Raw genomic sequence first — 54,478 nt, forward strand, 5'->3', positions numbered from 1 at the left:
GAGCCGGAGGTCGTGGGTGGCCATGACCATGGTGGTGCCTTCGCGGGCAAGCCGGCTCAGGACTTCGACCACTTCTTCCGCCAGTTCAGGGTCGAGCGCCGAGGTCGGCTCGTCGCAGAGAAGCACGCGCGGCGAAGGGGCAAGGGCACGGGCGATCGCCACGCGCTGCTGCTGGCCGCCGGAAAGTGTTGCCGGCCAGGCGTCGGCCTTGTGCGCCATGCCGACCTTTTCGAGCAGTTCCATTGCCCGGGTCTTTGCCCTGTCCGCCGGCCATTTCAGCACGGTGACGAGGCCTTCCATGACATTGCCGAGTGCGGTCTGGTGCGGGAAGAGCTGGAAGTTCTGGAACACCATGCCGGTCTGCCGGCGCAGACGCTGGATCGCCGTCCAGCCGATCTTGCGGCCAGGGGCGAATTCAAGCTTCTCGTCGCCAAGCTTGATCGATCCGGAGGTCGGGATCTCCAGAAGGTTGATGCAGCGCAGCAGCGTGCTCTTGCCGCCGCCGGACGGGCCGACCAGCGCGGTCACAGTGCCCTCGGCGAGCGTCACGGAAATATCCTTCAGCACGAGATTGTCGCCGAAGCGCTTTTCGATGTGGGAGAGCTCGATCATGTGCGTGCCTCCAGGAAGCCGCCATAGCGGGCGAAGCGTCGCTCCAGCCTGACCTGCAGGGCGGAAAGAACGGAGCTCATGGCAAGATAGATCAGCGCCGCCTCGATGTAGAGGATCAGCGGCTCGTAGGTGGTGGCGACGATGCGCTGCGCTGTCTGGAACATCTCGGGCACAGTAATGGCGGCGGCAAGCGACGTATCCTTCACCAGCGAGATGAATGTGTTCGACAATGGCGGCACGGCGACGCGGGCTGCCTGCGGCAGGATCGTGCGGCGCATCGCCTGGCTCCAGCTCATGCCGATCGAATAGGCTGCCTCCCATTGTCCGCGCGGGACCGACGAAATCACCGCGCGAATGATCTCGGAGGTGTAGGCGCCGACATTCAGCGAGAAGCCGATGAGCGCTGCGGTGAAGGCGTCGAGCAGGATGCCGGCGCTCGGCAGGCCGTAAAAGATCACGAAGAGTTGGACCAGCAACGGCGTGCCGCGGATCACCCAGACGTAAAAGCGCGCGATCCAGGCGACCGGTGCCGGCCCGAAGAGCCGGGCGACGGCGGTGACGAGCCCCAGGATCAGGCCGAAGATGAAGGAAAGCAGCGTCAGGGGGATGGTAAAGGTCAGGCCGGCCCAGAGCAGGGACGGCAAGGATTCCAGCATCAGTGGGAGCCAGGTGGTCAAGGGCGAGCCTTTCAAAAAGCGCGATCCGCCCCGGGGTCCGGAACGGATCGCTTTTCATAGCCGAGAATGGCCGGCTGAGAAACCGGCCGAGGGCCCAGTGATCGGGTTACTTCGAGACGTCGGCGCCGAAGTACTTCTGCGAGATCTTGTCGTAAGTGCCGTCGGCCTTGATGTCGACGAGCGCCTTGTTGATCGCCTCGAGAAGCTCCGGCTCGCCCTTGCGGATGATGATGCCGGAGAAGTCGGCATCGGCCTGCTCAGCGGCGATCTTGACCGGGGCGTCAGGCTTCTTCTTCTTGAAGTCGAGGAAGGAGAGGCTGTCGTTGATCGTCGCGTCGGCACGGCCGGTCAAGACGAGCTGGATCGACTGGTCGAAGCCGTCGGTGCCGACGAGTTCGGCGCCGGACGCGGTTGCGAGCTTGCCGAAGTTGCTGGTCAGCGACTGGGCCGACTTCTTGCCCTTGAGATCGGCAAAGCCCTTGATCTCTTCGTTGTCCGACTTGACGATCAGCACGGCCTTGGAGGCGATATAGGGTTCGGAGAAGTCGTACTTCTTCTTGCGCTCCTCGGTGATGCCGACCTGGTTGATGACCGTGTCGTAGCGGTTGGCGTCGAGGCCGGCGATCAGGCCGTCCCACTTGCCTTCGAGGTATTCAGCCTTGACGCCGAGCTTCTCGGCGACGGCGTGGCCGATCTCCACGTCGAAGCCGACGAGCGCGCCGGAGGCGTCGTGATAGGTGAACGGGGCATAGGTGCCCTCGGTGCCGATCTTCAGGACACCGGCAGATTTGATCGCATCGAGGTTCTCGCCGGCTTCAGCGGAGCCAAGTGCGGCAACCTGCATCAGAGCGGCGGCAAACAGCGTGGGGAGGAGTTTCATCGTGATTTTCCATCTTCTTTCTTGCCCGGCCCGTCGTCCGGATTGAGCGGACAATCGCATAAAAAATCGGCGATCTGAGCGTATAAAACACCAATTCCTGAGCGTTTTGATGAAGAATTTTCCTCGAATTGACCCCGATTGCGCGCAAAAGCCACGGTTTGTCGAAATTCGCGCGCCGCTCCGATTTGGGCGCTGCGCCGGCTTGAAAACGGTTTCAAAAGTTGCTATGCACATTTATCGCGATTCATGCACGTTTATGCACGGTTAGTGAAAATGTCAGGCGAACTCCTTCTTCGTGAGCGAAAGACGCTGATCCAGGAGCGGTTGAAGGCCAATGGCCGGGTGCTGGCTGCTGATCTTGCGGCTGAGCTTAGCGTTTCCGAAGACACGATCCGCCGTGATCTCCGGGAAATGGCGGCGGCAGGACTGTGCGAGCGCGTCTATGGTGGCGCACTTCCGGTCGCGCCGGCGGCCCATAGCACATTGCGAGAACGGGTGGCGATGGCGCCGGAACGCAAGGCGGCTCTGGCGCGTACGGCGGTCGGCCTGATCAAGCCTGATATGACCGTGTTCCTCGATGCCGGCTCGACCAATCTTGCGATCGCGCAACTGATCGAGCCGGAACTGCCGGTCACCGTCGTCACCAACACACCGCTGATTGCCGTCGCGCTCATGGAGAAGCCGGGCGTCGATCTGATCCTGCTCGGCGGCCCGCTCAACCGTGCCGTCGGTGCGGCGATCAGTGCGCGGGCTCAGCGCGATGTGGAACTGCTCCGGCCCGATCTCTGCTTTCTCGGTACGTGCGGCGCCGATGCCGCTGCGGGCCTGACGGCGATCTATTTCGAGGATGCGGAATTCAAGCGGCTCATTGCGTTGCGCAGCCGGCGCCTGGTTGTCGCCGTCACCAGCGACAAGCTCGGTACGGCCGCCGCGCACGGGGTCGTCGATATCAATGACAAGGTGACGCTGCTGCTCGAGGCGGATGCGTCGGCCGAGCATCGGTCGGCCTTCGAGGCGACAAGGGCAGAGGTCCTGATGGCGGGAGAGACGGAATGACGACGATCACGCATGTGGCGCTCTGGACGCGGGACCTCGAGGCGATTGCCAGCTTCTGGTCGTCCTTCTTCGGCGCCGAAGTCGGCGAGATCTATGAAAGCCGACGGCGGCCGGGCTTTCGCTCGCGGTTCCTGACGCTTGGCGACGGGCCGGCATTCGAGATCATGGAAGGCCCCTGGGTTGGGCAGGCCGATCCGGCTGAAGAACGTACCGGCCTTGCCCATGTGGCGCTGTCGCTCGGCAGCGAGCAGGCGGTCGAGGCGATGGCCGCGCGCGCCGAGGCTAAGGGCATTCTGGTCGCAAAACCGCGATGGACCGGCGATGGCTTCTATGAGGCTGTTGTTCGCGACCCCGATGGAAATCTGATCGAAATCACAATTTGAGCCGGGCGACCCGGCACAGAGGCAAGACCATGGACCAACGTTCTCCTTCCGCGACCGTCCGCCAGGGCTACATGACCCGCAACCGGCTGGCGGTTTCGCTGCTCTTCCTATTGAACGGCTTCGTCATCGGCAGTTGGGCGCCGAAGATCCCGGAATTCAAGGACCGGCTCGGCATCAGCGAAAGCGTGCTCGGCCTGTTGATCCTGATGTTCGGTATTGGCTCGCTGGTGCTCATGCCGATTGCCGGCGGCTATATCGCCCGTGTGGGGTCGCAGAAGGTGGTCAAGGTCACCGCCATCATCCTGTCGCCGTTGCTTCTGCTTCTGACGCTTGTCCCCGATGTCTGGACGGCGGCTGTCGCCATGTTCCTGCTTGGCGGTTTTGCCGGCGCGATGGACGTCGCGATGAACGCCAATGCGGTCGAGGTCGAGAAATCCATGCGCCGGGCGATCATGTCGTCCTGCCATGCCTATTGGAGCCTCGGCGGCCTTATCGGTGCCGGTATCGGCGGCTTCCTCATGGCCCGCTTCGGTGTGCTGCCGCATGTCCTCGTCGTCACTGCGATCTGCCTGGTACTGATCGTCGCCGCTTGGCCGATGATCCTGGCCGACAAGCCGCATCCGGGCGCAGCCAAGGAAAAGCTGCGCCTGCCGATGACGCCGCTCCCCTGGCTGATCGGCATCATGGCGCTGTTCTCGATGGTGCCTGAGGGCACAGTGCTCGACTGGGGTGCGCTTTATCTGCGCAACGAGCTTGGCGCCTCCGTTGAGCTTTCCGGCTTCGGCTTTGCCGCCTTCTCCGCCACCATGGCGACCATGCGTTTTGCCGGCGATTTCGTGCGGGATCGCTTCGGCGCCAAACGGACGCTCCGCATCTGCACCGTCACGGCACTCGTCGGCATGATCGTCGCGGGCACGGCGCCCAATGCCTATATCGCCATCCTCGGCTTTGCGATCGCCGGCATCGGCATCTCCAACATGGTGCCGATCGCGTTTTCGGCCGCCGGCAACATGCCGGGCCTGCAGCCGGGCATCGGGCTCTCGGTCGCGACCTTCATGGGCTATTCCGGCATGCTGTTCGCGCCGTCGCTGATCGGCTTCGTTGCCGAGCATACGGGCTTTGCCATCATCTTCGCCTCGGTGCCGCTGCTCTTCATCGTCGTGCTTCTCTTGTCGCACCATGCGGTCCATGCGGATCACGCTAAGGGGCACTGAGACGGAACAGCGCCATCAAATCGCCGTCAGGGCATGATGTCGCCGTTGACAATCAGGCTTTCCTCATCCACCTGATGGGCAAATGGCCAGGGCGAGTTGAGGAAAGTCCATGTGGGTTCTGCCCGCATCCTCGCCCGGCTCAGTGACCCACGAAGAGGCCTTCATGTCTTCCGCCTTCGATTTCGATCCGCAGCCCCGCCGCGCCTCCGTCGCCGTCGATGTCGGCGGCGTCATCGTCGGGGGCGGCGCACCGGTCGTGGTCCAGTCGATGACCAACACCGATACGGCCGATATCGATGGGACCGTGGCCCAGGTGGCCGCGCTGCACAGGGCCGGTTCGGAACTGGTGCGCATCACCGTCGACCGCGACGAGAGTGCGGCGGCGGTGCCGAAGATCCGCGAGCGGCTCGAGCGCCTTGGTCTCGACGTGCCGCTCGTCGGCGACTTCCACTATATCGGCCACAAGCTGCTTGCCGATCATCCGGCCTGCGCCGAGGCGCTGGCGAAGTATCGCATCAATCCGGGCAATGTCGGGTTCAAGGACAAGAAGGACAAGCAGTTCGCCGAGATCGTCGAGATGGCGATCCGCTACGACAAGCCGGTGCGCATCGGTGTCAACTGGGGTTCGCTCGACCAGGAACTGCTGACGCGGCTGATGGACGAGAACAAGGCGAACGGCTTTCCGCTGACGGCGCAAGAGGTGACGCGCGAGACGATCGTGCAGTCGGCGCTGCTCTCGGCGGAACTCGCCGAAGAGATCGGTCTGCCGCGCAACCGCATCATCCTTTCGGCCAAGGTTTCCGGCGTTCAGGACCTGATCGCCGTCTATGCCATGTTGTCGGCCCGCTCGGACCACGCACTGCATCTCGGCCTCACCGAGGCAGGCATGGGCACGAAGGGCATCGTCGCCTCGTCCGCTTCGCTCGGCATCCTCATGCAGCAGGGCATCGGCGATACGATCCGCATTTCGCTGACGCCTGAGCCCGGCGGCGACCGCACCCGCGAGGTGCAGGTGGCGCAGGAATTGCTGCAGGTCATGGGTTTCCGTCAGTTCATCCCTGTTGTTGCCGCCTGTCCCGGCTGCGGACGCACCACGTCCACGGTGTTCCAGGAACTCGCCCAGAAGATCCAGGACGACATCCGCCGCAACATGCCGGTCTGGCGCGAGAAGTATCCCGGCGTCGAGGGCCTGAAGGTCGCGGTCATGGGCTGCATCGTCAACGGCCCGGGCGAAAGCAAACATGCCGATATCGGCATCTCTTTGCCCGGCACCGGCGAAATGCCGGCCGCCCCCGTCTTCATCGACGGCGAGAAGGCAATGACGTTGCGCGGCCCCAACATTGCCGGCGACTTCGAGACGCTGGTTTCCGACTATATCGAGAAGCGCTACGGCCGCGGCCAGGCGGCCGCTGAGTAAGCAGCCGCGCTTTGTCCACGCTGTGGCCTCAGAGCCGTGATGTCAGCAGCTTGAAGCCGGCAAAGGCGAAGAAGCCGGCCATCAGGCTCTCGATCAACCGCCTGGACTTGAGATAAGCGTGGTGTACCGGCGTGAGCGAGAAGACGATCGCAAAGCCGCAGAAGGTCATCAGACCCAAGACCATGCAGCCGCCGATAAAAGTGGCGGTAACGCCGACCGGCGCGCCCGCGGGCATGCCGAGTGACACCAGCATGATCCAGGAGAAGATCGCCTTGGGGTTCGTCAGGTGGATGCCGAGCCCCTTGAGATAGAGCCGCTTCAGCGAGGTCTGCACCTTTGCCGTCGGTACGATCGCGCTCTTCTCGCTACGCATGGCGGCGCGCAGTGCGTTATAGGCGAGCCAGAAGAGATAGCAGGCGCCGGCGATCTTCAAGACGATGATCGCGTGGCCATAGGCGCGGATCAGCGCCGAGAGACCGGAGGCCGTCAGCATTGCCCAGGTGTAACTTCCCGTCAGAACGCCAAGGGCAAGCGCCAGGCCCGCCTTTCGTCCCTGGCTGACCGAGGTGGTGATGATCGCCAGGATCGCCGGCCCCGGCGATGCGGTCGCGATCAGATAGGCGGTCCAGGCAATGAGAAGCTGCGGCAGATAGGGCGTCAGGTCGAACATGCGAGAAAAGCTCCGGCTCGGTCGCCGGAGGCTAGATCAGTCCATCGCTTGTTTGAAACGGCGAAAATGTCACCGAGACAACTTAGAGGATCTCGTCTAGCGCCTCGATCAGGCGCGCGCATTCGGCATCGGTGCCGATGGTGATGCGCAGGAAATCGGAGATGCGCGGCTTGGCGAAATGGCGCACCAGCACGGCGCGCTCGCGGAGCGCCTTCATCAGCGTTTCTCCGCTATGGCCGGGATGCCGTGCGAAAACGAAGTTTGCCGACGAAGGCAGCACCTCGAAGCCGCGCGCTGTCAGTTCGGCCGTGAGCCGGTCGCGCGACGCGATGATCTTGGCGCAAGTGTCCTCGAACCAGGTTTCATCCTCGATCGCTGCGATGGAGCCGGCCTGGGCCGGGCGGCCGAGCGGATAGGAGTTGAAGCTGTCCTTCACCCGCTCCAGCGCCTCGATCAGCGGGCGCTGGCCAATGGCGAAGCCGACGCGCAAGCCCGCAAGTGCGCGCGACTTGGAGAAGGTCTGGACGACCAAGAGGTTCTCGTATTTCGAAACCAGTTCTGCGGCCGACTGGCCGCCGAAATCGACATAGGCCTCGTCGATGACGACGGGCTGGTCCGGATGGCTTGCGACCAGCCGCTCGATGTCGGCGAGCGGCAAAGCGATGCCGGTCGGGGCATTCGGGTTCGGCAGGATGATGGCGCCGCAGGGCCGGTCGTAGTCGGCGAGATCGATCTCGAAGCGATCGCTGAGCGGGATCTCGATCGTGTCGATCTCGAAGAGCCGCGCATAGGTCGAATAGAAGCTGTAGGAGATATCCGGATAGAGCAGCGGCGCGTCGTGCTTCAGCAAGCCGGCGAAGATGTGCGCCAGCACCTCGTCCGAGCCGTTGCCGACGAAGACTTCTTCGGCGGTCACGCCATAGCGTACGGCGATGGCCTGGCGCAGCTTCAGCGCCAGCGGGTCCGGATAAAGGCGAAGATCGCTGCTCGCTGCCGCGGCGATCGCGTCGAGCACCTTCTCAGACGGACCGTAGGGGCATTCGTTGGTGTTGAGCTTCACCAGGTTGGCGATGCGCGGCTGTTCGCCAGGCACGTAGGGCTTCAGCTTGGAGACGATCGGCGACCAGTATTTGCTCATGGATCTAGCTCCTGCGATTGGCGATGAAACGGGCGGCTTCGACGAGAATGGCCGAGCGCGCTCCATAGGGCGCAAGCAGCGCTTCGGCTTCGACGACCAGTTGCTCCAGCCGGTCTTCCGCCCAGGTCTGGCCGTTGAGCGCGACCAGCGTGCCCTTGCCACGGGCGGCGTCCTTGCCGGTTGCCTTGCCCATGGTCTCCGCATCCGCGGTAAGGTCGAGCAGGTCGTCGGCAAGCTGGAAGGCAAGGCCGATCTTTTCGCCGAAGGCGCGAAGCCGCGCGCGGTCCTCCTTCGAAGCGCCGGCGACGATGGCGCCAGCCTCGCAGGCAAAGCGGATCAGGGCACCTGTCTTCATCGCCTGCAGCGTGACGATCCCGGCCTCGTCCGGTGGCGACTTTTCCGCGGCCAGGTCGAGCGCCTGTCCGCCGGCCATGCCGCCGTGGCCGGCGGCGCGTCCGAGCGCCAGGATCAGTTCCACCTTCTGCGCATCCGAAAGCGCTGTCTCGGGTGCTGCGATGATATCGAAGGCGAAGGTCAGCAGGCTGTCGCCGGCAAGAATCGCCGTCGCCTCATCGAAGGCCCTGTGCACGGTCGGCTGGCCGCGGCGCATGTCGTCGTCGTCCATCGCCGGCAGGTCGTCATGGACCAGCGAATAGCAATGCACGCATTCGAGTGCCGCGCCGACGCGCAAGGCCGCATCGCGATTGCCGCCGAGCAGATCGGCGCATTCGATCACCAGGAAGGGGCGCAGACGCTTGCCGCCGTTCAGCACGCCGTGGCGCATGGCCGCGAGCAGGTTTGCCGGCCGGGCGATTTCGTCGGCTTCCGTCGTCTGGCCGAGCAGACGTTCCAGCAGACCCTCGACGGTGCGGGCATTGGTGGCGAGGCGACGGGTAAAAGGCGATGTGTCCTGGCTCATGCGCGCTCTTTGACATGGGCGAAGAGGGCTTTCAACGGGGATTCGTGTCGCAGCCGCGCGCTTTCCCTGGGACAGCCTTCTCCGCGCCTTGCCTTTTGCCAGAAAGCCCGTTCAACTCTGCCTGCGCATGCACTAAGAGAAGCGGATGGACAGCGAGGTGAACAGTCAGGCCGCGAACGTCGTTCCGGAAGCGCGCGAGGAGGGCGAATTGCCTTCCAGTCGCTGGTCTTCGCTTCGCCGGACGTTGCGCACGCGTCGCCGCCAGATCGTCCTGGCTGTTCTGGGCTTTCTCGTCCTTCCCTACGCGCTGATCATTCTCTACCTGGTGGAGTTCATCCATCCCGTCTCGACGCTCATGCTGCGCGATCTCGTGCTGCTGCGCGGCTACGATCGGCAATGGGTCGAGTTCGATGATATCGCCCCGGTTCTGGTGCAGTCGGTGATGATGTCGGAGGACGGGCAGTTTTGCGCCCATGACGGCGTCGACTGGGGCCAGATGCGGGGCGTGGTCGAGGATGCGCTCGAAGGGGAATCCACCCGCGGCGCGAGCACCATTCCGATGCAGACGGTCAAGAACCTCTATCTCTGGAACGGTCGCTCCTTCCTGCGCAAGGGCATGGAACTGCCGCTGGCGGTCGCCGCCGACTTCGTGTGGAGCAAGCGGCGGATGATGGAGATCTATCTGAACATCGCCGAATGGGGCGACGGGATCTATGGTATCGAGGCGGCCGCCCGCCATCATTTCGGGGTTTCGGCGTCGAAGCTCTCGCGCCGGCAGGCGGCGCTGCTTGCGGTGTCGCTGCCCAATCCGAAGGAGCGCAACGCCGGAAAACCCGGCCGCGGTCTCAAGCGTCTGGCGAACCTGATCGAGCGCCGCGCCAGCCGCTCCGGCGGTTACATCACCTGCCTTTATAATTAGGATCAGACCTTTTCATTGGATGGGCTCGTCGGGCGATGTCATGCTCGCGTTGTAGAGTTCTGCCATCTGGGCCTCTCTCCCTTCGAAAGGCCCGATTGCTCCATGACCTTGATTTCCCCCTCGCTTCTCGCCCTTGGCCGTAGCGCCAACGATGCCCCGCCGAGACATCTCGGCACGCGCTACAACACCGAAGGCCAGTTCCTTTCGGAACCGGGCAACACGGTCGTGTCTCACGTTGCCGCCGGATCGCCGTCCGAGGCCGCCGTGCTTGCGGTGCGCGACCGGTTGATGGCGATGCCCGAGGCGCGGCAGTTCGCCTTTACCCAACCGTCCAGCCTGCACATGACGATCTTCCAGGGCATCATCGAACACCGCCGGAAGCTCCCTTACTGGCCGGCTGGCATGCCGCTCGATACGCCGATCGAGGTGATGACGGCGCACTACCGCGAACGGCTTGCGCATTTTGCGCCGCTGGAGCAGTTCCGCGCCCGCGTGACCGAGATCACGCCGACGGGCCTTGCGCTCGAAGGCGACGGTGCCGCCGACCGCGCCTGTCTCAAGGCCTGGCGCGACGCTTTCGCGGGAGCCTTCGGCTATCGCCATCCGGATCATGACGACTACCAATTCCACATCACCTATGCCTACCCCGTCGACTGGCTCGACGATGCGGCGCTGCCGCGCTGGCAGGCGATGCTGGACGAGCAGCTCGCTTTTCTGCGCGAGCAGGCGCCGGTGATCGCGCTCGATCCGCCGGCCTTCTGCTCGTTCGAGGACATGAACCATTTCGAGGAACTGATCGTTTTCTCGGAGAGACCAGCAATCAAGGAACAGAAATGACCGGACTTACACTCTATGTCGGCAACAAGAACTATTCGTCCTGGTCGATGCGGCCATGGATCGCGATGACGGCAGCCGGCATCGATTTCTCGGACGTGGTCGTTCCGTTCGATTTCGCGGCCGGCAATCCGGAGATCCGGGCAATCTCGCCGACCGGAAAGGTGCCGCTGCTGCGCCACGGGGACCTGCTTATCTGGGAATCACTGGCGATCATCGAATATGTCGCCGAACTCTTTCCCGACGCCGGGCTGTGGCCGGCCGACCCTCAGGCGCGCGCCCGGGCTCGCAGCTATTCGATGGAGATGCTGTCAGGTTTCCGCGCTCTGCGTGGTGCCTGCCCGATGAACATCCGTCGGCCAAAGCAGGCGCTGGACGTTGGCGCGGACGTCCGCGCGGACGTGGCACGTATCGAGCAGATCTGGATGGAGGCGCTTGCGCGTTCCGGTGGCCCGTTCCTCTTCGGGTCCTTCAGCGCGGCCGATGCGATGTACGCGCCTGTGGTTAACCGCTTCGACGTCTATGATCTCGTTGCGGATCGAGAAACGCTCGGCTACATGAACCGTGTGAAGGCACATCCGGCGTTCCTGAAATGGGAGGAGTCCGCCCGCGCAGAGCCGTGGGTCGTCGCCGAAGACGAGGTCTGAAAAGGTCGAGTCGAAAAATTGCCCGTGGGGACTGGTCAAACGGCAGTTGTCCATGTATAAGCGCGCCAAATTTCCGTGATTAACATCTGTTTTACACGGCCATTTCGGCTGCTGAACAGTGTTTGCCCGATAAGTGGAGAATGAAATGGCTGTACCTAAAAGAAAAACGAGCCCGTCCAAGCGTGGCATGCGCCGTTCGGCTGACGCTCTGAAGACCCCGACCTACGTCGAAGACAAGAACTCCGGCGAACTGCGTCGCCCGCACCACATCGACCTGAAGACCGGCATGTACCGTGGCCGTCAGGTTCTGACCCCGAAGGAAAGCGCATAAGCGTTTCCGTTCGCGGATTAGGTTCAAAGGGCTGGCTCTGCCGGCCCTTTTGTTTTGCATCTGACATGATCTTGCTTGGACGCCTTGGTATCGCTGGCGCCTTGCGTGACGACGCCGCATAAACATGGTCCACCATAAACGCGGTCAAGGAGTTCTGATGCTTGCTGCCATACCGCTGCTGATCCTGCCTTTTGCAATCTACAATCTCGCGATGATCGGAATGTTCGGCGGCCTCGCCGGCCTGAACGCCGACATGGTGTCGCTCTCCATGCTATCAGGCGCGACCTGGACGATGCGCTTCGGCGACCTTCTGATCGTCGGCGCCCTGCTGCTGCTCTTCGTCGAATTGCTGAAAGCGACGCGCACGAGCAGCCGCGCACTGATGGATCATCTGCTCTCGATGATCCTGTTCATCGTCTTTTTGATCGAATTTCTGCTGCTCGCACCGGCGGCAACGCAGCTCTTCTTCATCCTGATGACCATCAGCTTCATCGATGTTATCGCCGGCTTTGCCGTGTCGATGCGCTCGGCCGGCCGGGACGTGTCGATCGGCCTCTAGGTTCAGACGGTTCGGGGCGACGCCGCCCCGATTTCCGCGATCTCTGTTCAGGTGAGGTGAAGGCAGGAACCGTATTCCTGCCTGGTGGTCCTGCTTAGCCGAGATTGTCGAGCTTGGTCTGGAGCGCGCGAAGCTGCTCCTTCAGCTCGTCGATATCCTTGGCTTCGGCCTTCTTTGTTTCCTTCACGGGCGGCGCGGTGATGAAGGGCGAAAACATCTGCATGGCCTGATGGAACATCTCGGTGTTGCGACGCACCTGCTCTTCGACAAGTTGCAGCGGAACCTGCAGGTTTTTGCCGAGCGGCGTGTCGCCGAAGGCCTTGTTGATCTGCTCGCGCATCTGCGACTGCTGCTCGGTGAAAGCCTGCATCGAGTGTTCGAGATAGCTCGGCACCACCATCTGCATCTGGTCGCCGTAGAACGAGATCAGCTGGCGCAGGAAGGAGATCGGCAGCAGCGTGTTGCCGGTCTTGGACTCCTGCTCGAAGATGATCTGCGTCAGCACGGAATGGGTGATGTCCTCGCCGGATTTTGCATCCTGAACGATGAAGTCCTCACCCTTCTTCACCATCACAGCCAGGTCGTCGAGCGTGACATAGGTGCTGGTCCCGGTGTTGTAGAGCCGCCGGTTCGCATATTTTTTGATAACGATCTGGCCTTCGTGCTTCGCCATCAGGGTCTCCTCTCCCCCATCATCCCGTCTTTATTGCGTTTTTCAGAGTATCCGCAAAAGCGCGCCGCTGACAATGTCTTTGTGCGTTGCGGCGACGCAAGTGCAAAATCTTGCGGTTGCGTTTTAGGTGACGCTTTTGTGGCACTGCATCAAGGCGTTTGACTTGCGTCGCGCGCTTTGCCAGTCTGCCTGCATTAGGCAAGAAGATCTGAGGAAACGTCCCATGAGCAATCCCTCCATCGTGATCGCCAGCGCCGGCCGCACCGCGGTCGGTTCCTTCAACGGTGCCTTTGGCAATACGCCGGCGCACGAACTTGGCGCTGCCGTCATCAAGGGCGTGCTCGAGCGGGCAGGCGTCGAGGCTGCCGAGGTCGACGAGGTGATCCTCGGCCAGGTGCTGCAGGCCGGCGAAGGCCAGAACCCGGCGCGCCAGGCGGCGATGAAGGCGGGCGTTCCTCAGGAAAAGACCGCCTGGGGCATGAACCAGCTCTGCGGCTCGGGCCTGCGCGCCGTCGCGCTCGGCATGCAGCAGATTGCAACCGGTGATGCTGAGATCATCGTCGCCGGCGGCATGGAGTCCATGTCGATGGCGCCGCATTGCTCGCATCTTCGCGGCGGCGTGAAGATGGGCGACTTCAAGATGATCGACACGATGATCAAGGACGGCCTGACCGACGCCTTCTACGGTTATCACATGGGCATCACCGCCGAGAACGTCGCTCGCCAGTGGCAACTCAGCCGCGAGGAGCAGGATGCGTTCGCACTCGCCTCGCAAAACAAGGCCGAAGCGGCCCAGAAGGCCGGGCGCTTTGCCGACGAGATCATTCCCTTCATCGTCAAGGGTCGCAAGGGCGACGTCACCGTCGACCAGGACGAATATATCCGCCATGGCGCAACGCTCGACCAGATGACGAAGCTGCGCCCCGCCTTCGACAAGGAAGGTACGGTCACCGCCGGCAACGCTTCCGGCCTCAATGACGGCGCCGCAGCCACCCTGCTGATGACCGAGGCACAGGCCTCCAAGCGCGGCATCCAGCCGCTCGCCCGTATCGTTTCCTGGGCAACCGCCGGCGTCGATCCGCAGGTCATGGGCACCGGCCCGATCCCGGCGTCGCGCAAGGCGTTGGCAAGGGCCGGCTGGGCGATCGGCGATGTCGAACTGGTGGAAGCCAACGAAGCCTTCGCTGCCCAGGCCTGCGCGGTCAACAAAGACCTCGGCTGGGATCCGTCGATCGTCAACGTCAATGGCGGCGCGATCGCCATCGGTCACCCGATCGGCGCTTCCGGCGCCCGCGTGCTCAACACGCTGCTTTTCGAAATGAAGCGCCGCGGCGTTTCCAAGGGGCTTGCAACCCTCTGCATCGGCGGCGGCATGGGCGTCGCCATGTGCGTCGAGCGGTTCTGATCGGTCTGGCGGCATGAACAGCGCCAGGTGGGTTCCATTTTCCCTGCTTCTGGCCGGTTCGCCGATCGTTTCTGCACATGCCAATCCCGCGCCTCTCGACGAGGCGCGGCTGGTAGAGTGCATGCTGGAACATACGACTTCCGACGAGGAGAGCGTTTTCAAGGACGTGATGGTCGCGGCCTTGAACGATGACGGCGGCGCATTGAAGGTGTCGCTGGAGCAGCTCTCCGCGGTGATGATGGGTCTCGCGCTGGAGAAGTGCGAGGTGGCTCTGTCCGCGCTGGCTACGCCGCAGTTTCAAGCGGCCGCCGGGCTCTACGGGCAACAGGTCGGCGAAAAGCTGATGCAGAAGGCATTCGAAAAACTGAACTGATCAAGTGGGAGGCGCATATGAGCAGGGTAGCATTGGTCACGGGTGGGTCGCGCGGCATTGGTGCGGCAATTTCCATCGCACTCAAGAATGCCGGCTACAAGGTGGCTGCCAACTATGCCGGCAATGACGAGAAGGCTCAGGCCTTCAAGCAGGAAACCGGCATCCCGGTCTACAAATGGGACGTTTCCAACTATCAGGCCTGTGCCGAGGGCATCGCCAAGGTCGAGGCCGATCTCGGTCCGGTCGATGTGCTCGTCAACAATGCCGGCATCACCCGCGATGCCATGTTTCACAAGATGACGCCGGAGCAATGGGGTGAGGTGATCGGCACCAACCTCACCGGTCTCTTCAACATGACGCATCCGCTCTGGTCGGCCATGCGTGACCGTGGCTTCGGTCGCGTCATCAACATCTCGTCGATCAACGGCCAGAAGGGCCAGATGGGGCAGGCCAACTATTCGGCGGCCAAGGCCGGCGATCTCGGCTTCACCAAGGCGCTCGCCCAGGAAGGGGCTGCCAAGGGCATTACCGTGAACGCGATCTGCCCCGGCTATATCGGCACGGAGATGGTGCGGGCGGTGCCGGAGAAGGTGCTCAACGAGCGCATCATCCCGCAGATCCCGGTCGGCCGCCTCGGCGAACCGGAAGAAATCGCCCGCTGCGTGGTGTTCCTCGCCTCCGACGATGCCGGCTTCATCACCGGCTCGACGATTTCGGCGAACGGCGGACAGTTTTTCGTCTGAGCATCAGACAAGCCGAACATTACCGGACGGCGCCTTTCGAGGCGCCGTTTCCATGCGGCGGCAGCGCTGAGAATCCCGCTCGAAATCCTGAAGTTGCGCTGGCAGTTCCGTTGCCGGAGTGGGGCGTAGACACTATATCTTGTGGAGAACAAAGGTGGAATGACGCGCGGTCTGCGAGTCGCTGCCGAATGTTCCCGCACTGGTCGCGACTCTAAACTGCGATTCTCATTCTCTCCCTTGGGTGAATCCCTGACGAATTTCGTGAAAAATTTTCCAGGCTTTCCAGAGTCTTGGATTCGGAATCCTTGGACCTGTCAGGCAATGGCAGAGCCGGGATTGTTGCGCGCCAAAGGGCCTGATGCGCGGAATCAGCTCCAGATTCAGCATGTGGTGCAGCGTTCGGCGTTGAAATCTATATGTAGTCGTGAACATACAGTGAATCACAATGAGTCGTCGATTCGTCGCCGATTCGTTCCACGGCTGTTCCAATTGTCGATTGCGCCGACCACAACAGGTGGTGCAATGGGCTAAGAGATGCCAAGCGATGGTTTTAGTTGTCGGCGCCCCTTGCGTTTGGCTCGGTGCGTGGGCATGTGTTTGCCGCCAGCGTGAAAAGACGCTGCCGTAATTTCTGAATGCCCGGGATCGATGACGTGTCCGTTCACCCCATGATCCTGAGCGGCCGCGGTGTCACCGCGGTGCTCGGGCCTACCAATACCGGCAAGACGCACTACGCGATCGAGCGCATGATTGCGCACGACAGCGGCGTCATCGGCCTGCCGCTGCGGCTTCTCGCGCGCGAGGTCTATACGCGCCTGGTCGAAAGGGTCGGCCACCACAATGTCGCGCTGATCACCGGCGAGGAAAAGATCACCCCGCATCGCGCGCGCTATTCGGTCTGCACCGTCGAGGCCATGCCGCGCGAGACGACGGCGTCCTTCGTCGCGATCGATGAAGTGCAGCTTGCCGGAGATCTCGAGCGCGGCCATATCTTCACGGACCGGATCCTGCACCTGCGCGGTCGCGGCGAGACGCTGCTGCTTGGTGCCGGAACGATGCGGCCGATCCTCGAGCAGTTGCTGCCCGGCATCACCGTCGTCGAGCGACCGCGCATGTCGCAACTGCTCTATGCCGGTTCGAAGAAGATAACCCGTCTGCCGCACCGCACGGCGATCGTCGCCTTCTCTGCCGACGAGGTCTATGCGATCGCCGAGCTGATCCGCCGCCAGCGTGGCGGTGCCGCCGTCGTGCTCGGCGCGCTGTCGCCGCGCACGCGCAATGCGCAGGTAGCGCTCTACCAGGAAGGTGACGTCGAATACCTGGTCGCGACCGACGCGATCGGCATGGGCCTCAATCTCGACGTCGACCATGTCGCCTTCGCGCAGGACCGCAAGTTCGACGGCTATCAGTTCCGCAATCTCAACCCGGCCGAACTCGCGCAGATCGCCGGCCGCGCCGGCCGGCACTTGCGTGACGGTACGTTCGGTGTGACCGGCCGCGTCGATCCCTTCGACAACGAGCTGGTCCACCGTATCGAGGCGCATGAGTTCGATCCGGTGAAGGTGCTACAGTGGCGCTCGAAGGCGTTCGACTACGCTTCGATTGCCGCTCTGAAGAAGAGTCTTGAGGCCGCGCCGACGGTTCCCGGCCTTGCCCGGGCGCTACCTGCGGTAGACCAGCAGGCGTTCGAGCATTTGGCCCGCTACCCTGAGGTCGTCGACATCACGACCAATGCCGAGCGGGTGGAAAAACTGTGGGAAGCCTGCGCGCTGCCGGACTATCGGCGCATTACACCGGCTCAACATGCCGACTTGATCTCGACGATCTACGCGGATCTTGTCCGCCGCGGTACCGTAAACGAAGATTTCATAGCCGAGCAGGTCAGGCGGGCCGATCATACGGACGGTGAGATCGACACACTTTCGGCGCGAATCGCGCAGATCAGGACATGGACTTATGTGTCGAACCGGCCAGGATGGCTGGCCGATCCGACACACTGGCAAGAAAAGACGCGGGAAATTGAAGATCGATTATCCGACGCACTACATGAACGGTTGACGAAACGCTTTGTTGATCGCAGGACATCTGTGCTCATGAAGCGCCTGAGAGAGAATGCTATGCTGGAAGCTGAAATCAGTGTGAATGGTGATGTCTTCGTTGAAGGTCATCACGTAGGACAACTAACCGGTTTCCGGTTTACGCTGGCGACCGGCGGCGATGGCCCGGATGCCAAGGCTGTGCAGGGTGCTGCCCAGAAGGCGCTGGCGCTCGAGTTTGAGGCACGCGCCGCGCGGCTGCATGCTTCCGGTAACAACGACCTGGCGCTTTCGTCGGATGGTCTTGTGCGCTGGCTCGGCGATCCCGTCGCCCGTCTGACGGCAAGCGACCACGTCATGCGCCCGCGCGTCATCCTGCTGGCCGATGATCAGCTGCAGGCGAACGCCCGCGAGCACGTTCTGGCGCGCATCGAGCGTTTCGTGAACCATCACATCGGAACGGTCTTGAAGCCGCTCGACGATATTTCACGCGCTGAAGATCTCGAAGGTCTCGCCAAGGGCCTCGCCTTCCAGCTCGTCGAAAACCTCGGCGTGCTGTTCCGCCGCGATGTCGCAGACGACGTCAAGTCGCTCGACCAGGACGGTCGCGCTTCGATCCGCAAGTACGGCGTTCGCTTCGGCGCCTACCACATCTTCCTGCCGGCGCTCCTGAAGCCGGCTCCGGCCGAACTCATCACGCTCCTCTGGGCGCTGAAGAACGACGGCCTCGACAAGCCCGGCTATGGCGACCTCATCCCGATGCTCGCCGCCGGCCGTACGTCTGTCGTTACCGATCCGTCTTTCGAGCGGACCTTCTACAAGCTCGCCGGTTTCCGCTTCCTCGGAAAGCGTGCGGTGCGCATCGATATCCTCGAGCGCCTCGCTGACCTCATCCGACCGCTCCTTCAGTGGAAGCCGGGCACGCAGCCGCGTCCGGAAGGCGCCTATGACGGCCGCCGCTTTACAGCGACCACCTCCATGCTCTCGATCCTCGGTGCAACGCCCGACGACATGGAAGAGATCCTGAAGGGCCTCGGCTACCGCGCAGACAGCGTCAAGGCCGAGGAGGCCCAGGCCTTCCTCATGGGCCAGGATGGTGGTGCTGCGGCTGCTGCCGCCGCTTCCGAACCGGTCGCTGCGGTTGATGACGCCGATGCCGGCGACAGTGCGGCAGAAGCCGAGACTGCAGTCGTCGAGGCACCTGCTGCCGAGGCCGAAAAGGCCGAAGCTGACGTTGCCGTCGCTGCCGACGGGGCCCAGCCTGCTGAGGCTCAGGTGACCGAGACCCAAGTGACGGAGACCGGCGAGCCGGTCGAAGCCAAACCCGTTCTGCTCTGGCGTCCCGGCACCCGTCAGGACAACCAGCGCCAGGGCGGTGGCCGCCACGAGGGCGACCAGCGTCGCGGCGGTCAGCGCCACGGGCGTGGCCAGGGCCAGGGCCAGGGCCAGGGCCAGGGCGAAGGACGTGAAGGCGGGCGCAAGGGTGGTCAGCAGGCGCGTGGCAAGCGCCATGACGGTGGCAAGCCGGAAGGCGGCCCGCGTCAGGATCGCGGCGAGCGTCATGATCGTCACGACCGCGGCGGCAAGCCGGGTCAGGGCAAATTCGAGGCGCGTCCGCCGCGTCGCGAAAAGCCGTTGGATCCGGATTCGCCCTTCGCCAAGCTTGCTGCTCTCAAGGAGCAGATGAAGAAGTAAGGTAGACCATGGAAAAACAGCCTGCGTCCAACCCGGCATCGCGCCAGCGTCTCGACAAGTGGCTGTTTTTCACGCGGCTGATCAAATCCCGATCGCTTGCGCAAAAGGCGATCGAGGATGGCCGTGTCGCCGTCAACGACGAGCGCGTGACGCAGTCGTCGTTTCAATTGAAGACGGGCGATATGCTCGAACTTGCGCTCGACCGGCGCAGTCTGATCGTCCGGGTCCTGGGCCCGGGTGAGCGGCGCGGTCCCTATGAGGAAGCGCGTCTGCTTTACGACGATCTGACGCCAGAGCAGCCGAAGGAGAAATTGTCGGCCTACGAGCTTGCCACGCGCGAGCGCGGAGCGGGCCGGCCGACGAAGAAGGAGCGGCGGGAAACCGATCGGCTAAAGCCCGATTTCGATCCGCGCGAGGACTGATGGGCGCCGCGAACCCTGCCCGCCGCTGGCTGTAAAACACGACGCGCTTTTGCGCGACAGCCTTTAGAAAACTCTGCCTTTGCCGTGGCGTTTCGCGCATTGAATATTCTTGCAAAGGGTCCATAAAGCCTTTACCTGACAGACCCACGTTGGGTGCATCGGGTTTGCTTCGGCAGCTATGCGCGCCGGACATTCCTAGCATGCGCGGACGACGAGCATCACCATTGATTGCCGTCTGCCATCAAACGTGAGCATTGGCTGGAGTACCTCATGACGTATGTCGTGACCGACAATTGCATTCGCTGCAAGTATACGGACTGTGTCGAAGTCTGCCCCGTGGACTGCTTCTACGAGGGTGAGAATTTCCTCGTCATTCATCCCGACGAGTGCATCGATTGTGGCGTTTGCGAGCCGGAATGTCCTGCCGAGGCGATCAAGCCGGATACCGAGCCGGGTCTTGATATGTGGCTGAAACTGAACGCGGATTTCGCTTCGAAGTGGCCGAACATCACCGTCAAGCGCGATCCGATGCCGGAAGCGAAGGAGATGGACGGCGTCGAAGCCAAGTACGAGAAGTTCTTCTCGACCGAGCCGGGGCAGGGCGACTGAGACGAAGCGGTCGCCGCCGTTCGTCGAGGCTGACGAAGCAAAGCTGCCCCCGGGGCGCAAAGCTGGGGAAAACACGAGCCGCGCTCGCAGTTGCGAGAATGGTGGCTTGATGGCTGCCATGCAGCAAATTATTGATTTCGGCACTTTTTTGTGATAGGTTCCTTCTACTGATCCACAGAGGGTGTTTTTGCGCGCCCGAAAACCATCACGAAAGCAAACGATCTCCAAAACGCGGTTTCTCCCTAGTACGCAACATGGCGTTGCTCTGTTGTGACCGCATTTTATGAGGCTGTTTGCATTCCTTGGACGGACCAGGATGTACCCACCCGGCGGTATCCCCGTCTATCCCGGGCCTCACTGACCCGGCCCCGGCCAGAATGGCCGGCGCGAAACAGGGAGTTTTTGAAACGAATGACGACCCAGCAGAAAAAATCTTCGACACGCCAGGGCTTCAAGACCGGTGAATCGATCGTCTATCCGGCCCACGGCGTTGGCCAGATCGTGGCGATCGAAGAGCAGGAAGTCGCCGGCATGAAGCTTGAGCTTTTTGTCATCGATTTCGAGAAGGACAAGATGCGCCTGAAAGTGCCAGTGGCCAAGGCCGTCAGCATCGGCATGCGCAAGCTCTCCGAAACCGATTTCGTCGACCGCGCGTTGAAGGTTGTGCAGGGCAAGGCTCGCGTGAAGCGCACCATGTGGTCGCGCCGCGCCCAGGAATACGATGCCAAGATCAATTCCGGCGACCTGATTTCCATCGCGGAAGTCGTGCGCGATCTCTACCGCGCCGAAAACCAGCCGGAACAGTCCTATTCCGAACGCCAGCTCTACGAAGCTGCCCTCGACCGCATGGCGCGCGAAATCGCTGCCGTCAACAAGATGTCGGAAACCGAAGCTGTTCGCCTCGTCGAGGCCAACCTCAGCAAGGGTCCGAAGCGCGGCAAGGCGATCGACGAAGACGACGCTCAGGACGAAGCTGCATAAGCTGTCCGACTGTTCTGAGACTACCAAAAAGCCCGGCCATCGCGCCGGGCTTTTTCTTTGATCGCATGGAACTTTTGCCGTCCGGGCGCATTTATAAAGGCCGGCAGAAGCGCGCCGCTTTCGCGCCGGGCGATCTTGCTTCTGTGATCCCGTCACCGTTCAGGTTCGTGACTTCGAAGTTAGGGCGCCGCGTCGTTTCTTCAAGTTTCGACATCGCGGCGCGAGACGCCCCCTGCTGCCGGACACTGTATCCGTCCGGCCTTTTGGACTTCACACGCAATGGCGCCCGGCGCCAGTCACGGAGTGATCGATGAAGACTCTCACTGCAGACCGGCGGATGATCAAGATCGCAATGGAGGCGCCCTATCTCGAGCGCGACGAGGAGCACAAGCTGGCGCAAGCCTGGCGAAACGACAACGATCAGGAAGCCCGCAACAAGATCGCCATGTCGCATATGCGTCTGGTGATCTCGATGGCCGCGAAGTTTCGCAATTTCGGCCTGCCCATGGGCGATCTCGTCCAGGAGGGCCATATCGGTCTCCTGGAGGCGGCGGCCCGTTTCGAGCCGAGCCGCGAGGTCCGCTTCTCCACCTATGCCACCTGGTGGATCCGGGCGTCGATGCAGGACTATGTCCTGCGCAACTGGTCGATCGTCCGCGGCGGTACCAGTTCGGCGCAGAAGGCCCTGTTCTTCAACCTTCGGCGTCTTCGCGCCCGGCTTGCCCAGGGCGACAGACAGCTTACATCGCAGGCTATGCATGAGGAGATCGCCGCCGCCCTCGGCGTCAGCATCGCCGACGTGCAGACGATGGATGCACGTCTCTCTGGCAGCGACACCTCGCTGCAGGCGCCGGTCGGCGGCAGTGATTCCGATGGCGGTGAACGGCTGGATTTCCTCGCCAGCGACGCGCCGCTGCCGGACGAGCAGGTGAGCGAGATGATCGACGGCGAACGGGCTCGTGTGTGGCTGCGCGACGCGCTGTGCGCGCTGACGGAGCGCGAAATGCGCATCATCCGCGCCCGGCGGCTGACGGAAGAAGGAGCGACGCTCGAAGAGCTCGGCATCGATCTCGGCATATCCAAGGAACGTGTGCGGCAGATCGAAACTCGGGCGCTGGAGAAGCTCCGGGCGGCCCTAGCGACGCGAGCGCCGGCGCTGACCGCAGGCATTCATTGACCGCCTGACGCCGACCGTCTGCCGCCATGCCCGTGCTATTCGCCGGAACCCCGCATTGCGCCGGGAAGCGGCACTGTCCGCTGTCAACTTGGCGATGACGATTGGCGCAGGGTGCTTTCGTTCGTGACCGTTCAGGCGCCTCGCGACGTGCTTGCCTAGCAGATGGCAGGCAATTCACGCTCGCAACCGAACGCGCTTCAGCTGCGCCTGTCTCAATCCTATTCGGAAACGATCTTCACCCTGTCGCCCGGCTTCACCGTCGAGCTGACCTGCATCGCATTGATCACCCGGAAGAGGTCGAGCTTACGATCGGTTCCCATCATGCGGGCCGACAACGTGGTGATCGTGTCGCCGGGCCGGACCGTCACCACCCGGATCCGCAGCGGCTTCAGCGACTGCGTCTCAGCGGCCGTCATGCGGCGGAACGTGCTGCGCAACTGGTTTGCGGTCGGCTCGAGTGCGCTCGACCCCTTGGGCACGGCGGTCAGGAAGCGGTAGATCCGCGTGTCGATGCGGATGACCGTCACGTCGAAATCCCAGCGGTCGGCGGAGGCGCGCGCGGTTGCGGCTTCCAGGCCGTTGACGCTGATCTGCCGGATCGTGTCGGGCTTCAGGCCGGTGACCCAGCCGCTGGCGATATAGTCCGTCAGGCTTCGGCCGCCCGTGTCGGCGACGCCATCGAAGCGCACGGCGATGTCGCCGGCGCCGGTCGCCAGAACCGCTTCGGCCTTGTTGTCGATCTGGAACCCGGCGGGTACGTCGAAGCGGATGCCGAGCTGGCCGTGCAGGAAGGTCTGGCCGCGCACGTAGCCCTCCTGCGGGCTGTCGCCATAGAGCAGGCCGTCGATGCCGGCGAGATAATAGTCGCGACCGCGGTCGCCGCTGGTGCCTTCCGGGCCGAAGGCGCGGGCGTGCCGACGCGCGAGATCGACACGCTGCGGCGCGTTCGGGTGGCTCGACAGGAAGTCGAGGCTCTGGTCGGATTCCGGATCGACCGCCGTGAAGCGGCTATAGGCGGCCATCGAATCGAGGAAGCGCGCCGCTGCATAGGGGTCGTAGCCGGCTTCGCCGAGCATGCGCACGCCGATCACGTCGGCCTGAAGTTCCTGGTTGCGCGAGAAGGCCGCGAGCCGGAGCTTGCCGCGCGCGAGCGCCTGCTTGCCGGCGATATCGGAGGAGAGGACTTCGGAGACCACCCGACTGGCGATCACTTCGGCTTCCTCGCGCTGCTGACGCTCAATGCCGTGGTTGGCGGTGACGTGCGCCATCTCGTGCGACAGCACGGCCGCGACCTCGGAGGCATCGTTGGCAAGCGCCAGCAGGCCGCGGGTGACATAGAGATAACCACCGGGCAGCGCGAAGGCGTTGATCGCCGGCGAGTTCAGGATGGTGATGCGATAGGACTGCTGCGGATTCTCGGAGACCGCCGTCAGCGCGCCGGTGATGCGCGCGACCAGGCGCTCGGTCTTGGCGTCCTTGTACTCGCCGCCGTAGCTTGCGACGATGCGCGGATGTTCGCGCGCGCCCAGCTGCGCCCGCGGATCGTTCTTCTGAACTTCCTCGACGATCTGCGGATTGGAGGAGGGCGAAACGGTCGGCTGGTAGGTCTGCTCGATCACGGATTGGCATGCGGAAAGGAGCGTGGTCGCAAGCAATGCAACCACGGCGCGTCCACGCAGCCGTCCGCCCTTCGGCGGGAACCGGTCGTGTGTGACTGTATGCCTCTCCATGCCTCAGCCCGTTCCCATCCATCGCTCCGCCCGCATCCTGCGGGCAAGTGGTACGACAGCGTTGAAAGTCCTACTTTTTCAGCCCGGCAGCGTTGCTCTGCCGCGACCTCTCAGTCCTGGTCTTGCTGTATCTGATTTCAGCGCCACCTGCCTAGTTTGTCTCGGTAGAAATAGTTGCCCCGTGGTATCACGGCAACGGATGCGGGAATATTCGTGCCTTGCCGGATATTTCGCGCGTCGCATGGCGCCGCGGTCAAATTGTGGCAATCGGCCAAGGGCGTGGAGAATCCGATCCGTCCTTCAAGTATTGCCGAGAAAGCGGTCGATCGCCGCATTGTCCCGCCGCGCCAGGAAGCGGTCGAGGCTGTCGTTTGCGATGATACGCCCCTGGTCGAGAAAAAGCACGCCGTCGGCCAGGGCCTTCACGTCTTCGGGATGGTGTGTGATCACCAGGATCGTGTTGCCTTCCTCCTCGTGCAGTTCCCGCAGGAGCGTGCGCATGCCGGCGCGCATGCCGGGATCAAGCGCTGCGAAGGGCTCGTCGAGCAGCAGCAGGGGGCGCTTTCGCACAAGCGCCCGGGCGAGGGCGACGCGCTGGCGCTCGCCGCCTGAAAGCGTCGGCGGCAGCCTTTTCCCGAAGCCTTCGAGCCCGACGCGGCGGAGCGCGTCTTCAATCTTCTCGCGGTCGGTTGCGCTCAGCCGAAGCGCCGGGTCGATGCCGAGGCCGATGTTGGTCGCGACGTCGAGATGGGCGAAGAGGTTGTTGTCCTGGAAGATCATCGAGACCGGCCGTTCCGACGGCGCCCGATCGGCAACGTTCTCGCCGAGAATGCGCACCTCGCCGCGATCGGGATCCTCGAACCCGGCAATGAGGTGAAGCAGCGTCGATTTGCCGGAACCCGAGGCACCGGCGACGGTGACGATGCCCCCCTTGGCGATGGTGCAATCGAAGGTGAGCTTGGCCGTTTCGAAACGGACCTCGACATCGCGCAACTCTATCGCGGGAACGGGATCAATCATGCTTTGCGTCCTTCCGGCCGGCTGTCATTGGCCGTGCCGAGGATGGTGAAGATCAGGCAGAGAAGCCCGAGGAAAAGGGCGAGACCGGCGGCGTCGGCGGTGCGGTAGCTCCCCATACGGCTATAGAGCAGCCACGGCAGCGTCACCATGTCTTGGCTGCCGAAGAGAGCGACGGCGCCGAGGTCGCCGAGCGACAGCGCCATGGCGAAGGAAAGGGCCATCAATAGCGGCTTGCGCAGCGCCGGAAAGTCGATCCATCGCAGACGATCAAAACCACGAATGCCAAGGCTTGCCGTCAGCCGTTCGGACCGTGCCGCATGGGTCGCCATTGCCGGCGCGAGGATGCGGTGGACGAAGGGCAGCGCCATCAGCGCGTTGATCGCAACGACGATGGCAGGTGCAAAGCGCGCGACGTCACCGAAGGGACGCAAAAGCAGGAACCATCCGGCGCCGAGCACCACCGGCGGCACCAAGAGGATCAGCGAGGTGCTGGCACCGATGGCACCGGCAAAGCCGTGGGAGAGCGACGTCGCGTGACGCGGCGCGGTGGCGGTTGCCGCCGCCCGGATCATCACGGCTGCCATGGTGACGGAGGCGAGTGCCGAGGCGAGCGCGATTGCCGCACTCGTCAGCAGCGCCCGGTGCACCGCCGGATCGCGGGCGAGCTTCAGCAGATCGGCTTCGAGTCCGGAGATGAGAACCGCGACCAGCGGCGCGCCGAGAAACAGAAAGGCAAGCGTGATCCAGGTGCCATCACTCAGGCGCGCGATCCTTGACGCGCCATCGAAACGGCGCACAGTGCGGCCACCGGTCATGCCCTCTTCCGGCTCGGTCGCCAGATGACGAAGCAGGAGCAGCAGCAGGCCGGTCATGGCGATCTGCAGGGCTGACAGCGCGATCGCGCGCGGCGGATCGAAATCGAAACGCAGCGCCTGGTAGATCGCCACTTCGATTGTGCTGGCCGCAGGCCCGCCGCCGAGCGTCAGCACGAGGGTGAAGCTGGTGGCGCAGAGCATGAAGACGAGGCCGGCGGCACCCGGCAGGAGGCCGCGCAGCACGGGCCATTCGATGAAGCGAAAGAGTGCGCGTGACGGCATGCCGAGATTGGCGGCGCTGCGCCAGTATTCGGCGGGGATGCGCTCGAGCCCGGCCAGGAACAGGCGCGCTGCAAGCGGCATGTTGAAGAAGACGTGGGCAAGCAGGATGCCGAACAGGCCGTAAATGCTGACGGGCTGCGCGAGGCCGAGCCAGCGCAGGCCGGAATTGAGGAAACCCTGCCGCCCCCAGATCTCGATCAGCCCGAGTGCGCCAACCAGAACCGGCAGTCCGAGTGGCAGCGCCATCAAGCGCAGCAGCCAGATGCGGCCGGGGAACTGCGGTCGTCGCGCTAGCGCCCGGGCGACGGGGATGGCAAAGAGCACGGACAGCAACGTCGAGAGGGTCGCCTGCAGCAGCGTGAAGCGGGTGACGCGCCAGATGTAGGCGTCGAACAGCGCATCGTCGCTCGCGCCGCCCGTCTGGCTCAGCAAGGCGACGATCGCAAGACCGACGAAAAGTACGAAGACGCCGAGGCAGGCTGCCCCGGCGACCACTGTCATACGATTTTCGCGCAGTGCGAACAATCCGGCCTCAGTTCTTGCTCATGGCGGCAAGCCATTCGTCGATCCAGGCCTTGCGGTTCTTGGCGACTTCCTCCGAGGGCAGGAGGAAGGTGTTTTCCGGCTTGACCAGCTTGTTGAAGGCGTCCGGCAGCGGCTCCTTGGTCGCTGCGACCGGCATCATCCAGTTCGTCGTCGGGATGATCGACTGGAAGTCCGGACCGGTCATGAAGGCGAGGAACTGCTTTGCCAGTTCCGGCTGCTTGGCGTTCTTGGTCATGCCGGCGACTTCGATCTGGATGTAGTGCCCTTCGGAGAAGGCAGCGGCCTGGTAGCGCTCGGTGTTTTCCGCGACCATGTGGTAGGCCGGCGACGTGGTGTAGGACAGCACCATCGGCGCCTCGCCCTTGGTGAAGAGGCCATAGGCTTCCGACCAGCCGGGGGTGACGGTCAGAACGCGGTCCTTCAGCTTCGTCCAGGCGGCACCCGCCTCATCGCCATAGACGGCCTTGACCCAGAGCAGGAGGCCGAGGCCCGGCGTCGACGTACGCGGATCCTCGATGACGATCTTCTGCGACGGATCGCCTTCTACCAGCTCCTTCAGGCTCTTCGGCGGCGTCTTCAGCGTCTCGGTGTCGTAGACGACGGCGAAGTGGCCGTAGTCATAGGGCAGGAACGTGTCATCGGAGAAGTTGCCGGGAACGGTGACGCCGGTTGCCTCGACGCCGTGCGGCGCGAAGAAGCCCGTTGCCTTGGCTTCCGCAACGAGGTTGGTGTCGAGACCAAGCACGATGTCGGCCTTGGAGGCCTCGCCTTCGAGCTTCAGACGGGTGAGCAACTCGACGCCGTCGGCCACGCCGACATAGTTGACCTTGCATTCGCAGGTCTTCTCGAAGGCTTCTGCGACCTTGGCGCCCGGGCCCCATTCGGTGATGAAGCTCTCATAGGTGTACACCGTCAGCGTCTTGTCGGCGGCGGTCGCGGCGCCGGAGAAAACAAGGCTCGCGGCCGTCGCAAGGGCTAGCCGGCTAAAGAATTTAAGTTGCGATGAATTGGACATGGCGAGGACCTCTCTCCCAAAGTTCGTTGTTGCATGGGAAAAGGGCGTATCGATCCGATCGCGTCTAATCCCTCCGCCGGTATGAGCCGGATCAGGTTCCGCGGGTTGGCGTTTTGACGCCTCTCAGCCTCCGGCCGCAATGCGGTCGGGAGGCACCCCGTTAGAGCGGCAAGAGATTTACCGCTGCCTCGGTCCCATGGCAAGCGATGTTTACGGCGAAGCAAGGGGACGCCTGGCCGGCACAATGGCTCGTGTTTGCGTATGCCGCCAACTGCGCTACACAACGGCAGCGAGGAGGAAATGTCATGCCCGATATGCTTGTTCGACTTTATGCCCTGCCGGCTGAACCTCAGTCGAAGCTTGGCCTTGGCATCAGCATTCGCCGCGCCATGGCGCCGGAGCGCCGCCTGGTTGTTTCCTGGATCGAAAGGACTTTCGGTGCCGGATGGGCGGGCGAGGCGGAAGCCGCCTTTTCCTCCACCCCTACGCGCATGCACGTCGCTGTCCATGACGGAAAGATCGTCGGCTTTTCCTGCCACGACGTAACGGCACTCGGCTTCTTCGGTCCGACCGGCGTCGACGAAAGCATGCGCGGGCAGGGGATCGGTGAGGCGCTGCTGCTTGCAAGCCTCACGGCGATGCGCGAGGCCGGCTATGGCTACGCGATTATCGGCGGCGTCGGGCCGGCGAAGTTCTACGAGCGAGTGGCCGGCGCCGTCGAAATTCCGGATTCGACCCCCGGCATTTATGCCGGCATGCTTTTCCCCGATCCGGTGCCCGAGGGGCATTGATGGTCTGACCAAAATATCGAGAACCGCTCGTTCGACGGTTTTCTTCGTTTTCCTTCGGCGGTCCTTTGCGCTATGGGCTTTGCCATGGCTCGATCGACCTTCACCATTCTGCTTGGCGGCGCCCTTTCGCTGACCGACCGGCTGGCTCACCAGCTGACCGCAAGTCGCTTCATTGCGGCTGACGGCGGCATGCGCCATGCCCGATTGCTCGGCATCGTGCCGGATGTCTGGGTCGGTGATTTCGACTCGACCGAGGAAGCCCTTCTTGCGGACTACGCCTCCGTCCCGCGCGAGCCCTATCCGGCGGCAAAGGCCGCGACGGACGGGGAGATCGCGGTCGAGGCGGCGTTGTCGCGTGGAGCCGATCGCCTGATTTTCGCCGGCGCCCTCGGCGGTACCCGCAGCGATCACGCCTTCATGCACCTGCTGCATGCCGTCGCCCTTGCCGAGCGTGGCCTTTCCGTGTTGATGACCTCGGGCGAGGAAGAGGCCTATCCGCTGCTGGCCGGCTCGCTCGACCTCGACCTACCCAAGGGCTGCCTCTTCTCGGTGCTCGGGTTGACCGAGCTTACCGGTCTTTCGATCGTCAATGCGCGCTATCCGCTCGACGATTTCACCTTGCCGTTCGGCTCGTCCCGAACCGTTTCCAACGTTGCGGAGGGTCCCCTTCGCTTCACTCTCCAGAGCGGTCGCGCCATTGTGCTCGCCCGCCCCTATGATCTTTCCGGAGCCTGAGCCTTGGCGCCTCCCATTCTGAAACTCGACGACATCTTCCTCACCTTCGGCGGCGCGCCGCTGCTAGCCGGCGCCAATTTTCAAGTCGAACCGGGTGACCGCATCTGTCTGGTCGGCCGCAACGGCTCGGGCAAGTCGACGCTGATGAAGATTGCCGCGGGTCTGGCCGAGGCGCAGTCGGGCGAAATCTTCCGCCATCCCTCCGCGACCATCCGCTATCTGCACCAGGCGCCGGATTTCGACGGCTACGACACGGTGCAGGCCTATGCCGAGGCAGGACTCGGCCCGAGTGACGATCCCTATCGCGTCGCCTATCTGCTGCAGCACCTGGGGTTGACCGGCGAGGAAGACCCGAAGCGCCTTTCGGGCGGCGAAGCGCGTCGCGCGGCGCTTGCCCGTGTCATGGCGCCGGAGCCGGATATCCTGCTGCTCGACGAGCCGACCAACCATCTCGACCTGCCGACGATCGAATGGCTGGAAGACGAACTGATCCGCAGCCGTTCGGCGCTCGTTCTGATCTCGCACGACCGGCGCTTCCTGGAAAAGGTCTCGACCGCGACCGTCTGGCTCGACCGTGGCCAGTCGCGGCGGCTCGACCGCGGCTTTGCCCATTTCGAGGCCTGGCGCGACGAGGTGCTGGAGGCCGAGGAGCTGGAGCAGCACAAGCTCGGCAAAGCGATCGAGCGCGAGGAACATTGGCTGCGCTACGGCGTGACCGCACGACGTAAGCGCAACATGCGCCGCCTCGGTGAGCTGCAGACCATGCGGGCGACCTATCGCGGCCACAAGGGGCCGCAGGGAACGGTACAGGCGACGGCCGCCGACGCCAAGGAATCGGGCAAGCTGGTGATCGAGGCGGAGAAGGTCACCAAGGCCTATGGCGAGCGTACCATCGTCGCGCCGTTCTCGATCCGCGTGCACCGCGGCGACCGCATCGGTCTGGTCGGCCCGAACGGCGCCGGCAAGACGACGCTTCTGAAGATCCTGACCGGGCAGATCGAACCGGATACGGGTACGGTCAAGCTCGGCACCAATCTCGAAATCGCGACGCTTGACCAGAAGCGCGAAGACCTCAATCTCGACGAAACGCTGGCGCACTACCTGACCGACGGGCGCGGCGACAACCTGCTGGTCAATGGCGAGCAGCGCCACGTCACCGGCTACATGAAGGACTTCCTGTTCCAGCCGGAGCAGGCGCGCACCCCGATCCGCGAGCTTTCGGGCGGCGAGCGCGCAAGGCTGATGCTGGCGCGCATCCTCGCGCGCGCAACCAACCTTCTGATCCTCGACGAGCCGACCAACGACCTCGACATCGAGACGCTCGACCTCCTGCAGGAGATCGTCGCCGGTTTTGCCGGAACTGTCATCCTCGTCAGCCACGATCGCGACTTCCTCGACCGCACCGTCACCTCGACGATCGCGCCGGCCAATCCGGAGGCGCCGGATGGACGCTGGATCGAGTATGCCGGCGGTTATTCCGACATGATGGCGCAGCGCAAGGGCGCGATCGAGGAGAAGCGCAAGGCCGAGAAGGCGGAAAAGGCCAAGGCCGATGCAGCGGCCCCTGTCGCCGAAGCGCCGAAGGCTGCCAAGGGTAAGCTTTCCTACAAGCAGAAATTCGCGCTCGAAAACCTGCCGAAAGAGATTGCCAAGGCGGAAGCCGAGGCTGCCAAGCGCGAAGAAAAGATGGCGGACCCCAATCTTTTCACAAAAGATCCAAATGCTTTTGCGAAGCTGGCGCAGGAGCTGGAAAAGCTGCGTGCCGACCTCGCTCGCATGGAAGAGGAATGGCTGGAGCTCGAAATGCTGCGCGAGGAGCTTGAGGGCTGAGACACAACAAAGACGGTCCCGCGCGGGATTGCGAAGGTAATACGTTGAATCCTTGCGAGTTTTACCGTTAAACTGGCAAGGGAAAGATGGCCTTCCGCGTTGAACGTTTTCACAGGGTATGATAAGTAAAACTTATTATATCACCTGTGAACGATCATGATGCCCTTCAAGCTAGAATCCGAAACCATTGGAATGCTTCTGACCGATGTCTCGCGCCTCTTGCGCGGGGCCTTCGACCGCAAGGTCAATGCCATGGATCTGGGCATCACGCCTGGCGAGGCGCGCACGCTGATCCAGGTGGCGCTCACCGAGGGCATCAAACAGGCCGAAATCGCCACACGCATGGGCATTGAGCCGATGACGCTGTCGGCCTATCTCGACAGGCTGGAGGCGAACGGGCTCGTCGCCCGCGTTCCCGATCCGGCGGATCGCCGCGCCAAGAATGTCGTCATCACCGAAAAGGCCGGTCCGTTGTTCAACGAGCTGATGACCGGTCTTCGCGAAATGATGGATGCCTATACGGAAGGGCTGGACTCGGAAGCGCGCGCGCTTCTCTGTTCCAATCTGCGCATCCTGCGTGACAATTTGCGTCAACTCGATCCGTGCCTTGCCGGTAAGGAGACAGCGGAGAAGGCCGAATTCCGGATCGGAGCCGCGCAATGACGCGTCGCATGAGCGAGCGGCGCACAAGCATCATCGGTGCCTTCCTGGTGGCGCTCGGCCCCGTTTCCATGGCGCTCTATACGCCGGCGATGCCTGAACTGGTGCGCGCCTTCTCCTCCAGCGAAGCGGCGATCAAGATGACGCTGTCGCTCTATTTCGCCGGCTTCGCCTTTGCCCAGCTGGTGTCCGGCACGCTCTCCGATGTCATCGGTCGCCGCCGCGCGACGCTGATCTTCATGGCGATCTACCTCGTCGGCAGCCTGATGGCGGCCTTTGCGCCTTCCGTCGCGGTGCTTTTGGCCGGCCGCCTGGTGCAGGGCATCGGCGCCTCCGTCGGGATGACCGTGGCGCGTGCGATCGTGCGCGACCAGTTCACCGGGACTGAAGCCGCACGCATCATGAACATGATCGGCATGATGCTGGCCCTCGGACCCGCCGTGTCACCGACGCTTGGCGGCCTGGCGCTCGGTCTCTTCGGGTGGCAGTCGATCTTCTTCCTGATGGTCGGCTTTGCCGCCATGGCCTGTCTCACCGTGCAGTTTTTCATGGCCGAGACCGCGACCCCGGATCCGGCCAAGGGCCACCTGAAGCCCATCCTTGCGGCCTATCGGCGGTTGGTGAGCGACAGCCGCTTCGTTTCCTCGACACTTGTGATCGGCGGAGCGGTCGGCGCACTTTATGCCTGGGCGACCATGCTGCCCTTCGTACTGATCAATGCGGTGGGGCTGACACCGACCGAGTTCGGCGTCGGCATGCTGATGCAGTCGGGCCTTTTCTTTTCGGGAACCGTGGTGGTGCGGCTGCTGATGCGGCGTTTCACGCCGCAGGCGCTGGTGCCGGCCGGCCTCGTCTTCATCGGTGCGGCCAGCCTAGCGCTTGCCTACACCATGCACATGCTGCCGCCGAGCTTCCTCTCGGTCATGCTGCCGATCGGGATTTATGCCTTCGGCATCGCCTTCGTCATGCCCTATATGATGACGGCGGCGATGGCGCCGTTTCCGGACATCGCTGGCACGGCGTCGGCAGTGATGGGTTTCGTCCAGATGGGCTCGGGGCTGCTTGGTGGCGCGATCGCCGCGGCGGTCGGCGCTCCGGTGCTGGCGCTCGGCACGATCATTCCATGCTTCGGCCTCGTCTGCATCCTGAGCTATGTCTGGTATCGCCGCAACGTTCGCTCGCAGCCGCTCGCCGTGCCGGTCAAGGACCCGCTTTCGGAAGCGGCGGAGTAGAAATCTGGTGCGGCATCGGCATCGATACCGCTTCGCCCTGCATATGAAAAAGCCTCCGCGAACGGGTCGCGGAGGCTTCTTTTTTCAAAACGCGTCGTCTTAGCGGTTGCGCGCGGCTAGCGTGCGCAGGCGCAGCGCGTTGAGCTTGATGAAGCCGGCGGCATCCTTCTGGTCGTAGGCGCCCTGGTCGTCCTCGAAGGTGACGAGCTTGTCGGAGTAGAGCGACTTGTCGCTCTCGCGGCCGATGACCATGACGTTGCCCTTGTAGAGCTTCAACGTCACTTCGCCTTCGACATGATCCTGGCTCTTGTCGATCGCGGCCTGCAGCATCTCGCGCTCCGGTGAGAACCAGAAGCCGTAATAGATCAGCTCGGCGTAGCGCGGCATCAGTTCGTCCTTGAGGTGGGCGGCGCCGCGGTCGAGCGTGATGCTCTCGATCGCGCGGTGCGCGGAGAGCAGGATGGTGCCGCCGGGGGTCTCGTAGACGCCGCGCGACTTCATGCCGACGAAGCGGTTCTCGACGAGGTCGAGACGGCCGATGCCGTTGTCGCGGCCGTACTCGTTGAGTTTGGCAAGCAGGGTTGCCGGCGACAGGCGTACGCCGTTGATCGAGACGGCGTCACCGTGCTCGAAGCCGATCTTGATGACGGTGGCCTGGTCGGGAGCGGCTTCCGGCGAGATCGTGCGCATGTGCACGTACTCAGGGGCTTCCAGTGCCGGGTCTTCGAGAACCTTGCCCTCGGAGGAGGAGTGCAGCAGGTTGGCATCGACGGAGAACGGCGCTTCGCCCTTCTTGTCCTTGGCAACCGGGATCTGGTGCTTCTCGGCGAATTCGAGCAGGTCGGTGCGGCTCTTGAACGACCAGTCGCGCCACGGCGCGATGATCTTGATGTCCGGGTTCAGCGCATAGGCGGAAAGCTCGAAGCGAACCTGGTCGTTGCCCTTGCCGGTCGCGCCATGGGCGATCGCGTCGGCGCCGGTCTTCTTGGCGATATCGATCAGGTGCTTGGAGATCAGCGGGCGGGCGATCGAGGTGCCGAGCAGGTAGACGCCTTCATAGACGGCGTTGGCGCGGAACATCGGGAAGACGAAATCCTTGACGAATTCCTCGCGGACGTCCTCGATGTAGATCTCCTTGATGCCGAGCATTTCGGCCTTCTTGCGGGCCGGCTCGAGCTCTTCGCCCTGGCCGAGGTCGGCGGTGAAGGTGACGACTTCCGCGCCGAGTTCGGTCTGCAGCCACTTCAGGATGATCGAGGTGTCGAGACCGCCCGAATAGGCGAGAACGACCTTTTTCACGTCTTTATGCGATGCCATGGTTTCCGTCCGTCTGGTCTTGGGGAGGGCGGCGATGCCGCGTGCAAATCTGCGGCACTTTAGCCAGAACCTGCGGCGATACAAGCGCTAGAACGCTTGACGATGCGAATCCGCTGGCAAAAGCGCAGGCGCAGGATTACTGGAGGCGACCCCCGTGCCGAGGAAACGACGATGGACTTCATTCCCAGCCTGCCGACCCTCCTGACCTTTGCCGCTGCGACGCTGCTTCTGGCGGCCACACCCGGCCCGGACATGACGCTTTCGATCAGCCGGGCGCTCGCCCAGGGCAAGAAGGCCGCGCTCTTCGTCGTGCTCGGCACCAGCTTCGGCATCGTCGTGCATACGCTGCTCGTCGCGTTCGGCATCTCGGCGCTGATCACCGCCTCGCCAACCGCATTCACCATCCTCAAGACCGGCGGTGCCGCCTACCTGCTCTGGCTTGCGGTGCAGGCGATGCGCTTCGGCTCCAGCATTTCGGTGCAGAAGGTCGAGCCGACGGAAGGCAAGGCGCTTGCCAACATCTCGGCCGGCTTCTGGGTGAACCTGTTGAACCCCAAGGTCATCATCTTCTTCATGACCTTCCTGCCGCAGTTCGTCAGCGCCGATGATCCGTCGGTCACCGGCAAGCTTCTGTTCCTCGGCCTGTTCTTCATCACCATCGGCATGCCGGTGAACATGCTGGTCGTCTTCACCGCCGACTGGCTTGCCTCCTGGCTGCAGCGCAACAAGGGCGTGATGCGGGCACTTGATTTCAGCTTCGCCGGCGTCTTCTCGGTGTTTGCGGTGAAGATTTTCATGACGACGGCTCGGTAAACAAAAACAAAAAGCCCGGACATCTTGGATGCCCGGGCCTTGTTATGAATTAGTCTTCTGTACTCAGCCGATCAGCAGCGCATCGTCGTCGAGCGTCTGGCCGCGGATGCGGCGGAACATGGCGATCAGGTCCTCGACTTGCAGTTCCTTGCGGCTGTCGCCGGCGACGTCGAGAACGATCTCGCCGCCGTGGAGCATGATGGTGCGGTGGCCGTAGTCGAGTGCCTGGCGCATCGAATGGGTGACCATCATCGTCGTCAGCTTTCGCTCCGAGACGATCTTCTGCGTCAGGTTCATCACGAACTCGGCCATGCCAGGGTCGAGGGCTGCCGTATGCTCGTCGAGCAGCAGCACTTCGGAGCCTGCGAGCGTCGCCATGACCAGCGAGACCGCCTGGCGCTGGCCGCCGGACAGAAGGTCCATGCGGTCGCCCATGCGGTTTTCAAGGCCGAGGTTGAGCTCGGCGATGCGTTCGCGGAAATGTTCGCGGCGCTTGGGGCCGAGCGCGGCTGTGAGGCCGCGGGCCTCGCCACGTTTGGCAGCAAGCGCCAGGTTTTCCTCGATCGAGAGTGCGCCGCAGCTGCCGGTCAGCGGATCCTGGAAGACGCGAGCGACGAGGCCCGCGCGCGCAGCGGTACCCTTGCGGCTGACGTCTGTCTTGCCGATCGTCACCTGGCCGGCACTCGGCAGCACATCGCCGGCGAGCACGCCGAGAAGCGTCGACTTGCCGGCGCCGTTGGAGCCGATGACGGTGACGAAGGAGCCCTGCTCGATCGTCAGGCTGACGCCGTTCAGCGCCTGCTTCTGCAGCGGCGTGCCCTTGCCGAAGATGACCTCGATGTTGTTGACGCTGATCATGCCGCACCTCCACGACGCAGACGGGGAAGGACGAGGGCGAAGGTGACGAGTGCCGCGGTCACGAAGTTGAGGTCGGAGGCCTGCAGGCCGAGCATGTCGGTCGACAGCGCCAGCTGGATCGCTATGCGGTAGAGGATCGAGCCGAGCACGCAGCCGATCAGCGCAATCAGGATGCCGCGGGCACCGAGCAGCGTCTCGCCGATGATGACCGCCGCAAGCCCGACGACGATGGTGCCGACACCCGAGGTGACGTCAGCAAAGCCGTTGGTCTGGGCGAACAGCGCGCCACCGAAGGCGACGAGCGCGTTGGAGATCGCCATGCCGAGATAGATCTGGCGGTTGGTGTCGACGCCCTGTGCGCGGGCCATGCGGGCATTGGCGCCAGTGGCGCGCATCGCAAGGCCGGCATCGCTTTCAAGGAAGCGCCAGACGATGATGACGGCGACGACGACGAGCACGCCGATAAACAGCGGCCGGACGTAGAAATCGCGCAAGCCGAGGCCGTAGAAGGGTGACAGCATCGTGTCGGCGTTGATCAGCGCGACGTTCGGCTTGCCCATGACGCGCAGGTTGACCGAGAACAGCGCGATCATCGTCAGGATCGAGGCGAGCAGGTTGAGGATCTTGAAGCGCACGTTGAGCATCGCCGTGACGATGCCGGCTGCGGCACCCGCGACCATCGCCACGCAGGCGGCAAGCCACGGATTGACGCCGGCGATGATCAGCACTGCGGTGACGGCGGCGCCCAGCGGAAACGATCCGTCGACCGTGAGGTCGGGAAAATCGAGAACCCGGAATGCGAGAAAGACGCCGAGGGCAACGAAGGCATAGACCAGCCCCAGCTCCACGGCTCCCCAGAAAGCAATTAGACTCAACCCCAGACCCTCTTTTCTACCTGTCGCGCCTGATTGTGTTTATGAGCGCGACGCTCCCGCTTGGCACATGGGGCGCACGGCCGGGCGCATGTGCGGCTTAGAAACTTGGAGCGGCCTCCGGTGTTCCGGGCCCCTCATAGCGAACCGCCCCCGTATGGAACGGAGGCGGGCAAAACGCAACAAACTTGAACCTGAAAAGGCCGAAAGCCTTATTCAACGACGCGGGTTGCGCGCTTTACGACACTTTCCGGAAGGGTGACGCCCATTTTCTCGGCGGCCTTCTTGTTGATCACCAGGTCGGAACCGGCGGCAACCTTGACGCCGATATCACCCGGGTTTTCGCCCTTGAGGATGCGAACGACGATTTCGCCAGTCTGCTTGCCGACGTCGTAGTAGTTGAAGCCGAGGGCTGCGAGCGAGCCGCGGGCAACCGAGTCCGTGTCGGCGGTGAAGAGCGGCAGCTTGGCTTCTTCGGCGACGGCGACGGCACCTTCAAGCGCGGAGATGATCGTGTTGTCGGTGGGCACGTAAATCGCATCGGCGCGGCCGACGAGGGCACGGGCAGCACCCTGGACTTCAGCCGACTTGGTCGCGGCGGACTCGACGACGGTCAGGCCGGCCTTTTCGGCCTCGGTCTTCAGCACCGCGAGCAGCGAAACGGAGTTGGCTTCGCCGGAATTGTAGAGGTAGCCGATCGACTTGGCGTTCGGCAGGATTTCCTTGATCAGGGCGACGTGTTCGGCAACCGGCGACATGTCGGAGAGGCCAGTGACGTTACCGCCGGGCTTGTCCATGTCCTTGACCAGCTGGGCGCCGACCGGGTCGGAAACGGCGGTGAAGACGACCGGGATATCGCGGGTCGAGGAGACGACCGCCTGGGCCGACGGCGTCGAGATCGGAACGATCACGTTCGGCGCTTCGCCTGCGAACTGGCGGGCGATCTGCGCGGCGGTCGCCGGGTTGCCCTGGGCCGACTCGTAGATGAACTTGAGGTTCTCGCCTTCCTTGTAGCCGGCTGCGGCCAGCGCGTCCTTCACGCCGTCGCGTGCCGCGTCGAGTGCCGGATGCTCGACGATCGCGGTTACGGCGACGGTCACCTCATCGGCACGGGCGGGCAGGGTGAATGCCACCGTGGCGGCAAGGGCGATGAGAAGTGAGCGCATGGGTTGTCCTCCAATTGATGTCCCGCTTTCTTAGGAAACCGATGACATGAAATCAATCGATAGGAACTGCATCACCCATCAAAGTTCTTCATCGATGGGTGATGGGCGAGGAACGAAGGACCCGAGGAAGCGCTTCGTCTCAATCTTCGCCGTGATTGGCGATCATCATCGCTTCGAAGGCGAGGCGGTCGACCTTGCGCATGCGTTCGGATTCCGACTTCAGCTGGCCGCAGGCGGCAAGGATGTCGCGGCCGCGTGGCGTGCGGATCGGCGAGGCGTAGCCGGCCTGGTTGATGAAGTCGGCAAACTTCTCGATGTGCTCCCAGTCGGAACACTGGTAGTTGGTGCCCGGCCAGGGGTTGAAGGGGATGAGGTTGATCTTCGCGGGCACACCCTTCAGGAGCTTCACCAACTGCTTGGCGTCTTCGAGGCTGTCGTTGACGTCCTTCAGCATCACGTATTCGAAGGTGATGCGGCGGGCGTTGGAAAGGCCGGGATAGGCGCGGCAGGCGTCCATCAGTTCCTTCAGCGGGTACTTCTTGTTGATCGGCACCAGCATGTCGCGCAGGTCGTCGCGCACGGCATGCAGCGAGATCGCCAGCATGACGCCGATCTCTTCGCCGGTGCGATAGATTTCCGGCACGATGCCTGAGGTCGACAGCGTGATGCGGCGCTTGGACAGCGACAGGCCTTCGCCGTCAGAGGCGATCAGAAGGGCGGTCTTGACCTGCTCGAAATTATAGAGCGGCTCGCCCATGCCCATCATCACGATGTTGGTGATCTTGCGGCCTTCGGCCGGCACGATCGCGCCCTGCGGGGTGTCGCGCTCCGGGAAGTCGCCGAGCCGGTCGCGGGCAAGCAGCAGCTGCGCGAGGATTTCCTCGGCCGTCAGGTTGCGCACCAGCTTCTGGGTGCCGGTGTGACAGAAGGAGCAGGTGAGCGTGCAGCCGACCTGGCTCGAAATGCAGAGCGTGCCGCGGCCTTCCTCGGGAATGTAGACGGTCTCGATCTCGACCGGTCGTCCGGCGCCGCGCGCCGGGAAGCGCAACAGCCACTTGCGGGTGCCGTCGCCGGAAATCTGTTCCTCGACGATCTCCGGGCGCGCAATGGTGAAATGCTGCTTCAGCATCTCGCGCATGTCCTTGGACACGTTCGTCATGTGATCGAAGTCGGAGACGCCGCGCACGTAGAGCCAGTGCCAGAGCTGGCTGACGCGCATCTTGACCTGGCGTTCCGGCACGCCCTTTTCGACCAGTGCCTTGGCCATGTCCTCGCGCAGAAGTCCGATCAGCGACGGCTTTTCCGCCTCTACGGCTGCGCGCACCTGCGGCGCCTTGGCGATTTCCACCCGGTTCAGAATTTCAGTGGCTGCCATGCTCATGATGTCCTGTCATACGGCGAGAGGCCGTCCGGAGAGCGGGTCCGGAAATCGTCCTGATGCGCGAATTGAAATCGGTCGAGCCATCGAAAGCGGCCTATCGGGGCGCGGAGGCTCTCAAGTTGGCCGCCCTTTAGCATTGTTTTGGCCGGGAGTCACGAGGCGGGCCCCTTGAACGCAAAAGGCCGGCTTTGCAGCCGGCCCCTACGCGTGACTTTCGGTCTCGCGATTACTTGCAGGCTTCGATCTGCTTCAGCGCAGCGGAGATGCCCGAGAGCGAGTAGGAGTAGGAGGTCGCGGTACCCTTGCGCGACTTGGCGTTGACCGACATGGCCTTGCCGTTCTTCATGGCGGCAACCAGTGCCGGCTCTTCGGCAGCATTTTCGACCCAGGCCGAATTGCCCTTGGTGAACATCACGAAGGTGCGGCCGTCGATGACGACGTTGACCTTGGAGTTTTCCTGCAGAGCATAGCCCATCATTGCCTGAGGCTCGTAGCTGATGTTCTGGCCGGGGCGCTGGGAAACGAGGAAGAAGATGTCGCCATGGTCGACGCCGGCCGGGCTCTTTTCCTTCGGAACCGAGAGTACGTAGCAGACCTTGCCGCCGCCGGCATTGTAGGAATAGGCGCCCCAGGCGTTGAACTGCTGGATGCGCGTCGGAGACTGGGCGGCAGCCATGCTGGCGGTGGCCAGAACGAGTGCGATTGCGGTTGCGATCTTTCTTACAAACATGAGGTCCTGCCGCTTTTCTTGCTTTTCGATCACCCGAAACAGGTCAGACGGGCGACGCGTAGTCATGATTTGATTTGTTTTGACTTAATTCAGGTTACCAAACCGTCAACGGTGGCCGAAAACCGCGGCTTTAGCCCCGAAATGGAGCGGTTTGCCCCATCGCACAGTGCCTTTCGACCGCCGATTCGCGCCTTCGCCGAACCGGGCTCGATCGAGGATGCGCGTTGCCTCGGAATGCCCGTTCCAGAAGGTTTCCTGCCCCAAGCCATTGCATGGCGTCAGTCGCGCCAATGCGCGCGACCAGCGTCACTTGCAGATCTATGCCACAAAGAATTGGGCAAGAGTTTGACTTTCGGGCGGGAATGCGGCGCCACAACCGGACAGGCGGCGTCCGGCGTCAGCTCTCCGGCGTATCGGCCAGCGTCTCGTCGGCCTTGGTATAGTGCGTTTCCTTGATCTGCCCGCTGATGGCAGCAAAGGCCGCGGTCAAGACGGCAACGTCATCGGAGAAGCCGACGACGGCCAGCACGTCGGGGATGATATCGATCGGCAGCACGAAATAGGCGAGGGCTGCAAGCAGGATGCCGCGGGTGCGTGTCGGGGTCTTCGGATCGATGGCACAGTAATAGGCGGCAACCAGGTCGCGGCTGAATGGGATCTGGCGGGCAGCTCGGCGAAAGGTCGGCCAGAAGCGGCGCTTCACGCGCTTTTCCCGCCGCTCCTGCTCGGATTCTTCGCCAGGCAAGAGAATTTCACCAATCTTGATGTCGTCCATCGTCCCGCTTCCGCTATATTCTCGGGCGCCAGGCGTTCTCGTGAACGCGCGGCGCTCCGGCGCTTTCAATATGGGAATTCCGCGTCCTATTTCAAATGATCGGGCATGCGGCCTGCCGCAGCCTTGTCCATGCGCGCCGCCAGCTTGAAGTCGAGTTCGCTCAATCCGCCGGCGTCATGGGTCGTCAGCGTCACGTCGACGCGATTGTAGACGTTGAACCATTCCGGGTGATGGTTGAGCTTCTCGGCGACGATCGCGCATTCGGTCATGAAGCCGAAGGCCTCGACGAAGTTCTTGAAGCGGAACGCCTTCCAGATCGAGTTGCCGTCTTCGGCCCGCACCCAACCTTCCATCTTGTGAAGGTTGTCGGCAATCGTCGCTTCGTCCAGTTTCTCCGTTGCCATCGCTTGCCTCCTCCCATGCGCCTGTTCGAAGCCCGAGCTGTCGCATATAAGCGTCAACTGTCTCCAGCCTTCGAATCTGAATAGCATGAAACCGGTCAGAGTTCTTTTCGTTTGTCTCGGCAACATCTGCCGGTCGCCGCTTGCCGAGGGCGTGTTGCGCGCATTGGCGGAGCAAAAGGGATTGGCTCTAGCGCTGGAGATCGATTCGGCCGGAACCGGCGCCTGGCATATCGGCGATCCGCCGGACCGGCGATCGATAGAGACGGCGCGGCGGCACGGCATCGATATTTCTACACTGTGCGGACGCCAGGTGGCGGAGGCAGATTTCAGTGATTTCGACCTCATCCTCGGCATGGACGAGAACAATGTCCGCACGCTGAAGAGGCTCGCGCCGGATGGCACGGCGCAGAAGGTGCATCTCTTTCTCGATTATGCGTCAGGCGACCTGCGGGACGTGCCGGATCCCTATTACGAAGGGCGGGAAGCCTTCGAGGCGCTTTACCAGATGCTGGAGGCCGGATGTTCGTCGTTGCTCGAAAGGCTCGGCGAACGCACCTCGTGAAGCGGGAAAACCTCTTCCGTCAGGTACGGTCCGCCGCCGACCGAATCGCGCGACGAGAGCAGCACGAAGCGGGAGACCGTGAAGAGCGAGGTCATGAAGTTGCCGCGCCCCGAGAGGTACTCGACCACGTCTTCGACACGGCTGGAGCGCAGCCGCGCCAGCGTCACGTGCGGGGTGAACTTGCGCGGGTCCGGCCCCAGTCCGAGCCTTTGGCAGATGCGCTCGATTTCGGCCTGCAGCGCATACATTTCCGGATGGTTGGTAACGCCGGCCCAGACCGAGTGCGGCTTCTTCGAGCCGAATGCGCCGGTGCCGTTCAGTTGCAGTTGGAATTCAGGACGTTCGATGCGATCGAGCTTGTCGATGATCTCGTCGGCGGTGCGCCAGTCGACGTCACCGATGAAGCGCAGGGTGATGTGGTAGTTCTCCACATCGATCCAGCGAGCTCCGGGAAGACCTCCGCGCAGCAATGAAAGACTCATTGCAGCATTGCGCGGAATTTCGAGGGCGGTGAATAGTCTCGGCATGGCGAGCTCCCCGAATCTCTTGCAGATGTCTTAGCGAATCACGCATCGCATCTGCACGCAACTGGTATTTGACGCTTCAGAATATTAACGTTGCCTTAACTGTGGACGATGTCATCACTCCGTCTTGTTCAGCGTTGCCAGAAACCGCTCGACGACGGGCAGGGCCTTCTCGACCATGACGCCGACGCCGTCGCCATTGGGATGCATGCCGTCTTCGAGCTTGAGCTTGGCGTCCGTCACCACGCCGTCGAGAAAGAACGGATAGAGTTCCAGCCCATATTTTTTGGCGAGTTCCGGATAGATCGGGTTGAAGCGGGCGGCGTAGTCGGCGCCCATGTTCGGCGGCGCCATCATGCCGGCGAGCAGCACGGCGATGCCGCGGTCCTTCAGCCGGGTGATCATCGCCTCGATGTTCTTGCGGGTCTCTTCAGGCGCGATGCCGCGCAGCGCGTCGTTGGCGCCAAGCTCGAGGATCACGCCCTTGGTACCATCCGGCACCGACCAGTCGATGCGGGCAAGACCGCCGGAACTCGTGTCGCCGGAAACGCCGGCGTTCGCGATCGTCACGTCGAAGCCCTTTTCCTTCAGCGCCTTTTCGAGCCGGGCCGGGAAGGCGTCCTCCGGCGGGAGCTGATAACCCGCCATCAGGCTGTCGCCGAACCCGATGAGGCTGATCGTCTCGGCGCGTGCCGTCCATGATAACGCAAATGTCATCATCAGTGCCAAGAAAACCCGTTGAAATCCTTTTAATGCCATGGGCCTGTTCCTAAATCCCGAATGCCGTTTCTGTTCCCCACTTCGTTTCATATAGGGTTGTTTCGCTTGGCCAGCACCATCATCGAACTTAAAAACGCGGATCTGACGCTGGGCGAGGCGGCCGCCTCGGTGCATGTGCTGAAAGGCATGAGCCTGACGATCAATGCAGGAGAATCGGTCGGCATCGTCGGCCCGTCCGGTTCAGGCAAGTCGACTTTGCTGATGGTGCTTGCCGGGCTCGAGCGGCTGGATCGCGGCGAGATCGTCATCGACGGCACGCCGCTGCACCGGCTCGACGAGGACCGGGTGGCGGACTTTCGCGGGCGCAACATCGGCATCGTCTTCCAGTCCTTCCACCTCATTCCCAACATGACGGCACTCGAAAACGTCGCCGTGCCGCTCGAACTGGCCAATGTGTCGGGCGCCTTCGAGATCGCGCGCAAGGAGCTTGTCGCCGTCGGCCTCGGCGAGCGGCTCAGCCATTATCCGGGCCAGCTCTCGGGCGGCGAGCAGCAGCGGGTGGCGATCGCCCGGGCGCTTGCGCCCTCGCCGAAGCTTCTGATCGCCGACGAACCAACCGGCAACCTCGACGCCGAAACCGGACGGCAGATCGCCGATCTGCTTTTCGCCGAACAGCGTGACCGCGGCATGACACTCGTGCTCGTGACCCATGACGCCGCCCTTGCCGACCGCTGCGCGCGGCAGGTGCGGGTGCGCTCGGGCGAGATCGTTGCCGGCGGCGCCGCGGACCCCGTGGCCGTGGCGCCGGTCCAGCAGGCGGCCTCGGCATGATCGGCGCGCCTTCGGTACGGCTGCGGCCGCTGCTTGCCCTGCGGCTGGCGCTGCGTGAAATGCGCGGCGGGCTCAAGGGCTTCTACATCTTCCTCGCCTGCATTGCGCTGGGTACGGCGGCGATTGCCGGCGTCAACTCGCTGTCGCAATCGATCACAGCGACGATCGCATCGCAGGGTCAGGAACTGCTCGCCGGCGATATTCGCTTCGAGCTTAACAATCGTGTCGCAACGACCGAAGAGCGCGCCTATCTCGATGGTCTTGGAACCGTTGCGGTTTCCGCTGGCCTGAGATCTATGGCGCGGCTGCCCGACGGTTCCAATCAAGCCCTGGTGGAACTGAAGGCCGTCGATGCGGCCTATCCGCTCTATGGCACGCTGGAAAGCGAACCCGACAGGCCGCTGCACGACCTCATCGCACGCGACGGCGACGTCTTCGGTGCGGTCGTGGCGCCTCTGCTGCTCGACCGCCTGGACGTTAAGGTCGGAGACGAAATCCTTCTCGGCAACGCCCGTGTCCGGATCGCCGGCACGATCACGCGCGAGCCGGATGCGCTTTCCGACGGCTTCGGCTTCGCGCCCCGGCTGATGGTCTCGGACGAAGCCCTGGCGGCGACGGGACTGGTGCAGACCGGAAGCCTCGTCGAGCACACATACAAGGTGAAGCTCGCCGATCCGGCAGGGGTCGCGGCCGTTCGCACCGAGGCGGAGAAAAGCCAGCCGGCAGCCGGCTGGTCGATCCGCACGAGCGGCAACGCAGCACCGGCGCTGACGGCCAACATCACGCGTTTCTCGCAGTTCCTGACGCTTGTCGGCCTGACGGCGCTCATCGTCGGCGGCGTTGGCGTCGCCAATGCGGTGCGCGCCTATCTCGATGCCAAGCGCAGCGTGATCGCGACCTTCAAATGCCTGGGCGCGCCCGCTGCGTTGGTGGCGATGATCTATCTCGCACAGATCCTGATGATCGCCTTGATCGGCATCGTTATCGGGCTCGTGCTCGGAGCTCTGATCCCCTTTGTCGCGGCGCAGTTTTTGGCCGACCTGTTGCCGATTTCGACCGCCTTCCATCTCTATCCGGGCGCGCTCGGGCTTGCCGCCCTGTTCGGCGTGCTGACGGCGCTGACCTTCGCCATCCTGCCGCTCGGACGGGCGCGCGCCATTCCTGCGACCGCACTCTTCCGCCAGCAGGGTTTCGACCCCTCGGGTTTTCCGGCCTGGCCCTATCTGCTCGGCGCCGTCGCGTGTCTTGCCGCGCTCGCCGGCCTGGCGATCTTTACGGCTTACGACCGCTATATTTCGCTCGTCTTCCTCGGCGCGATTGCCTTCGCCTTCATCGTGCTCAGGGCCGTTGCGCTCGCGATCGCCTGGCTCGCGCGCCGCAGCCCGCGGGTCAATTCGCCGGCTCTCAGACTGGCGATCGGCAACATTCACCGTCCGGGTGCGCTGACCTCCTCGGTGGTGCTGTCGCTTGGGCTCGGTCTGGCGCTTCTGGTGACGCTGGCGCTGATCGACGGCAATCTGCGCCGCGAACTCACCGGAAGCATGGCGGAGCGAGCGCCGAATTTCTTCTTCGTCGATATCCAGGGCAGCGAGATTGAAGGTTTCCGCTCGGTGCTGAACCAGGCGATCCCGAAGGGCAAGGTCATCGAGGTGCCGATGCTGCGCGGCCGCATCACCGCCTTCAACGGTGAGGACGTGAACAGCCGCAACGTGCCGCCTGCAGGCCAATGGGTGCTGCGCGGTGACCGCGGTATCACCTACGCCAAGAACAAGCCGGAGAATTCGACGCTGTCCGAAGGCGCCTGGTGGCCGGCCGACTACAGCGGCGAACCCCTGGTTTCGTTCTCGTCCGAGGAGGCCGGCGAACTCGGCCTGAAGATCGGCGATACGGTCACCGTCAATGTGCTCGGCCGCAACATCACCGCCAAGATTGCCAACTTCCGCAATGTCGAGTGGGAATCGCTGTCGATCAACTTCGTCATGGTGTTCTCGCCGAACACCTTTGCTGGCGCGCCGCATGCCTGGTTGGCGACCGTGATCGATCCGTCGGCGACGCCGGAAGAGGAGGCGGCAGTCCTGAAGGCCGTCACCAATGCCTATCCGACGATCACCAGCGTACGGGTGAAGGACGCTCTCGACATTGTGAATGGGCTGCTCGGTCAGCTGGCAACGGCGATCCGGGCGGCCGCGGCCGTGGCGCTCGTCGCCTCCGTGCTGGTGCTGGCCGGCGCGCTTGCGGCCGGCAACCGGGCGCGCGTCCATGATGCGGTGGTCCTGAAGACGCTGGGGGCAACGCGGGTGACGCTGATCAAGGCGTTCAGCTACGAATACGCGATCCTCGGTCTTGCAACCGCAGTTTTTGCGCTGTTTGCCGGCGGTATCGCCGCCTGGTTCGTCGTCAACCGCATCATGACGCTGCCGTCGAGCTTCCTGCCCGACGTGGCGATCGTGACGGTTGTGGCAGCGCTGGTGATGACGGTCGGCATCGGACTTGCCGGTACATGGCGCATTCTCGGGCAGAAGGCGGCGCCGGTCCTGCGCGAACTTTGACCGGGCCGAGTTAACCGTAAATCCCTATTGCGCCGGTCTGAATCGGTCCGGTGCAACGGAATCCGGGAGTGCCGGGTCTTGTGTGCAGCGGGTTTCGGCATCATATTTGTCCACAGGCATGCTGGAGCTCCGCAGCGGCGCCTGGGCGTGGAAGCTCATCTTCCAGGGCGATATTCGCCGCCCGACACCGTAACTTCCACCGGAGCTTGAATGAGGAAACAATGGCTGATCTGAGAAATTACCAAACCCGAATGTCGCCCGCCGGCGCTCAGGCGGGTGCCGTGATTGACGAGGGCCTTCGCGCATACATGCTGAAGGTCTACAACCTGATGGCGCTTGGTCTGGCGATCACTGGCGTCGCGGCCTACCTGGCCTTCCAGATGGCGTTTTCGGATGGCCAGCTGACTGCCTTCGGTGCTGCGATCTATACGAGCCCGCTGAAGTGGGTGGTGATGCTGGCGCCGCTGGCGCTCGTGTTCTTCATGAGCTTCCGCATCAATAGCATGAGCGTTTCTGCCGCGCAGACGACGTTCTGGATCTATGCGGCCCTGATGGGCCTGTCGCTGTCGTCGATCTTCCTGATCTACACCGGCCAGAGCATCGTTCAGACGTTCTTCGTGACGGCCGCCTCGTTCGGCGCCCTGTCGCTTTACGGCTACACCACGAAGAAGGACCTGTCCGGCATGGGCTCGTTCCTGATCATGGGTCTGTTCGGCGTCATCATCGCGTCGATCGTCAACATCTTCCTCGCCTCTTCGGCGCTCGCCTTCGCGATCAGCGTGATCGGCGTGCTGATCTTCGCTGGCCTCACCGCCTACGACACGCAGAAGATCAAGGAAATGTACTACGAAGCCGATGACAGCACCGTTGCCGGCCGCAAGGCGATCATGGGCGCGCTGACGCTCTACCTCGACTTCATCAACCTGTTCATGTTCCTGCTCCAGTTCATGGGCAACCGGAACAACTAAGTCTGAACAGCAGACGGAAAAGGCGGCTTCGGCCGCCTTTTTTGTTTGCTGAAGCAGCTTGAAAGCGTCCGGGCTCCGTGGGAGTGAAAGGACGACGAAACCTTGGGATCAAAGTCTTTAGCCATGTCCCTGACCCTGCGCGACGCCACCCTGGCCGATCTTCCCGTCATCACCGAGATCTATCGCGAATCCGTGTTGCACGGGGTTGCGACCTACGAGATCAACCCGCCATCCGAAAAGGAGATGCGGGCGCGGTTCGAAACGATCATCGGCAGCGGCTACCCGTACATGGTTGCGGTAAACGCGGGCGGGACGATCATCGGCTATGCCTACGCATCCGGCTTCCGCACGCGCACGGCCTATCGCTTCCTGGTCGAGGATTCCATCTACCTGGCGCCGGAAGCGCGCGGCAAGGGTGCCGGCAAGGCGCTGCTGGTCGAACTCGTCCGGCGTTGCACGGAACTCGGCTTCCGCCAGATGGTCGCGGTGATCGGCGGTGCCCATCCGGCCTCGATCGCCGTGCACCGGTCGCTCGGCTTCGAACTCCAGGGCACGATGAAAGCGACCGGCTTCAAGCATGGCCGCTGGCTCGACACGACGATCATGCAGCTCGCGCTCGGCGAGGGCCAGGCGACCGACCCGCCGGAAGACGTCTATCCGGACACCCTCTACCAGTGACCATCGCTTGCTGAAGAATGTCAGTCGGCGAAGCGCCTCGCAGCGCGCCGTAGGCAGGTCGTGCCGTTGCTGCCCGTGACGTCGGCGTGCGTCTCCTGATGGCACCCTTTCCCGCTGGTCAGGTTTCCACCAGCCTCAGCACCTTGTCGAATACCTTGAGCACCTGGGCGAGCTCGTGACCGCGCTTCAGGATCGTGCCGTGAATGTTCAGCACGCTATAGGCGCCCTGTTTCGCGGCCAGTTTCGGGTTCTTCTCGATCCGGTAGAGCGGCATTTCGCCCGAACGCTTGAACACTGAGAACACCGCGCGGTCCCTCAGGTGGTCGATCGCGTAGTCCCGCCACTCGCCTTCGCCGACCATACGGCCGTAGACCCACAGGATCTGATCCAATTCGCGACGATGGAAAGTGATGGGGGGAGCGTTCTTGGCGTTCTTGTATTCGTGAAGATCGACGACCACTTCGGAAGTGGTCTCGCGCTGATGGCGCGCCTCGCCTTGCGGCAAATCCGGCTCATCGGTCATCGGCAATCCGGCCTTCTGTTGTGACAGAACGATTACAGTGTGCCTGACACGAGCCGAAAAGCAAGCTGGAAGCCATGGGACGATGAGGTCATTTCTTGCCTCTGCCCCATTTCAGTCAAACCGGCGCCCCAATTCATCGCAAAACTCGCGGGCGCTGACGGACAGAGTCGTTGCCACCGTATGTCCGGTCAGATCGTCATGCTGCGGGAGTTCACCGAACGCAGTTATGGCCGGTTCGGTCCGGTAACTTCGAACCCTCAGCCCCAGCCCCTCGATGCTGCCGGGCCGAACCAACCCCTTGCGCTTCGCCGTCCCTACAATTTTCCCTGAGGGCCGGCGAGCACGGCCGCAGCGCCGATGATGGCACCCGGCGTTTCCTTGTCCTTCATCGATTGCAGCAGGATCGCGCAGCCGCTGTTTCCCGGGCGCTCGGTCAGCACCGTCGCCGGCAGCGTGAAGGACGCGGGCTGGCCGTCCCACATGCCGATCGTCTGTATGTCACGCACCGCATGCCAATAGGGGACTTCCTTGCCGCGGTTCTCCCCCTTCTCCATCTTCACGATCTTGGCGCGGTCGAAATAGACGACGACGACGTTGGCCTTGCCGATGCCGCTACCGATGGTGATCTGGATTTCTTCGCCGAGGATCTTGGCGCCGACGGGAACGGCAAGCCCTTTGCCTTCCGCCTTCATCGTTTCCAGCCGCGTCTTGATTGCCTGCAGATTGCCGCCGTTCAAGTGGTCGCGGCCATTCAGGATCGCCTGGGGCGTGTAGACGCCGTTGCGCCCGAGCATGCGCGCATAGGCATATTGCCGCTCGGTGTTTTCCTTCGATGCCAGCGTGTCGGCCCAGCCGAGATAGTTCCAGTAGTCGACGTGATAGGCGAGCGCCACCACATCGCCCTCGTCGACCAGCGACTTCAGCGCCGCATCCGCCGGCGGACAGGACGAACAGCCCTGGCTGGTGAACAGTTCGACAACGCCCTTGACCGCCTGTTTCTCCTGCGCCCCGGCAGGGGCACCGGCGGCTGCGAGCAGCCCGAAAGCCAGTGCAACAGGGCGAATGAAAGAACGGTCTGCGGATGTCATGGCGTCACTTCGTTACCGGCCGTCGGCCTACTCCTTGTGGGGGAGTTCACTACATACGACGCCCCTGCATCAACGGGAAGTCACGTTGGAGTGAGGTGGCAAGTGAGCGCGACCCGGCACCGGATCGTCGGCAGGTGCACCTCAAAGAAAGAGCCGGGGCGCCTTTCGGCGTCCCGGCTCCGGAGCCTCGTATGCGCTCGCGCGATTAGGCGGCGAGGTCGCGCAGAACCGTCTGCAGGATGCCACCGTTGTTGACGTAGGTCACTTCATCCAGCGTATCGATACGGCAGACGAGCGGCACATCTTTCACGCTGCCGTCGCCGTAGGTTACCTTGGCAACGCGCTTTTCGCGCGGCTGGACATTGGCGAGGTTTTCGATCGTGACGATCTCATCGCCCTTGAGGCCAAGCGATTCCCAGGTCGTGCCTTCCTCGAAGACGAAGGGAATGACACCCATGCCGACGAGATTCGAGCGGTGGATACGCTCGAAGGACTGCGCGATGACGGCCTTGACGCCGAGCAGGTTGGTGCCCTTGGCAGCCCAGTCGCGCGACGAACCGTTGCCGTATTCGACGCCGGCGAAGATGACGAGCGGAACGCCCTCTTCCTTGTACTGCATGGCGGCGTCGTAAATCGACATCTCTTCCTTGGACGGATAGTGGATGGTGTAGCCACCTTCCTTGCCGTTCGGGCCGAGCATGTGGTTGCGGATGCGGATGTTGGCAAACGTGCCGCGCATCATCACCTCATGGTTGCCACGACGCGTGCCGTACTGGTTGAAGTCGGCAACGCCGACGCCGTGACCGATGAGGTAGGCACCGGCCGGCGAGGCCGCCTTGATCGAACCGGCCGGCGAGATGTGGTCGGTGGTGATCTTGTCGCCGAAGAGACCAAGCACGCGGGCGCCCTTGATGTCGGAGATGCCCGAACCGGACTTGCCCATGCCGACGAAGTAGGGCGGGTTCTGCACGTAGGTCGAACCGTCGTCCCAGGCATAGGTCTGGCCCGGAGGAACCTGAACGGCCTGCCAGTTTTCGTCGCCCTTGAACACGTCGGCGTACTTGGTCGCGTAAAGTTCGCGGGTGACGTACTTGAAGATGAACTCCTGGATTTCCTTGGAGGTCGGCCAGATGTCCTTGAGGAAGACTGGCTTGCCGTCCTGGTCTTCGCCGAGCGGCTCGTTGGTCAGGTCCTTCTGGACGGAACCTGCAAGCGCGTAGGCGACGACGAGCGGCGGCGAAGCGAGGTAGTTCGCCTGGACGTCCGGCGAAATGCGGCCTTCGAAGTTACGGTTGCCCGAGAGAACGCCGGCGGCGATCAGGCCCTTGTCGTTGATCGTCTTCGAGATCGGCGCCGGCAGCGGGCCGGAGTTGCCGATGCAGGTCGTGCAGCCGAAGCCGACGAGGTTGAAGCCGAGCGCGTCGAGGTCCTTCTGCAGGCCGGACTTGGCGAGATATTCGCCGACGACCTGCGATCCCGGTGCGAGCGAGGTCTTGACCCACGGCTTGGACTTCAGGCCCTTGGCGACCGCGTTGCGGGCGAGCAGGCCGGCAGCGATCAGGACCGACGGGTTGGAGGTGTTGGTGCAGGATGTGATCGCAGCGATGGCAACGTCGCCATGGCCGAGATCGAAATCGGTACCTTCGACGGCATAGCGGTTCGAAAGCTGGCCCGGCTTCTTGTAGTCGCCTTCAAGCGAGGTTGCGAAGCCCGATGCGATGCTTTCGAGCGGGATGCGGCCTTCCGGACGCTTCGGGCCAGCCATGGCCGGAACGACGTCGCCGAGGTCGAGTTCGAGGGTGTCGGTGAAGACGAGCTCGGAACCGTCACCGTCACGCCACATGCCCTGAGCCTTGGAATAGGCTTCGACCAGCGCGATGCGCTGCTCTTCACGGCCGGACATGGTGAGGTAGTTGATGGTTTCGCTGTCGACCGGGAAGAAGCCGCAGGTGGCGCCGTATTCCGGACCCATGTTGCCGATGGTGGCGCGGTCGGCGAGCGTCATGTTGTCGAGGCCCGGGCCGAAGAATTCGACGAACTTCGAGACAACGCCCTTCTTGCGCAGCATCTGCACGACCATAAGCACGAGGTCGGTCGCGGTGACGCCTTCCTTGAGCTTGCCGGTGAGCTTGAAGCCGATGACCTCAGGCAGGAGCATGGAGACCGGCTGGCCGAGCATGGCAGCTTCCGCTTCGATGCCGCCCACGCCCCAGCCGAGAACGCCGAGACCGTTGATCATGGTGGTGTGGCTGTCGGTGCCGACGCAGGTGTCCGGGTAGGCGGTGACGACGCCATCTTCTTCACGGGTCCAGACGGTCTGGCCCAGATACTCCAGATTGACCTGGTGACAGATGCCGGTGCCGGGCGGAACGACGCGGAAGTTCTTGAACGCCTGCTGGCCCCACTTCAGGAAGCGGTAGCGCTCGCCGTTGCGCTCGTACTCGAGCTCGACGTTGCGGGCAAAGGCGTTCGGGGTGCCGAATTCGTCGACGATGACGGAGTGGTCGATGACGAGGTCGACGGGAACGAGCGGGTTGATCTTTTCCGGGTCGCCACCGAGCGAGACCATGGCGTCGCGCATCGCCGCGAGGTCGACGACAGCAGGCACGCCGGTGAAGTCCTGCATCAGAACGCGGGCCGGACGGTAGGCGATTTCGTTTTCAGCCGTGCCCTTGTCGTTGAGCCAGGCGGCAACGTTCTCGATGTCCTTCTTGGTGACGGAGCGGCCATCTTCGTTGCGCAGCAGGTTCTCGAGCAGAACCTTCATCGAATAGGGCAGCTTGGAAACGCCGGCGAGACCGTTCGCCTCAGCCTTGGGCAGGCTGTAATAGACGTAGTCGACACCGTTGACGGTGAGCGTGGAGCGACAATTGAAGCTGTCTAGGGATTTGGACACTGGATAATACCCCGTTCCGTCTGATCGCCAAAACTGACGTACGAACGCCCGAGCGCCTGTGAAGCGCGAATTGGGATGCGGGTGCGGCCATTTCCGCTGTCCGTACGTGGAAATTCATTCCATGTTCGGCGCTAGGATGAAATTCACGCCGACCGCTGGCGTGTTGGCCGCCTTATAGATAATTTCTCCAAAACGTGCCAGAGCAACGAAGGTCGAAACGGGACTTTTTTTTGCCCTGCGACAAAGAGAGTGAAGGGAAGCTGAAAATTCATGCGCCTCATGGCTGAAGGGTTGAGCGCGAAGCGCGGTGAGGACCTGATTTTTAACGATATTTCCTTTATTCTCGACGCCTCGGAAGCCCTTGTCGTGACGGGTCCGAACGGCTCCGGCAAGTCCACTTTGCTGCGGGTTCTGGCGGGGTTGTTGAGGCCCGAAAGCGGGCACCTGAAACTTGAGAATGGCCCCCCGGAAATCGCCCATCCATCCGAGCTCAGCCACTATCTCGGACACCGCAACGCGATGAAGCGCGAACTGACCGTCGCAGAAAATCTTTCCTTCTGGCGAGACTTCATGGGTGATTCGCCCGGGGGGCGCGGCGCCACGCTCACCGAGGCGGTTGAAGCGGTCGGCCTGCCCGATATCGCCCATCTGCCCTTCGGTTATCTTTCGGCTGGCCAGCAGCGGCGCATGGCGATGGCCAAGCTGGTCATTGCCTATCGCCCGATCTGGATCCTCGACGAGCCGACCGCAGCGCTTGACGCCGGCGCCGACCGGCTGTTTGCCGATCTGGTGAAGGCGCATCTTGGCAAAGGCGGCATCGTCATTGCGGCGACCCACCAGCCACTCGGGCTCGACCGCACGAAGGAGCTGCACATGACGGGGTTCGAGCATCTGGCAGGAGATCGCTGGCATGATGCATAGGGTCGCAATGCCTGGAAGCCCATTGCCGGAAAACGCGCGCGTGCCGATCCGGAGGTTGCCGCTATGATCGCGCTCTTTTTCCGCGATCTCAAACTGTCGATCCGCGCCGGCGGCGGGGCGATGATCGGCGTGCTCTTCTTCATGACTGTGGTGGCAGTCATTCCCTTCGGTGTCGGTCCCGACCTGAACCTGCTTTCGCGCATCGGTCCGGCGATCCTGTGGATCGGCGCGCTGCTCGCCTCGCTGCTCGGCCTCGACCGGCTGTTCCAGGCGGAGCGCGACGACGGCTCGCTCGACCTGATGCTGATGCAGGAAACGCCGCTGCTTTTCACCGTCTTCGTCAAATGTGCGGCGCATTGGGCGGCGACCGGCCTGCCGCTGGTGATTGCCTCGCCCTTGCTCGGCCTCTTCATGAACATGAGCGAGATCGCCATCGGCGCCACCATGCTGACGCTTCTGATCGGCACGCCGGCGATCACCTTCATCGGTGCAGTGGGGGCGGCCGTTGCCGTGTCGCTGCCGCGTGGCGGGCTGCTGGTTTCGATCCTTGTTCTGCCGTTGGCGATCCCGGTGCTGATCTTCGGTGTCAGCGCTGTCTATGCGGCGATCGAGGATCCGGCGCCGTTCCTGCCACCTTTGATGATCCTTGCGGCAATCACCCTGTTCTTCGCCGTCATCGGCCCGGTTGCCGCCGCCGCAGCACTTCGGCACGCGTCCGATTGACGCAATCGGGCCAGAACGGGCGAAAGTGTTTGCGGCATTCCCATGGATTTGTCGCTAAGCCGTTCAGATCGATAACATTTATGATCCGCGTTCCAACTCGATCGTGATCGGGCGATTGACGCGGATCAATTGCAGGCGGGCGCCTTAAGCGTT

At 63.0% G+C, this 54,478-nt stretch carries 55 protein-coding genes and 1 riboswitch (1 of these 56 only partly in view); of the genes, 30 read left to right on the forward strand and 25 right to left on the reverse strand.

Annotation, left to right across the window (positions count from 1 at the left end; translation table 11 throughout):
- The 4 genes from IB263_RS17135 to IB263_RS17150 all read right to left on the reverse strand — a co-directional run.
- Window positions 1–612 carry the 5' portion of an amino acid ABC transporter ATP-binding protein gene (locus IB263_RS17135; protein ID WP_060586573.1) on the reverse strand. The gene continues 150 nt to the left of window position 1, outside the view, so 612 of the gene's 762 nt are visible here — the first part of the coding sequence; its start codon is at window positions 610–612; its stop codon lies beyond the left edge, outside the window.
- The gene (locus IB263_RS17140) at window positions 609–1,289 is read right to left on the reverse strand and encodes an amino acid ABC transporter permease (RefSeq protein ID WP_089044284.1); all 681 of its coding nucleotides are present in this window, start codon (window positions 1,287–1,289) and stop codon (window positions 609–611) included. The genes IB263_RS17135 and IB263_RS17140 overlap by 4 nt, the downstream gene beginning before the upstream one ends.
- 106 nt (window positions 1,290–1,395) lie before the next feature.
- On the reverse strand, window positions 1,396–2,169 hold the full coding sequence (locus IB263_RS17145) for an amino acid ABC transporter substrate-binding protein (protein ID WP_089044285.1): 774 nt from the start codon (window positions 2,167–2,169) through the stop codon (window positions 1,396–1,398).
- Window positions 2,166–2,387 (reverse strand): hypothetical protein, encoded by a 222-nt coding sequence (locus IB263_RS17150; RefSeq protein WP_134885887.1) that lies wholly within the window; start codon window positions 2,385–2,387, stop codon window positions 2,166–2,168. The genes IB263_RS17145 and IB263_RS17150 overlap by 4 nt, the downstream gene beginning before the upstream one ends.
- A 55-nt stretch (window positions 2,388–2,442) precedes the next feature.
- Between IB263_RS17150 and IB263_RS17155 the strand changes: the two genes are divergently transcribed.
- The 4 genes from IB263_RS17155 to ispG all read left to right on the forward strand — a co-directional run bounded on the left by IB263_RS17155 (window position 2,443) and on the right by ispG (window position 6,239).
- Window positions 2,443–3,225 (forward strand): DeoR/GlpR family DNA-binding transcription regulator, encoded by a 783-nt coding sequence (locus IB263_RS17155; protein ID WP_192438751.1) that lies wholly within the window; start codon window positions 2,443–2,445, stop codon window positions 3,223–3,225.
- Window positions 3,222–3,608 (forward strand): glyoxalase/bleomycin resistance/extradiol dioxygenase family protein, encoded by a 387-nt coding sequence (locus IB263_RS17160; RefSeq protein WP_060611270.1) that lies wholly within the window; start codon window positions 3,222–3,224, stop codon window positions 3,606–3,608. The genes IB263_RS17155 and IB263_RS17160 overlap by 4 nt, the downstream gene beginning before the upstream one ends.
- Before the next feature lie 29 nt (window positions 3,609–3,637).
- The gene (locus IB263_RS17165; RefSeq protein ID WP_162728796.1) at window positions 3,638–4,822 is read left to right on the forward strand and encodes an MFS transporter; all 1,185 of its coding nucleotides are present in this window, start codon (window positions 3,638–3,640) and stop codon (window positions 4,820–4,822) included.
- A 163-nt stretch (window positions 4,823–4,985) separates the two neighbouring features.
- Window positions 4,986–6,239 (forward strand): flavodoxin-dependent (E)-4-hydroxy-3-methylbut-2-enyl-diphosphate synthase, encoded by a 1,254-nt coding sequence (gene ispG, locus IB263_RS17170; protein ID WP_060521580.1) that lies wholly within the window; start codon window positions 4,986–4,988, stop codon window positions 6,237–6,239.
- Window positions 6,240–6,267: 28 nt separating this feature from the next.
- On the opposite strand, the gene IB263_RS17175 is transcribed toward ispG, so the two are convergent.
- From IB263_RS17175 to IB263_RS17185, 3 genes are all read right to left on the reverse strand, one after another.
- Window positions 6,268–6,909 (reverse strand): LysE family translocator, encoded by a 642-nt coding sequence (locus IB263_RS17175; RefSeq protein ID WP_192438752.1) that lies wholly within the window; start codon window positions 6,907–6,909, stop codon window positions 6,268–6,270.
- Between the two features lie 82 nt (window positions 6,910–6,991).
- The gene (gene hisC, locus IB263_RS17180; RefSeq protein WP_192438753.1) at window positions 6,992–8,047 is read right to left on the reverse strand and encodes a histidinol-phosphate transaminase; all 1,056 of its coding nucleotides are present in this window, start codon (window positions 8,045–8,047) and stop codon (window positions 6,992–6,994) included.
- 4 nt (window positions 8,048–8,051) lie between these two features.
- Window positions 8,052–8,966, reverse strand: coding sequence for a polyprenyl synthetase family protein (locus IB263_RS17185; RefSeq protein ID WP_090295225.1), 915 nt, complete (start codon window positions 8,964–8,966; stop codon window positions 8,052–8,054).
- Window positions 8,967–9,111: 145 nt separating this feature from the next.
- On the opposite strand from IB263_RS17185, the gene mtgA reads away from it, so the two are divergent.
- The 5 genes from mtgA (at window position 9,112) to IB263_RS17210 (ending at window position 12,256) form a co-directional block, all read left to right on the forward strand.
- Window positions 9,112–9,885 carry a monofunctional biosynthetic peptidoglycan transglycosylase gene (gene mtgA, locus IB263_RS17190; RefSeq protein ID WP_113187463.1) on the forward strand — a complete coding sequence of 258 codons (774 nt, stop codon included), beginning with the start codon at window positions 9,112–9,114 and terminating at the stop codon, window positions 9,883–9,885.
- A 102-nt stretch (window positions 9,886–9,987) separates the two neighbouring features.
- Complete coding sequence (locus tag IB263_RS17195; RefSeq protein ID WP_192438754.1) at window positions 9,988–10,722, forward strand: DUF1868 domain-containing protein; 735 nt, start codon at window positions 9,988–9,990, stop codon at window positions 10,720–10,722.
- Window positions 10,719–11,366, forward strand: coding sequence for a glutathione S-transferase family protein (locus IB263_RS17200; protein WP_192438755.1), 648 nt, complete (start codon window positions 10,719–10,721; stop codon window positions 11,364–11,366). Before IB263_RS17195 ends, IB263_RS17200 begins: the two co-directional genes overlap by 4 nt.
- A gap of 145 nt (window positions 11,367–11,511) precedes the next feature.
- Window positions 11,512–11,697 (forward strand): 50S ribosomal protein L32, encoded by a 186-nt coding sequence (gene rpmF / locus IB263_RS17205; protein WP_034802928.1) that lies wholly within the window; start codon window positions 11,512–11,514, stop codon window positions 11,695–11,697.
- A gap of 157 nt (window positions 11,698–11,854) precedes the next feature.
- The gene (locus tag IB263_RS17210) at window positions 11,855–12,256 is read left to right on the forward strand and encodes a membrane protein (RefSeq protein ID WP_034802925.1); all 402 of its coding nucleotides are present in this window, start codon (window positions 11,855–11,857) and stop codon (window positions 12,254–12,256) included.
- 94 nt (window positions 12,257–12,350) lie between these two features.
- Here IB263_RS17210 and phaR read toward each other — a convergent pair whose 3' ends face one another.
- Window positions 12,351–12,929 carry a polyhydroxyalkanoate synthesis repressor PhaR gene (phaR, locus tag IB263_RS17215; protein WP_034802922.1) on the reverse strand — a complete coding sequence of 193 codons (579 nt, stop codon included), beginning with the start codon at window positions 12,927–12,929 and terminating at the stop codon, window positions 12,351–12,353.
- A 223-nt stretch (window positions 12,930–13,152) separates the two neighbouring features.
- Here phaR and IB263_RS17220 point away from each other — a divergent pair, with 223 nt between their 5' ends.
- The 8 genes from IB263_RS17220 (at window position 13,153) to IB263_RS17255 (ending at window position 22,370) form a co-directional block, all read left to right on the forward strand.
- A complete protein-coding gene (locus IB263_RS17220; RefSeq protein ID WP_034802919.1) occupies window positions 13,153–14,334 on the forward strand; it encodes an acetyl-CoA C-acetyltransferase in 1,182 nt (393 codons plus the stop codon).
- A gap of 13 nt (window positions 14,335–14,347) precedes the next feature.
- A complete protein-coding gene (locus tag IB263_RS17225; protein ID WP_192438756.1) occupies window positions 14,348–14,707 on the forward strand; it encodes a hypothetical protein in 360 nt (119 codons plus the stop codon).
- 17 nt (window positions 14,708–14,724) lie between these two features.
- The gene (locus IB263_RS17230) at window positions 14,725–15,450 is read left to right on the forward strand and encodes a beta-ketoacyl-ACP reductase (protein WP_034802902.1); all 726 of its coding nucleotides are present in this window, start codon (window positions 14,725–14,727) and stop codon (window positions 15,448–15,450) included.
- A gap of 668 nt (window positions 15,451–16,118) precedes the next feature.
- Window positions 16,119–19,181: a helicase-related protein gene (locus IB263_RS17235; RefSeq protein WP_192438819.1), complete on the forward strand. Its 3,063-nt coding sequence runs from the start codon at window positions 16,119–16,121 to the stop codon at window positions 19,179–19,181.
- 8 nt (window positions 19,182–19,189) lie between these two features.
- The gene (locus tag IB263_RS17240) at window positions 19,190–19,603 is read left to right on the forward strand and encodes an RNA-binding S4 domain-containing protein (RefSeq protein ID WP_060521474.1); all 414 of its coding nucleotides are present in this window, start codon (window positions 19,190–19,192) and stop codon (window positions 19,601–19,603) included.
- A 270-nt stretch (window positions 19,604–19,873) separates the two neighbouring features.
- Window positions 19,874–20,212 carry a ferredoxin FdxA gene (fdxA, locus tag IB263_RS17245; RefSeq protein ID WP_060521473.1) on the forward strand — a complete coding sequence of 113 codons (339 nt, stop codon included), beginning with the start codon at window positions 19,874–19,876 and terminating at the stop codon, window positions 20,210–20,212.
- A gap of 411 nt (window positions 20,213–20,623) precedes the next feature.
- A complete protein-coding gene (locus tag IB263_RS17250; RefSeq protein WP_034802893.1) occupies window positions 20,624–21,193 on the forward strand; it encodes a CarD family transcriptional regulator in 570 nt (189 codons plus the stop codon).
- Window positions 21,194–21,503: 310 nt separating this feature from the next.
- The gene (locus IB263_RS17255) at window positions 21,504–22,370 is read left to right on the forward strand and encodes an RNA polymerase factor sigma-32 (RefSeq protein WP_034802890.1); all 867 of its coding nucleotides are present in this window, start codon (window positions 21,504–21,506) and stop codon (window positions 22,368–22,370) included.
- Between the two features lie 218 nt (window positions 22,371–22,588).
- On the opposite strand, the gene IB263_RS17260 is transcribed toward IB263_RS17255, so the two are convergent.
- From IB263_RS17260 to thiB, 4 genes are all read right to left on the reverse strand, one after another.
- Complete coding sequence (locus IB263_RS17260) at window positions 22,589–24,100, reverse strand: M48 family metalloprotease (RefSeq protein WP_034802887.1); 1,512 nt, start codon at window positions 24,098–24,100, stop codon at window positions 22,589–22,591.
- A 300-nt stretch (window positions 24,101–24,400) separates the two neighbouring features.
- On the reverse strand, window positions 24,401–25,120 hold the full coding sequence (thiQ, locus tag IB263_RS17265) for a thiamine ABC transporter ATP-binding protein (protein WP_192438757.1): 720 nt from the start codon (window positions 25,118–25,120) through the stop codon (window positions 24,401–24,403).
- Window positions 25,117–26,742 (reverse strand): thiamine/thiamine pyrophosphate ABC transporter permease ThiP, encoded by a 1,626-nt coding sequence (gene thiP, locus IB263_RS17270; protein ID WP_256436063.1) that lies wholly within the window; start codon window positions 26,740–26,742, stop codon window positions 25,117–25,119. The genes thiQ and thiP overlap by 4 nt, the downstream gene beginning before the upstream one ends.
- A 7-nt stretch (window positions 26,743–26,749) precedes the next feature.
- Window positions 26,750–27,778 carry a thiamine ABC transporter substrate binding subunit gene (gene thiB, locus IB263_RS17275; protein WP_060611248.1) on the reverse strand — a complete coding sequence of 343 codons (1,029 nt, stop codon included), beginning with the start codon at window positions 27,776–27,778 and terminating at the stop codon, window positions 26,750–26,752.
- Window positions 27,779–27,829: 51 nt separating this feature from the next.
- Window positions 27,830–27,948: riboswitch (TPP riboswitch) on the reverse strand.
- Window positions 27,949–28,083: 135 nt separating this feature from the next.
- Here thiB and IB263_RS17280 point away from each other — a divergent pair.
- The 5 genes from IB263_RS17280 to IB263_RS17300 all read left to right on the forward strand — a co-directional run bounded on the left by IB263_RS17280 (window position 28,084) and on the right by IB263_RS17300 (window position 33,026).
- The gene (locus IB263_RS17280) at window positions 28,084–28,569 is read left to right on the forward strand and encodes a GNAT family N-acetyltransferase (protein WP_034802878.1); all 486 of its coding nucleotides are present in this window, start codon (window positions 28,084–28,086) and stop codon (window positions 28,567–28,569) included.
- An 84-nt stretch (window positions 28,570–28,653) separates the two neighbouring features.
- A complete protein-coding gene (locus IB263_RS17285) occupies window positions 28,654–29,304 on the forward strand; it encodes a thiamine diphosphokinase (RefSeq protein WP_113505324.1) in 651 nt (216 codons plus the stop codon).
- Window positions 29,305–29,307: 3 nt separating this feature from the next.
- Window positions 29,308–31,134 (forward strand): ABC-F family ATP-binding cassette domain-containing protein, encoded by a 1,827-nt coding sequence (locus IB263_RS17290; RefSeq protein WP_192438759.1) that lies wholly within the window; start codon window positions 29,308–29,310, stop codon window positions 31,132–31,134.
- A gap of 159 nt (window positions 31,135–31,293) precedes the next feature.
- Window positions 31,294–31,797 carry a MarR family winged helix-turn-helix transcriptional regulator gene (locus IB263_RS17295; RefSeq protein WP_192438760.1) on the forward strand — a complete coding sequence of 168 codons (504 nt, stop codon included), beginning with the start codon at window positions 31,294–31,296 and terminating at the stop codon, window positions 31,795–31,797.
- Window positions 31,794–33,026 (forward strand): multidrug effflux MFS transporter, encoded by a 1,233-nt coding sequence (locus IB263_RS17300; RefSeq protein WP_112976163.1) that lies wholly within the window; start codon window positions 31,794–31,796, stop codon window positions 33,024–33,026. The genes IB263_RS17295 and IB263_RS17300 overlap by 4 nt, the downstream gene beginning before the upstream one ends.
- Before the next feature lie 99 nt (window positions 33,027–33,125).
- On the opposite strand, the gene IB263_RS17305 is transcribed toward IB263_RS17300, so the two are convergent.
- The gene (locus tag IB263_RS17305; RefSeq protein WP_192438761.1) at window positions 33,126–34,343 is read right to left on the reverse strand and encodes an argininosuccinate synthase; all 1,218 of its coding nucleotides are present in this window, start codon (window positions 34,341–34,343) and stop codon (window positions 33,126–33,128) included.
- Between the two features lie 171 nt (window positions 34,344–34,514).
- Between IB263_RS17305 and IB263_RS17310 the strand changes: the two genes are divergently transcribed.
- Window positions 34,515–35,156, forward strand: coding sequence for a LysE family translocator (locus IB263_RS17310; RefSeq protein ID WP_034802866.1), 642 nt, complete (start codon window positions 34,515–34,517; stop codon window positions 35,154–35,156).
- Between the two features lie 63 nt (window positions 35,157–35,219).
- On the opposite strand, the gene IB263_RS17315 is transcribed toward IB263_RS17310, so the two are convergent.
- From IB263_RS17315 to IB263_RS17345, 7 genes are all read right to left on the reverse strand, one after another.
- Window positions 35,220–36,014: an ABC transporter ATP-binding protein gene (locus IB263_RS17315; protein WP_034802864.1), complete on the reverse strand. Its 795-nt coding sequence runs from the start codon at window positions 36,012–36,014 to the stop codon at window positions 35,220–35,222.
- Complete coding sequence (locus IB263_RS17320; RefSeq protein WP_043622284.1) at window positions 36,011–36,889, reverse strand: ABC transporter permease; 879 nt, start codon at window positions 36,887–36,889, stop codon at window positions 36,011–36,013. Before IB263_RS17320 ends, IB263_RS17315 begins: the two co-directional genes overlap by 4 nt.
- A 209-nt stretch (window positions 36,890–37,098) precedes the next feature.
- Window positions 37,099–38,052, reverse strand: a complete 954-nt coding sequence (locus IB263_RS17325; RefSeq protein ID WP_060529996.1) for an ABC transporter substrate-binding protein — start codon at window positions 38,050–38,052, stop codon at window positions 37,099–37,101.
- Window positions 38,053–38,191: 139 nt separating this feature from the next.
- A complete protein-coding gene (gene rlmN, locus IB263_RS17330; protein WP_034803143.1) occupies window positions 38,192–39,427 on the reverse strand; it encodes a 23S rRNA (adenine(2503)-C(2))-methyltransferase RlmN in 1,236 nt (411 codons plus the stop codon).
- Window positions 39,428–39,659: 232 nt separating this feature from the next.
- Window positions 39,660–40,163 (reverse strand): invasion associated locus B family protein, encoded by a 504-nt coding sequence (locus tag IB263_RS17335; RefSeq protein WP_034803141.1) that lies wholly within the window; start codon window positions 40,161–40,163, stop codon window positions 39,660–39,662.
- A gap of 397 nt (window positions 40,164–40,560) precedes the next feature.
- The gene (locus IB263_RS17340; RefSeq protein ID WP_034802857.1) at window positions 40,561–40,938 is read right to left on the reverse strand and encodes a YkvA family protein; all 378 of its coding nucleotides are present in this window, start codon (window positions 40,936–40,938) and stop codon (window positions 40,561–40,563) included.
- 86 nt (window positions 40,939–41,024) lie between these two features.
- Window positions 41,025–41,342 carry a 4a-hydroxytetrahydrobiopterin dehydratase gene (locus tag IB263_RS17345; protein WP_192438762.1) on the reverse strand — a complete coding sequence of 106 codons (318 nt, stop codon included), beginning with the start codon at window positions 41,340–41,342 and terminating at the stop codon, window positions 41,025–41,027.
- A gap of 85 nt (window positions 41,343–41,427) precedes the next feature.
- On the opposite strand from IB263_RS17345, the gene IB263_RS17350 reads away from it, so the two are divergent.
- Window positions 41,428–41,904: a low molecular weight protein-tyrosine-phosphatase gene (locus tag IB263_RS17350; RefSeq protein WP_083523857.1), complete on the forward strand. Its 477-nt coding sequence runs from the start codon at window positions 41,428–41,430 to the stop codon at window positions 41,902–41,904.
- Here IB263_RS17350 and thpR read toward each other — a convergent pair.
- Both thpR and IB263_RS17360 read right to left on the reverse strand, forming a co-directional pair.
- Window positions 41,841–42,431, reverse strand: coding sequence for an RNA 2',3'-cyclic phosphodiesterase (gene thpR, locus IB263_RS17355; protein WP_060521463.1), 591 nt, complete (start codon window positions 42,429–42,431; stop codon window positions 41,841–41,843). The genes IB263_RS17350 and thpR overlap by 64 nt on opposite strands.
- Window positions 42,432–42,545: 114 nt before the next feature.
- On the reverse strand, window positions 42,546–43,187 hold the full coding sequence (locus tag IB263_RS17360) for an arylesterase (RefSeq protein ID WP_192438763.1): 642 nt from the start codon (window positions 43,185–43,187) through the stop codon (window positions 42,546–42,548).
- Between the two features lie 66 nt (window positions 43,188–43,253).
- Here IB263_RS17360 and IB263_RS17365 point away from each other — a divergent pair, with 66 nt between their 5' ends.
- From IB263_RS17365 to IB263_RS17380, 4 genes are all read left to right on the forward strand, one after another.
- Window positions 43,254–43,979 (forward strand): ABC transporter ATP-binding protein, encoded by a 726-nt coding sequence (locus tag IB263_RS17365; protein ID WP_090295445.1) that lies wholly within the window; start codon window positions 43,254–43,256, stop codon window positions 43,977–43,979.
- Entirely contained in the window at window positions 43,976–46,528 is a 2,553-nt protein-coding gene (locus IB263_RS17370; RefSeq protein WP_112976159.1) for an ABC transporter permease, read from the forward strand. The genes IB263_RS17365 and IB263_RS17370 overlap by 4 nt, the downstream gene beginning before the upstream one ends.
- Before the next feature lie 221 nt (window positions 46,529–46,749).
- A complete protein-coding gene (locus tag IB263_RS17375) occupies window positions 46,750–47,496 on the forward strand; it encodes a Bax inhibitor-1/YccA family protein (RefSeq protein WP_034802850.1) in 747 nt (248 codons plus the stop codon).
- A 123-nt stretch (window positions 47,497–47,619) separates the two neighbouring features.
- A complete protein-coding gene (locus tag IB263_RS17380; protein ID WP_113293106.1) occupies window positions 47,620–48,174 on the forward strand; it encodes a GNAT family N-acetyltransferase in 555 nt (184 codons plus the stop codon).
- A gap of 118 nt (window positions 48,175–48,292) precedes the next feature.
- On the opposite strand, the gene IB263_RS17385 is transcribed toward IB263_RS17380, so the two are convergent.
- The 3 genes from IB263_RS17385 to acnA form a co-directional block, all read right to left on the reverse strand.
- The gene (locus IB263_RS17385; protein ID WP_034802844.1) at window positions 48,293–48,697 is read right to left on the reverse strand and encodes a DUF2794 domain-containing protein; all 405 of its coding nucleotides are present in this window, start codon (window positions 48,695–48,697) and stop codon (window positions 48,293–48,295) included.
- Window positions 48,698–49,011: 314 nt separating this feature from the next.
- Complete coding sequence (locus IB263_RS17390) at window positions 49,012–49,785, reverse strand: thioredoxin family protein (protein WP_090295252.1); 774 nt, start codon at window positions 49,783–49,785, stop codon at window positions 49,012–49,014.
- A gap of 205 nt (window positions 49,786–49,990) precedes the next feature.
- Complete coding sequence (gene acnA, locus IB263_RS17395) at window positions 49,991–52,681, reverse strand: aconitate hydratase AcnA (RefSeq protein ID WP_034802837.1); 2,691 nt, start codon at window positions 52,679–52,681, stop codon at window positions 49,991–49,993.
- Between the two features lie 270 nt (window positions 52,682–52,951).
- Between acnA and ccmA the strand changes: the two genes are divergently transcribed.
- Both ccmA and ccmB read left to right on the forward strand, forming a co-directional pair.
- Window positions 52,952–53,602 (forward strand): heme ABC exporter ATP-binding protein CcmA, encoded by a 651-nt coding sequence (gene ccmA, locus IB263_RS17400; protein ID WP_060586543.1) that lies wholly within the window; start codon window positions 52,952–52,954, stop codon window positions 53,600–53,602.
- A 63-nt stretch (window positions 53,603–53,665) separates the two neighbouring features.
- The gene (ccmB, locus tag IB263_RS17405) at window positions 53,666–54,325 is read left to right on the forward strand and encodes a heme exporter protein CcmB (protein ID WP_034802831.1); all 660 of its coding nucleotides are present in this window, start codon (window positions 53,666–53,668) and stop codon (window positions 54,323–54,325) included.
- The last annotated feature ends 153 nt before the right edge of the window (window positions 54,326–54,478 follow it).

This window comes from Ensifer sp. ENS03, assembly GCF_014852035.1.
GTDB lineage: Bacteria > Pseudomonadota > Alphaproteobacteria > Rhizobiales > Rhizobiaceae > Ensifer > Ensifer adhaerens.

What these genes read in the sequence shown, in the direction of transcription:
- IB263_RS17145 (WP_089044285.1), bottom strand. Translation starts at nt 2,169, where the DNA reads ATGAAACTCCTCCCCACGCTGTTTGCCGCCGCTCTGATGCAGGTTGCC.
- IB263_RS17155 (WP_192438751.1), top strand. Translation starts at nt 2,443, where the DNA reads ATGTCAGGCGAACTCCTTCTTCGTGAGCGAAAGACGCTGATCCAGGAG.
- IB263_RS17160 (WP_060611270.1), top strand. Translation starts at nt 3,222, where the DNA reads ATGACGACGATCACGCATGTGGCGCTCTGGACGCGGGACCTCGAGGCG.
- IB263_RS17165 (WP_162728796.1), top strand. Translation starts at nt 3,638, where the DNA reads ATGGACCAACGTTCTCCTTCCGCGACCGTCCGCCAGGGCTACATGACC.
- ispG (WP_060521580.1), top strand. Translation starts at nt 4,986, where the DNA reads ATGTCTTCCGCCTTCGATTTCGATCCGCAGCCCCGCCGCGCCTCCGTC.
- IB263_RS17175 (WP_192438752.1), bottom strand. Translation starts at nt 6,909, where the DNA reads ATGTTCGACCTGACGCCCTATCTGCCGCAGCTTCTCATTGCCTGGACC.
- hisC (WP_192438753.1), bottom strand. Translation starts at nt 8,047, where the DNA reads ATGAGCAAATACTGGTCGCCGATCGTCTCCAAGCTGAAGCCCTACGTG.
- IB263_RS17185 (WP_090295225.1), bottom strand. Translation starts at nt 8,966, where the DNA reads ATGAGCCAGGACACATCGCCTTTTACCCGTCGCCTCGCCACCAATGCC.
- mtgA (WP_113187463.1), top strand. Translation starts at nt 9,112, where the DNA reads ATGGACAGCGAGGTGAACAGTCAGGCCGCGAACGTCGTTCCGGAAGCG.
- IB263_RS17195 (WP_192438754.1), top strand. Translation starts at nt 9,988, where the DNA reads ATGACCTTGATTTCCCCCTCGCTTCTCGCCCTTGGCCGTAGCGCCAAC.
- IB263_RS17200 (WP_192438755.1), top strand. Translation starts at nt 10,719, where the DNA reads ATGACCGGACTTACACTCTATGTCGGCAACAAGAACTATTCGTCCTGG.
- rpmF (WP_034802928.1), top strand. Translation starts at nt 11,512, where the DNA reads ATGGCTGTACCTAAAAGAAAAACGAGCCCGTCCAAGCGTGGCATGCGC.
- IB263_RS17210 (WP_034802925.1), top strand. Translation starts at nt 11,855, where the DNA reads ATGCTTGCTGCCATACCGCTGCTGATCCTGCCTTTTGCAATCTACAAT.
- phaR (WP_034802922.1), bottom strand. Translation starts at nt 12,929, where the DNA reads ATGGCGAAGCACGAAGGCCAGATCGTTATCAAAAAATATGCGAACCGG.
- IB263_RS17220 (WP_034802919.1), top strand. Translation starts at nt 13,153, where the DNA reads ATGAGCAATCCCTCCATCGTGATCGCCAGCGCCGGCCGCACCGCGGTC.
- IB263_RS17225 (WP_192438756.1), top strand. Translation starts at nt 14,348, where the DNA reads ATGAACAGCGCCAGGTGGGTTCCATTTTCCCTGCTTCTGGCCGGTTCG.
- IB263_RS17230 (WP_034802902.1), top strand. Translation starts at nt 14,725, where the DNA reads ATGAGCAGGGTAGCATTGGTCACGGGTGGGTCGCGCGGCATTGGTGCG.
- IB263_RS17235 (WP_192438819.1), top strand. Translation starts at nt 16,119, where the DNA reads ATGATCCTGAGCGGCCGCGGTGTCACCGCGGTGCTCGGGCCTACCAAT.
- IB263_RS17240 (WP_060521474.1), top strand. Translation starts at nt 19,190, where the DNA reads ATGGAAAAACAGCCTGCGTCCAACCCGGCATCGCGCCAGCGTCTCGAC.
- fdxA (WP_060521473.1), top strand. Translation starts at nt 19,874, where the DNA reads ATGACGTATGTCGTGACCGACAATTGCATTCGCTGCAAGTATACGGAC.
- IB263_RS17250 (WP_034802893.1), top strand. Translation starts at nt 20,624, where the DNA reads ATGACGACCCAGCAGAAAAAATCTTCGACACGCCAGGGCTTCAAGACC.
- IB263_RS17255 (WP_034802890.1), top strand. Translation starts at nt 21,504, where the DNA reads ATGAAGACTCTCACTGCAGACCGGCGGATGATCAAGATCGCAATGGAG.
- IB263_RS17260 (WP_034802887.1), bottom strand. Translation starts at nt 24,100, where the DNA reads ATGGAGAGGCATACAGTCACACACGACCGGTTCCCGCCGAAGGGCGGA.
- thiQ (WP_192438757.1), bottom strand. Translation starts at nt 25,120, where the DNA reads ATGATTGATCCCGTTCCCGCGATAGAGTTGCGCGATGTCGAGGTCCGT.
- thiB (WP_060611248.1), bottom strand. Translation starts at nt 27,778, where the DNA reads ATGTCCAATTCATCGCAACTTAAATTCTTTAGCCGGCTAGCCCTTGCG.
- IB263_RS17280 (WP_034802878.1), top strand. Translation starts at nt 28,084, where the DNA reads ATGCCCGATATGCTTGTTCGACTTTATGCCCTGCCGGCTGAACCTCAG.
- IB263_RS17285 (WP_113505324.1), top strand. Translation starts at nt 28,654, where the DNA reads ATGGCTCGATCGACCTTCACCATTCTGCTTGGCGGCGCCCTTTCGCTG.
- IB263_RS17295 (WP_192438760.1), top strand. Translation starts at nt 31,294, where the DNA reads ATGCCCTTCAAGCTAGAATCCGAAACCATTGGAATGCTTCTGACCGAT.
- IB263_RS17300 (WP_112976163.1), top strand. Translation starts at nt 31,794, where the DNA reads ATGACGCGTCGCATGAGCGAGCGGCGCACAAGCATCATCGGTGCCTTC.
- IB263_RS17305 (WP_192438761.1), bottom strand. Translation starts at nt 34,343, where the DNA reads ATGGCATCGCATAAAGACGTGAAAAAGGTCGTTCTCGCCTATTCGGGC.
- IB263_RS17310 (WP_034802866.1), top strand. Translation starts at nt 34,515, where the DNA reads ATGGACTTCATTCCCAGCCTGCCGACCCTCCTGACCTTTGCCGCTGCG.
- IB263_RS17315 (WP_034802864.1), bottom strand. Translation starts at nt 36,014, where the DNA reads ATGATCAGCGTCAACAACATCGAGGTCATCTTCGGCAAGGGCACGCCG.
- IB263_RS17325 (WP_060529996.1), bottom strand. Translation starts at nt 38,052, where the DNA reads ATGCGCTCACTTCTCATCGCCCTTGCCGCCACGGTGGCATTCACCCTG.
- rlmN (WP_034803143.1), bottom strand. Translation starts at nt 39,427, where the DNA reads ATGGCAGCCACTGAAATTCTGAACCGGGTGGAAATCGCCAAGGCGCCG.
- IB263_RS17335 (WP_034803141.1), bottom strand. Translation starts at nt 40,163, where the DNA reads ATGTTTGTAAGAAAGATCGCAACCGCAATCGCACTCGTTCTGGCCACC.
- IB263_RS17340 (WP_034802857.1), bottom strand. Translation starts at nt 40,938, where the DNA reads ATGGACGACATCAAGATTGGTGAAATTCTCTTGCCTGGCGAAGAATCC.
- IB263_RS17345 (WP_192438762.1), bottom strand. Translation starts at nt 41,342, where the DNA reads ATGGCAACGGAGAAACTGGACGAAGCGACGATTGCCGACAACCTTCAC.
- IB263_RS17350 (WP_083523857.1), top strand. Translation starts at nt 41,428, where the DNA reads ATGAAACCGGTCAGAGTTCTTTTCGTTTGTCTCGGCAACATCTGCCGG.
- thpR (WP_060521463.1), bottom strand. Translation starts at nt 42,431, where the DNA reads ATGCCGAGACTATTCACCGCCCTCGAAATTCCGCGCAATGCTGCAATG.
- IB263_RS17360 (WP_192438763.1), bottom strand. Translation starts at nt 43,187, where the DNA reads ATGGCATTAAAAGGATTTCAACGGGTTTTCTTGGCACTGATGATGACA.
- IB263_RS17370 (WP_112976159.1), top strand. Translation starts at nt 43,976, where the DNA reads ATGATCGGCGCGCCTTCGGTACGGCTGCGGCCGCTGCTTGCCCTGCGG.
- IB263_RS17375 (WP_034802850.1), top strand. Translation starts at nt 46,750, where the DNA reads ATGGCTGATCTGAGAAATTACCAAACCCGAATGTCGCCCGCCGGCGCT.
- IB263_RS17380 (WP_113293106.1), top strand. Translation starts at nt 47,620, where the DNA reads ATGTCCCTGACCCTGCGCGACGCCACCCTGGCCGATCTTCCCGTCATC.
- IB263_RS17385 (WP_034802844.1), bottom strand. Translation starts at nt 48,697, where the DNA reads ATGACCGATGAGCCGGATTTGCCGCAAGGCGAGGCGCGCCATCAGCGC.
- IB263_RS17390 (WP_090295252.1), bottom strand. Translation starts at nt 49,785, where the DNA reads ATGACATCCGCAGACCGTTCTTTCATTCGCCCTGTTGCACTGGCTTTC.
- ccmA (WP_060586543.1), top strand. Translation starts at nt 52,952, where the DNA reads ATGCGCCTCATGGCTGAAGGGTTGAGCGCGAAGCGCGGTGAGGACCTG.
- ccmB (WP_034802831.1), top strand. Translation starts at nt 53,666, where the DNA reads ATGATCGCGCTCTTTTTCCGCGATCTCAAACTGTCGATCCGCGCCGGC.